Source organism: Paracoccus sp. (in: a-proteobacteria) (assembly GCF_030538695.1).
Lineage (GTDB): Bacteria > Pseudomonadota > Alphaproteobacteria > Rhodobacterales > Rhodobacteraceae > Paracoccus.
Map to the genome: position 1 here is coordinate 58,552 of NZ_JAUNTN010000011.1, position 53,847 is coordinate 112,398.

General features: G+C 62.1%; 59 protein-coding genes and 2 tRNA genes (1 of these 61 only partly in view). 35 read left to right on the forward strand and 26 right to left on the reverse strand.

Annotated elements, in window-relative coordinates:
- Positions 1–94: 94 nt before the first annotated feature.
- Together Q4G24_RS07645 and dksA are read right to left on the reverse strand one after the other, a co-directional pair.
- Positions 95–1,228 (reverse strand): FAD-dependent oxidoreductase, encoded by a 1,134-nt coding sequence (locus Q4G24_RS07645; RefSeq protein ID WP_303365921.1) that lies wholly within the window; start codon positions 1,226–1,228, stop codon positions 95–97.
- Positions 1,229–1,333: 105 nt separating this feature from the next.
- Positions 1,334–1,756 (reverse strand): RNA polymerase-binding protein DksA, encoded by a 423-nt coding sequence (gene dksA / locus Q4G24_RS07650; protein WP_303365922.1) that lies wholly within the window; start codon positions 1,754–1,756, stop codon positions 1,334–1,336.
- Between the two features lie 185 nt (positions 1,757–1,941).
- Between dksA and Q4G24_RS07655 the strand changes: the two genes are divergently transcribed.
- Positions 1,942–2,784, forward strand: coding sequence for a MoxR family ATPase (locus Q4G24_RS07655; RefSeq protein WP_303365923.1), 843 nt, complete (start codon positions 1,942–1,944; stop codon positions 2,782–2,784).
- Between the two features lie 39 nt (positions 2,785–2,823).
- Here Q4G24_RS07655 and Q4G24_RS07660 read toward each other — a convergent pair whose 3' ends face one another.
- Entirely contained in the window at positions 2,824–3,369 is a 546-nt protein-coding gene (locus tag Q4G24_RS07660; RefSeq protein ID WP_303365924.1) for a peroxiredoxin, read from the reverse strand.
- A 144-nt stretch (positions 3,370–3,513) separates the two neighbouring features.
- Here Q4G24_RS07660 and lipA point away from each other — a divergent pair, with 144 nt between their 5' ends.
- Positions 3,514–4,479 carry a lipoyl synthase gene (gene lipA, locus Q4G24_RS07665; protein WP_303365984.1) on the forward strand — a complete coding sequence of 322 codons (966 nt, stop codon included), beginning with the start codon at positions 3,514–3,516 and terminating at the stop codon, positions 4,477–4,479.
- Positions 4,480–4,583: 104 nt separating this feature from the next.
- Positions 4,584–5,285: a hypothetical protein gene (locus Q4G24_RS07670; protein ID WP_368660930.1), complete on the forward strand. Its 702-nt coding sequence runs from the start codon at positions 4,584–4,586 to the stop codon at positions 5,283–5,285.
- Here Q4G24_RS07670 and Q4G24_RS07675 read toward each other — a convergent pair.
- The gene (locus Q4G24_RS07675) at positions 5,280–5,618 is read right to left on the reverse strand and encodes a helix-turn-helix domain-containing protein (protein WP_303365926.1); all 339 of its coding nucleotides are present in this window, start codon (positions 5,616–5,618) and stop codon (positions 5,280–5,282) included. The two genes, Q4G24_RS07670 and Q4G24_RS07675, sit on opposite strands and share 6 nt — an antisense overlap.
- Before the next feature lie 99 nt (positions 5,619–5,717).
- Here Q4G24_RS07675 and Q4G24_RS07680 point away from each other — a divergent pair, with 99 nt between their 5' ends.
- Positions 5,718–6,281 carry a flavodoxin family protein gene (locus tag Q4G24_RS07680; RefSeq protein WP_303365927.1) on the forward strand — a complete coding sequence of 188 codons (564 nt, stop codon included), beginning with the start codon at positions 5,718–5,720 and terminating at the stop codon, positions 6,279–6,281.
- A 198-nt stretch (positions 6,282–6,479) separates the two neighbouring features.
- Positions 6,480–6,563: transfer RNA gene (locus Q4G24_RS07685), tRNA-Leu, on the forward strand.
- Between the two features lie 3 nt (positions 6,564–6,566).
- Here the strand turns inward: Q4G24_RS07685 and Q4G24_RS07690 are convergent.
- On the reverse strand, positions 6,567–8,111 hold the full coding sequence (locus Q4G24_RS07690) for a peptide ABC transporter substrate-binding protein (RefSeq protein ID WP_303365928.1): 1,545 nt from the start codon (positions 8,109–8,111) through the stop codon (positions 6,567–6,569).
- A 102-nt stretch (positions 8,112–8,213) separates the two neighbouring features.
- Between Q4G24_RS07690 and cobU the strand changes: the two genes are divergently transcribed.
- The 5 genes from cobU to Q4G24_RS07715 all read left to right on the forward strand — a co-directional run bounded on the left by cobU (position 8,214) and on the right by Q4G24_RS07715 (position 13,057).
- The gene (cobU, locus tag Q4G24_RS07695; RefSeq protein WP_303365929.1) at positions 8,214–8,741 is read left to right on the forward strand and encodes a bifunctional adenosylcobinamide kinase/adenosylcobinamide-phosphate guanylyltransferase; all 528 of its coding nucleotides are present in this window, start codon (positions 8,214–8,216) and stop codon (positions 8,739–8,741) included.
- Entirely contained in the window at positions 8,738–9,694 is a 957-nt protein-coding gene (gene cobT / locus Q4G24_RS07700) for a nicotinate-nucleotide--dimethylbenzimidazole phosphoribosyltransferase (protein WP_303365930.1), read from the forward strand. Before cobU ends, cobT begins: the two co-directional genes overlap by 4 nt.
- Entirely contained in the window at positions 9,687–10,415 is a 729-nt protein-coding gene (gene cobS / locus Q4G24_RS07705) for an adenosylcobinamide-GDP ribazoletransferase (RefSeq protein ID WP_303365931.1), read from the forward strand. The genes cobT and cobS overlap by 8 nt, the downstream gene beginning before the upstream one ends.
- A 108-nt stretch (positions 10,416–10,523) precedes the next feature.
- The gene (locus Q4G24_RS07710; RefSeq protein WP_303365932.1) at positions 10,524–11,168 is read left to right on the forward strand and encodes a TRAP transporter small permease subunit; all 645 of its coding nucleotides are present in this window, start codon (positions 10,524–10,526) and stop codon (positions 11,166–11,168) included.
- Positions 11,165–13,057 carry a TRAP transporter large permease subunit gene (locus Q4G24_RS07715; RefSeq protein ID WP_303365933.1) on the forward strand — a complete coding sequence of 631 codons (1,893 nt, stop codon included), beginning with the start codon at positions 11,165–11,167 and terminating at the stop codon, positions 13,055–13,057. Before Q4G24_RS07710 ends, Q4G24_RS07715 begins: the two co-directional genes overlap by 4 nt.
- Positions 13,058–13,222: 165 nt before the next feature.
- On the opposite strand, the gene Q4G24_RS07720 is transcribed toward Q4G24_RS07715, so the two are convergent.
- The gene (locus Q4G24_RS07720) at positions 13,223–14,332 is read right to left on the reverse strand and encodes a TRAP transporter substrate-binding protein (protein ID WP_303365985.1); all 1,110 of its coding nucleotides are present in this window, start codon (positions 14,330–14,332) and stop codon (positions 13,223–13,225) included.
- A gap of 115 nt (positions 14,333–14,447) precedes the next feature.
- Here Q4G24_RS07720 and Q4G24_RS07725 point away from each other — a divergent pair, with 115 nt between their 5' ends.
- Genes Q4G24_RS07725 through Q4G24_RS07745 form a run of 5 tightly spaced genes read left to right on the forward strand, consistent with a single transcriptional unit; the run spans position 14,448 to position 17,917 of the window.
- A complete protein-coding gene (locus Q4G24_RS07725; RefSeq protein WP_303365934.1) occupies positions 14,448–14,594 on the forward strand; it encodes a hypothetical protein in 147 nt (48 codons plus the stop codon).
- Between the two features lies 1 nt (position 14,595).
- Positions 14,596–15,468, forward strand: coding sequence for an ABC transporter permease (locus Q4G24_RS07730; protein WP_303365935.1), 873 nt, complete (start codon positions 14,596–14,598; stop codon positions 15,466–15,468).
- Positions 15,465–16,268, forward strand: a complete 804-nt coding sequence (locus tag Q4G24_RS07735) for an ABC transporter permease (protein WP_303365936.1) — start codon at positions 15,465–15,467, stop codon at positions 16,266–16,268. Before Q4G24_RS07730 ends, Q4G24_RS07735 begins: the two co-directional genes overlap by 4 nt.
- Positions 16,269–16,321: 53 nt before the next feature.
- Positions 16,322–17,398, forward strand: a complete 1,077-nt coding sequence (locus Q4G24_RS07740; RefSeq protein ID WP_303365986.1) for an ABC transporter ATP-binding protein — start codon at positions 16,322–16,324, stop codon at positions 17,396–17,398.
- Between the two features lie 30 nt (positions 17,399–17,428).
- Positions 17,429–17,917: an HPP family protein gene (locus tag Q4G24_RS07745; RefSeq protein ID WP_303365937.1), complete on the forward strand. Its 489-nt coding sequence runs from the start codon at positions 17,429–17,431 to the stop codon at positions 17,915–17,917.
- Between the two features lie 2 nt (positions 17,918–17,919).
- Here Q4G24_RS07745 and Q4G24_RS07750 read toward each other — a convergent pair whose 3' ends face one another.
- From Q4G24_RS07750 to gloB, 4 genes are all read right to left on the reverse strand, one after another.
- Entirely contained in the window at positions 17,920–18,249 is a 330-nt protein-coding gene (locus Q4G24_RS07750; protein ID WP_368660931.1) for an aspartate/glutamate racemase family protein, read from the reverse strand.
- Positions 18,131–18,619 (reverse strand): aspartate/glutamate racemase family protein, encoded by a 489-nt coding sequence (locus Q4G24_RS07755; protein WP_303365939.1) that lies wholly within the window; start codon positions 18,617–18,619, stop codon positions 18,131–18,133. Before Q4G24_RS07755 ends, Q4G24_RS07750 begins: the two co-directional genes overlap by 119 nt.
- A 613-nt stretch (positions 18,620–19,232) precedes the next feature.
- Positions 19,233–21,551, reverse strand: coding sequence for an ATP-dependent Clp protease ATP-binding subunit ClpA (clpA, locus tag Q4G24_RS07760; protein WP_303365940.1), 2,319 nt, complete (start codon positions 21,549–21,551; stop codon positions 19,233–19,235).
- Between the two features lie 108 nt (positions 21,552–21,659).
- Entirely contained in the window at positions 21,660–22,403 is a 744-nt protein-coding gene (gene gloB, locus Q4G24_RS07765) for a hydroxyacylglutathione hydrolase (RefSeq protein WP_303365941.1), read from the reverse strand.
- Positions 22,404–22,473: 70 nt separating this feature from the next.
- On the opposite strand from gloB, the gene Q4G24_RS07770 reads away from it, so the two are divergent.
- The 7 genes from Q4G24_RS07770 to Q4G24_RS07800 all read left to right on the forward strand — a co-directional run bounded on the left by Q4G24_RS07770 (position 22,474) and on the right by Q4G24_RS07800 (position 28,923).
- A complete protein-coding gene (locus tag Q4G24_RS07770) occupies positions 22,474–23,292 on the forward strand; it encodes a class I SAM-dependent methyltransferase (RefSeq protein WP_303365942.1) in 819 nt (272 codons plus the stop codon).
- A gap of 190 nt (positions 23,293–23,482) precedes the next feature.
- A complete protein-coding gene (locus Q4G24_RS07775; protein WP_303365987.1) occupies positions 23,483–24,049 on the forward strand; it encodes a F0F1 ATP synthase subunit delta in 567 nt (188 codons plus the stop codon).
- On the forward strand, positions 24,049–25,584 hold the full coding sequence (gene atpA, locus Q4G24_RS07780; protein WP_303365943.1) for a F0F1 ATP synthase subunit alpha: 1,536 nt from the start codon (positions 24,049–24,051) through the stop codon (positions 25,582–25,584). Before Q4G24_RS07775 ends, atpA begins: the two co-directional genes overlap by 1 nt.
- Before the next feature lie 109 nt (positions 25,585–25,693).
- Positions 25,694–26,563, forward strand: a complete 870-nt coding sequence (locus Q4G24_RS07785; RefSeq protein ID WP_303365944.1) for a F0F1 ATP synthase subunit gamma — start codon at positions 25,694–25,696, stop codon at positions 26,561–26,563.
- Between the two features lie 15 nt (positions 26,564–26,578).
- On the forward strand, positions 26,579–28,000 hold the full coding sequence (gene atpD / locus Q4G24_RS07790; RefSeq protein ID WP_303365945.1) for a F0F1 ATP synthase subunit beta: 1,422 nt from the start codon (positions 26,579–26,581) through the stop codon (positions 27,998–28,000).
- A 9-nt stretch (positions 28,001–28,009) separates the two neighbouring features.
- The gene (locus tag Q4G24_RS07795; protein ID WP_303365946.1) at positions 28,010–28,450 is read left to right on the forward strand and encodes a F0F1 ATP synthase subunit epsilon; all 441 of its coding nucleotides are present in this window, start codon (positions 28,010–28,012) and stop codon (positions 28,448–28,450) included.
- A 206-nt stretch (positions 28,451–28,656) separates the two neighbouring features.
- Positions 28,657–28,923, forward strand: coding sequence for an H-type lectin domain-containing protein (locus Q4G24_RS07800; RefSeq protein ID WP_368660932.1), 267 nt, complete (start codon positions 28,657–28,659; stop codon positions 28,921–28,923).
- Positions 28,924–29,301: 378 nt separating this feature from the next.
- Here Q4G24_RS07800 and Q4G24_RS07805 read toward each other — a convergent pair whose 3' ends face one another.
- Together Q4G24_RS07805 and Q4G24_RS07810 are read right to left on the reverse strand one after the other, a co-directional pair.
- Positions 29,302–30,069 carry an alpha/beta fold hydrolase gene (locus Q4G24_RS07805; protein WP_303365948.1) on the reverse strand — a complete coding sequence of 256 codons (768 nt, stop codon included), beginning with the start codon at positions 30,067–30,069 and terminating at the stop codon, positions 29,302–29,304.
- Entirely contained in the window at positions 30,066–30,659 is a 594-nt protein-coding gene (locus Q4G24_RS07810) for a 2-hydroxychromene-2-carboxylate isomerase (protein ID WP_303365949.1), read from the reverse strand. Before Q4G24_RS07810 ends, Q4G24_RS07805 begins: the two co-directional genes overlap by 4 nt.
- A gap of 88 nt (positions 30,660–30,747) precedes the next feature.
- Between Q4G24_RS07810 and Q4G24_RS07815 the strand changes: the two genes are divergently transcribed.
- On the forward strand, positions 30,748–31,767 hold the full coding sequence (locus tag Q4G24_RS07815) for a ribose-phosphate pyrophosphokinase (protein WP_303365950.1): 1,020 nt from the start codon (positions 30,748–30,750) through the stop codon (positions 31,765–31,767).
- Positions 31,768–31,784: 17 nt separating this feature from the next.
- On the opposite strand, the gene purD is transcribed toward Q4G24_RS07815, so the two are convergent.
- Entirely contained in the window at positions 31,785–33,041 is a 1,257-nt protein-coding gene (purD, locus tag Q4G24_RS07820) for a phosphoribosylamine--glycine ligase (RefSeq protein WP_303365951.1), read from the reverse strand.
- Between the two features lie 64 nt (positions 33,042–33,105).
- Between purD and xseA the strand changes: the two genes are divergently transcribed.
- A complete protein-coding gene (gene xseA, locus Q4G24_RS07825; RefSeq protein ID WP_303365952.1) occupies positions 33,106–34,695 on the forward strand; it encodes an exodeoxyribonuclease VII large subunit in 1,590 nt (529 codons plus the stop codon).
- Positions 34,696–34,698: 3 nt separating this feature from the next.
- Here the strand turns inward: xseA and Q4G24_RS07830 are convergent, their stop codons facing one another.
- The 7 genes from Q4G24_RS07830 to Q4G24_RS07860 all read right to left on the reverse strand — a co-directional run bounded on the left by Q4G24_RS07830 (position 34,699) and on the right by Q4G24_RS07860 (position 43,275).
- Complete coding sequence (locus Q4G24_RS07830; protein WP_303365953.1) at positions 34,699–35,913, reverse strand: MFS transporter; 1,215 nt, start codon at positions 35,911–35,913, stop codon at positions 34,699–34,701.
- 4 nt (positions 35,914–35,917) lie between these two features.
- Positions 35,918–36,562 carry a bifunctional 4-hydroxy-2-oxoglutarate aldolase/2-dehydro-3-deoxy-phosphogluconate aldolase gene (eda, locus tag Q4G24_RS07835; protein WP_303365954.1) on the reverse strand — a complete coding sequence of 215 codons (645 nt, stop codon included), beginning with the start codon at positions 36,560–36,562 and terminating at the stop codon, positions 35,918–35,920.
- 255 nt (positions 36,563–36,817) lie between these two features.
- A complete protein-coding gene (locus Q4G24_RS07840; protein ID WP_303365955.1) occupies positions 36,818–37,423 on the reverse strand; it encodes a DUF1190 domain-containing protein in 606 nt (201 codons plus the stop codon).
- An 11-nt stretch (positions 37,424–37,434) separates the two neighbouring features.
- Positions 37,435–38,658, reverse strand: a complete 1,224-nt coding sequence (locus Q4G24_RS07845; RefSeq protein ID WP_303365956.1) for a glutathionylspermidine synthase family protein — start codon at positions 38,656–38,658, stop codon at positions 37,435–37,437.
- An 18-nt stretch (positions 38,659–38,676) separates the two neighbouring features.
- A complete protein-coding gene (locus tag Q4G24_RS07850) occupies positions 38,677–40,707 on the reverse strand; it encodes a capsular polysaccharide biosynthesis protein (RefSeq protein ID WP_303365957.1) in 2,031 nt (676 codons plus the stop codon).
- Positions 40,694–41,794, reverse strand: a complete 1,101-nt coding sequence (locus Q4G24_RS07855; protein WP_303365988.1) for a polysaccharide biosynthesis/export family protein — start codon at positions 41,792–41,794, stop codon at positions 40,694–40,696. The genes Q4G24_RS07850 and Q4G24_RS07855 overlap by 14 nt, the downstream gene beginning before the upstream one ends.
- Positions 41,795–41,955: 161 nt before the next feature.
- Entirely contained in the window at positions 41,956–43,275 is a 1,320-nt protein-coding gene (locus Q4G24_RS07860; protein ID WP_303365958.1) for a capsule biosynthesis protein, read from the reverse strand.
- A 157-nt stretch (positions 43,276–43,432) separates the two neighbouring features.
- Here Q4G24_RS07860 and Q4G24_RS07865 point away from each other — a divergent pair, with 157 nt between their 5' ends.
- The 8 genes from Q4G24_RS07865 (at position 43,433) to Q4G24_RS07900 (ending at position 49,338) form a co-directional block, all read left to right on the forward strand.
- Complete coding sequence (locus Q4G24_RS07865; protein WP_303365989.1) at positions 43,433–44,047, forward strand: riboflavin synthase; 615 nt, start codon at positions 43,433–43,435, stop codon at positions 44,045–44,047.
- Between the two features lie 9 nt (positions 44,048–44,056).
- Positions 44,057–45,181: a 3,4-dihydroxy-2-butanone-4-phosphate synthase gene (gene ribB / locus Q4G24_RS07870; protein WP_303365959.1), complete on the forward strand. Its 1,125-nt coding sequence runs from the start codon at positions 44,057–44,059 to the stop codon at positions 45,179–45,181.
- A 2-nt stretch (positions 45,182–45,183) separates the two neighbouring features.
- Positions 45,184–45,693, forward strand: a complete 510-nt coding sequence (locus Q4G24_RS07875; RefSeq protein ID WP_303365960.1) for a 6,7-dimethyl-8-ribityllumazine synthase — start codon at positions 45,184–45,186, stop codon at positions 45,691–45,693.
- Between the two features lie 10 nt (positions 45,694–45,703).
- Positions 45,704–46,183, forward strand: coding sequence for a transcription antitermination factor NusB (gene nusB, locus Q4G24_RS07880; RefSeq protein WP_303365961.1), 480 nt, complete (start codon positions 45,704–45,706; stop codon positions 46,181–46,183).
- A 67-nt stretch (positions 46,184–46,250) separates the two neighbouring features.
- Positions 46,251–46,580: a hypothetical protein gene (locus Q4G24_RS07885; protein WP_303365962.1), complete on the forward strand. Its 330-nt coding sequence runs from the start codon at positions 46,251–46,253 to the stop codon at positions 46,578–46,580.
- A gap of 438 nt (positions 46,581–47,018) precedes the next feature.
- Entirely contained in the window at positions 47,019–47,927 is a 909-nt protein-coding gene (locus tag Q4G24_RS07890) for a YdiY family protein (protein ID WP_303365963.1), read from the forward strand.
- 362 nt (positions 47,928–48,289) lie between these two features.
- On the forward strand, positions 48,290–48,817 hold the full coding sequence (locus Q4G24_RS07895; protein ID WP_303365964.1) for a DUF1028 domain-containing protein: 528 nt from the start codon (positions 48,290–48,292) through the stop codon (positions 48,815–48,817).
- A 68-nt stretch (positions 48,818–48,885) separates the two neighbouring features.
- Positions 48,886–49,338, forward strand: a complete 453-nt coding sequence (locus Q4G24_RS07900) for an MmcB family DNA repair protein (RefSeq protein ID WP_303365965.1) — start codon at positions 48,886–48,888, stop codon at positions 49,336–49,338.
- On the opposite strand, the gene Q4G24_RS07905 is transcribed toward Q4G24_RS07900, so the two are convergent.
- Positions 49,322–49,528: a DUF6324 family protein gene (locus Q4G24_RS07905; protein WP_303365966.1), complete on the reverse strand. Its 207-nt coding sequence runs from the start codon at positions 49,526–49,528 to the stop codon at positions 49,322–49,324. The genes Q4G24_RS07900 and Q4G24_RS07905 overlap by 17 nt on opposite strands.
- A gap of 105 nt (positions 49,529–49,633) precedes the next feature.
- Here Q4G24_RS07905 and Q4G24_RS07910 point away from each other — a divergent pair.
- A tRNA-His gene (locus Q4G24_RS07910) sits at positions 49,634–49,710 on the forward strand.
- Here the strand turns inward: Q4G24_RS07910 and Q4G24_RS07915 are convergent.
- Positions 49,674–50,699 (reverse strand): glycosyltransferase family 2 protein, encoded by a 1,026-nt coding sequence (locus tag Q4G24_RS07915; RefSeq protein WP_303365967.1) that lies wholly within the window; start codon positions 50,697–50,699, stop codon positions 49,674–49,676. The genes Q4G24_RS07910 and Q4G24_RS07915 overlap by 37 nt on opposite strands.
- Positions 50,700–50,827: 128 nt before the next feature.
- Here Q4G24_RS07915 and Q4G24_RS07920 point away from each other — a divergent pair, with 128 nt between their 5' ends.
- Together Q4G24_RS07920 and Q4G24_RS07925 are read left to right on the forward strand one after the other, a co-directional pair.
- The gene (locus Q4G24_RS07920) at positions 50,828–51,211 is read left to right on the forward strand and encodes a YqjD family protein (protein WP_303365968.1); all 384 of its coding nucleotides are present in this window, start codon (positions 50,828–50,830) and stop codon (positions 51,209–51,211) included.
- A gap of 12 nt (positions 51,212–51,223) precedes the next feature.
- Positions 51,224–51,877, forward strand: a complete 654-nt coding sequence (locus Q4G24_RS07925; RefSeq protein WP_303365969.1) for a phage holin family protein — start codon at positions 51,224–51,226, stop codon at positions 51,875–51,877.
- 59 nt (positions 51,878–51,936) lie between these two features.
- Here the strand turns inward: Q4G24_RS07925 and grxD are convergent, their stop codons facing one another.
- The 4 genes from grxD to Q4G24_RS07945 all read right to left on the reverse strand — a co-directional run.
- The gene (gene grxD / locus Q4G24_RS07930) at positions 51,937–52,299 is read right to left on the reverse strand and encodes a Grx4 family monothiol glutaredoxin (protein ID WP_303365970.1); all 363 of its coding nucleotides are present in this window, start codon (positions 52,297–52,299) and stop codon (positions 51,937–51,939) included.
- A gap of 10 nt (positions 52,300–52,309) precedes the next feature.
- The gene (locus Q4G24_RS07935; protein WP_303365971.1) at positions 52,310–52,552 is read right to left on the reverse strand and encodes a BolA family transcriptional regulator; all 243 of its coding nucleotides are present in this window, start codon (positions 52,550–52,552) and stop codon (positions 52,310–52,312) included.
- A 67-nt stretch (positions 52,553–52,619) separates the two neighbouring features.
- On the reverse strand, positions 52,620–53,411 hold the full coding sequence (gene attM / locus Q4G24_RS07940) for an N-acyl homoserine lactonase AttM (RefSeq protein WP_303365972.1): 792 nt from the start codon (positions 53,409–53,411) through the stop codon (positions 52,620–52,622).
- Between the two features lie 12 nt (positions 53,412–53,423).
- On the reverse strand, positions 53,424–53,847 hold the final stretch of the coding sequence (locus Q4G24_RS07945; protein WP_303365973.1) for an iron-containing alcohol dehydrogenase. 701 nt of this gene lie beyond the right edge of the window; the window shows 424 of its 1,125 coding nt (coding positions 702–1,125); its start codon lies beyond the right edge, outside the window; it ends in the stop codon at positions 53,424–53,426.

Genomic DNA, 53,847 nt, shown 5'->3' on the forward strand with positions numbered 1-53,847 from the left:
GGCACTTCTCCCACGGCAAGGGCTACCGCCCCCCCCCCCCCGGCCCGGTGGGGGGGGGGGGGGGGGGGGCAATCCCCGACCCTCGAAGACAAACTCAACGCATCGTGGAGCTGATCGGATCATAGTCATAGATCCAATCAAAGCGGGATAACAGCTTGGCCGGGGCTGCGGCGGAAATTATCCGCAGCCCGGCATGACCTACCAGCGCCACCGGCCCGGACAGATGATAATTGCGGGCATTGCGATTGGCGAAATCGACGATGCGCCGGGTGCGGCTGCGGCGATGCTGCGCCCATTCCGTCAGCGCCGCAGCCTGATCCGGGTTGCGGTCCAGCGCCACGGCCAGCGTATAGGCGTCCTCGATCGCCATGCAGGCACCTTGCGCCAGAAACGGCAGGGTCGGATGGGCCGCGTCTCCAATGATGACTGACCGCCCGTCCTGCCAGCGTTCCGCCACCTCATGCCGGAACAGACCCCAGATGCGAACCTCATCGACCTGCGCCAGCCAGCCCGGCACCGGCCCGCCGAATCCGGCGTAAGCTCTGCGCAGATTGTCGGGGTCGTCGCTGATGGACCAGTCGTCCTCAGCCCAGAAATCCCGCTCGATCACGGCCACGATGTTGCGCAGGCCAAGCCCCATCGGATAGCTGACCAGATGCCGCCGTGGCCCCATAAAGACCTGTGCTTCGGGTGCGGCATCCGGTTCCGCCGGGATCACCGCACGCCACGCCGTCTGGCGGGTGAAAAACGGTTTGCGCCGCCCGTCCAGAACCTGCCGCAGATGTGAACGGGTGCCATCCGCACCGATCAGCAGGTCCGTGTCATGCGGCAGAACCTCGATCCGGGTGTTCAGGTGAATATCGGCCCCGGCATCACGGGCGGCTTGTTCCAGAACCTCGACCAGACGGGCGCGGTGGATCAGGCGGAAAGCGTCATTGGGGCGATGCTGCGCCAGATCCAGCAGGGCGACCTGCGCACCGTGGCGATTGCGCAGCACCACCGCACGGCTGCGGGCGCTGACCGCATCCAGCGCGTCGCCAAGCCCAAGCGCCCGCAAGGCCCGGCCTGCATTGGGGGAAATCTGCAACCCCGCGCCCACCTCGCGCAGCGCGCCTGCCTGTTCCAGAACCGTAACCTGCGCCCCGCGCTGCGCCAGAGCGGTGGCAGCGGTCAGACCGGCGACACCGGCGCCGATAATGGTGATCTGGCGGTCTTTCAGATGGTTCATTGCCGGTCAGCCCCTCGGCAGACGCACCGGGGCTGATGAGGGAAAGCACCAGTTCCGGGCTTTGATGGTGCAAAAAAGGCTGACAGAACGCTGTCAGCCACCGGGTCAGTCGTCGCGGTGAACGCGCTCGCGGCGTTCGTGCTTTTCCTGCGCTTCCAGTGTCATCGTGGCGATGGGACGCGCGTCCAGCCGTTTCAGGCTGATCGGTTCCCCGGTCATTTCACAATAACCGTATTCGCCATTGTCGATTCGGCGCAGCGCGGCGTCAATCTTGCTGACCAGCTTGCGCTGTCGGTCACGGGTGCGCAGTTCCAGCGCCCGATCGGTTTCTTCGGATGCGCGATCAGCGAGATCCGGCACGTTGCGGGCGCTGTCCTGCAAACCTTCCAGCGTTTCGGCGGATTGTTCCAACAGTTCCGCCTTCCAGATTTCCAGCTTGCGGCGGAAATATTCAAGCTGCTTGTCATTCATAAAAGGTTCGTCCTCTGCGGGACGATAATCTTCGGGAAGGAACGTCTGCGACTTCATCTTGCCTCCTCCGGCTGCGGGCAGGGTCGTGAAGGTGCGCCCGCCACCGTCGCGCCCGCTTTAAGCGAAGGGGCCGGGGATGTCACGCCCCGATTTTGCGCCGCAGCAAAGCCGATTGTCGCAGCCTTGAGATCGGGCGGTGTGGTGATTAGGTTGCCCGCGCCGACAGCACAAAGGAACGCCCGATGCAATTCACCGGAACCGAAACCTATGTCGCCCCGCCGGATCTGGCGATGGCGGTCAACGCGGCGGTGACGCTGGAACGCCCGCTGCTAGTCAAGGGTGAACCCGGCACGGGCAAGACCGAGCTGGCCCGGCAGGTTGCGGCCAGTCTTGGCCTGCCGATGGTGGAATGGAACATCAAATCCACCACCAAGGCGCAGCAGGGCCTGTATGAATATGACGCCGTATCCCGGTTGCGCGACAGCCAGCTTGGCGATGCCCGCGTGCATGAGGTCGGTAATTATATCCGCAAGGGCAAGCTGTGGCAAGCGTTCGATGCGGATACCAAGGTGGTGCTGCTGATCGACGAGATCGACAAGGCCGATATCGAGTTCCCCAACGATCTGCTGCAAGAGCTGGACCGGATGGAGTTCCACGTCTATGAGACCGGCGAAACCATCCGCGCCCGCCATCGCCCGGTCGTCATCATCACCAGCAACAATGAAAAAGAGCTGCCCGACGCCTTTCTGCGCCGCTGTTTTTTTCACTATATCCGCTTTCCTGATGTCGAAACGTTAAAGCGCATCGTCGCCGTGCATCACCCCGACCTGAAACCGCACCTGCTGGAAGCCGCGCTGACCCAGTTCTTTGATCTGCGCGAGGCACCGGGGCTGAAGAAAAAGCCCTCGACCAGCGAATTGCTGGACTGGTTGAAACTGATTCTGGCCGAAGATCTGGCACCCGAGGATCTGACCCGCGATCCGCAGACCATGTTGCCGAAACTGCATGGGGCGCTGCTGAAAAACGAGCAGGATGTGGCGCTGTTTGAAAAGCTGGCCTTTATGGCCCGGCGTCAGGGCCGCTAGGCAAAGGAAAGGGGCCATGAAGGCCCCTTTCTTTATGTTTCAGGCCGCTTTGGCGACGTTTTCTTCCAGCCATTGCAGCACGTTTTCCGGCGAGGATTCGCCATAGGGATCGTCGCCGCAATCGTCACAGCGGCCGGGTTCCTCGAACCATGCGGTGATCTTGCCGTCATCGACAACTGCGGCATAGCGCCAGGAGCGGGCACCAAAGCCCAGATTGTCCTTGCGCACCAGCATTCCCATCTTGTCGGTGAACTCGCCCGAGCCGTCGGGGATCACCTTGACGTTTTCCAGATTCTGCGATTGCGCCCATTTGTTCATCACGAAGCTGTCGTTCACCGACAGGCAATAGATGTCGCTGACCCCCAGCTCTTCCATCCGGTTCGCGGCCTTTTCAAAGCCGGGAAGCTGATAGGTCGAGCAGGTCGGCGTGAAGGCACCGGGCAGCGAAAACAGCACCACGCGCTTGCCTTTGAAATAATCGGCGGTGGTCTTGTCTTCCCAACGGAACGGGTTAGGGCCGCCAACGGATTCGTCGCGGATTCGGGTGTGGAAGGTGACTTCGGGGAGTTGCTGTCCGACTTTCATCTGTCTTCTCCATATAAGGCGCGGCCCCTCCTCCCCAACGGCCTGACGCAAGATGCCGCACATATGGGCGGAAGGGGTGGCGTTGATCAAGGGGCAATTAGCGACTAGATAAGGGCAAAGCCAAAAGAGGCCGCTATGACCGAGATGTCTCCTCCGCCCCGTGGGCATAACCAGCCACCACGTCTGCGCCACCCCGAAAAGGCCCACCGCCCCGATCAGGAACAGCCGAAAAAACCGGACTGGATCAGGGTCAAGGCACCGGTTTCGCAGGGGTATAAACAGACCCGCGATTTGCTGCGCGACAATCGCCTGTCCACCGTCTGCGAGGAAGCTGGCTGCCCGAATGTGGGCGAATGTTGGTCGCAGGGCCACGCCACCATGATGATTATGGGCGAGATCTGCACCCGCGGATGCAGCTTTTGCAACGTCACCACCGGCCGCCCCGATGCGCTGGACGTGTTCGAACCGGGGCGCGTTGCCCATGCGGTGCAGAAACTGGGACTGCGCCATGTGGTGATCACCTCGGTTGATCGTGACGATCTGGACGATGGCGGGGCCGAGCATTTCGCGCAGACCATCCGCGCCATCCGCCACCGCAGCCCCGACAGCACCATCGAGGTGCTGACCCCGGATTTCCTGAAATGCGGCTCCGATGCGCTGGAAACCGTTGTCGAGGCGCGGCCCGATGTGTTCAACCACAACCTTGAAACCGTGCCGGGGCTTTACCCGACGGTGCGGCCCGGCGCGCGCTATTTCCACTCGCTGCGCCTGCTGCAAAGGGTCAAGGAGCTGGACCCGGCCATGTTCACCAAATCCGGCATTATGGTGGGCTTGGGTGAGGACCGGCAGGGCGTTTTGCAAGTCATGGACGACATGCGCGCCGCCGACATCGATTTTATCACCATCGGCCAATATCTTCAGCCGACGCCGAAACATCATCGCGTGGACCGTTTCGTAACCCCGGATGAGTTCGCCGGCTATGAAAAAGCCGCTTATGGCAAGGGCTTCCTGATGGTTTCCGCAACGCCGCTGACCCGGTCAAGCTATCATGCAGGTGATGATTTCGCGCAATTGCGGGCCGCACGGCTGGCCAAGCTGGGGCAGGCATGAGCCTGCCGCAGATTATCGGGTTTGGTGCGCATAAAGCCGGCACGTCATGGCTGTTTGAAAACATCACCCGGAATCCAAAGGTTTGGCGCCCAGCCCTTAAGGAAATGCATTACTTTAACCATGCAACTATCGGGGCTGCATGGGTTAAACGGGGACATCGCGCCAAACTGGTGACGCAGCGGGAAAGGCTGCGCAACGGCGGCAACCCGCAGCGGCTGGCGCATGTTCAGCGGTTGCTTGATCTCGAAATCTTGTCGCTGGACTGGTATCGTGAGGCTTATCGGCCCTGTCCCGCGAACAAGGTTTCGGTGGACATAACCCCCGCCTACGCCTTGCTGGATGATGCTGGCGTAAATTATATGAAATCGATCCTAGGTGACGGTTTTAAATCCATTTTCCTGATCCGAGACCCGGCGGCGCGAGCCGTTTCCGCAATCCGGTCCAAGCTGACCGGCAAGCCTGCCGAACAGGGCATGGATTTCTGGCTGGAACAGTTGAACAGTCCGCCCATCCAGCAGCGCGGCGACTATGCGGATGTCATCTCGCGGCTGGACAGGATGCTTGGGGCGCGGAATCTTTACCTGCCCTTTGGCATGATTAAGACCGCCCCATTACAACTGCTGCGAGCGGTCGAGGATCATTGCGGCCTGCCCGAAGGGGATTATCCCGATGCCGCCACACCGCGCCATGTTTCGCCCGGTTTCCCGGTGCCGGACGGGGTGCAGGATGTGTTCAGGGATGCGCTGCGCCCGCAATATGATTTTCTGGAACAGCGGTTCGACAAGGCGTTTCTGACGCGGTTATGACTTGCCGTAAGGCGTCCAGCCTTCGGTGCCCCAGCGCAGGGCAATATCGCCAAGCATCTGAATGGCCCGCTGAAGCTCCTCACCGCGCGCGGTCAGCGAATACGTGACCTGCGGCGGGATTGTTGCGGCCTGTTCCCGGTGAACCAGATCCGCGCGTTCCAGCATCCGCAGCCGGTCGGTCAGAACCTTGGTCGAGATCCGTGGAATCAGCCGTTGCAATGCCCCGAATCGCTGCGGCCCCTGCGTGGCAAGCATGTAAAGCAGCAGCGTCGTCCACTGGCCGCTGACCACTGAAAACATCGTATCGACCGGACAATCACCGTGATCGTGCATGTTTGAACCTTTTTTCTTATTACCAAAATATAACCACTTTCCTTTGGGAAGCAAGTGTGATTAACGCAGCCCGTATCTGTTATGAAGTGGAAGGCTCCCATGAGCAAAATCGCAATCGTTTACTTCTCGGGCTACGGCCACACCGTTTTCGCCGCCGAGGCCGTCGCCGCTGGCGCACGTGAGGCCGGGGCGCAGGTCGATGTGATCCGCATTTCCGAAGATGGCCAGATCGCCGATGCTGACTGGTCGGTTCTGGACGCCGCCAATGCCATCGTTTACGGCAGCCCGACCTATATGGGCGGCCCGGCATGGCAGTTCAAACGCTTTGCCGACGCCTCGTCGAAGGCTTGGTTTGCGGATAAATGGATCGACAAGTTGGCGGGTGGCTTTACCGTTTCGGCCTCGACCATAGGCGACAAAGGCGAGACGCTGAATTATTTCCAGACCCTGGCCAACCAGCACGGTCAGATTTGGGTCAGCCTTGGCCTTAAATCTGCAAATTTGATGGCCCATACCCCGGATGACATCAACTGGACCGGCAATTTCTCGGCTCTGGCGGCGATCAAACGTGGCGATTCTCCCGCTGATGCGCTGGCTGCGGGGGATGAGGCCGCCGCGCGTCACTATGGCGCCCGCATCGCCAAACTGGCCGCGAAGCTCTGATCACAAGGGGCAGGGGCTTTGCCCCTCTGGCCTGCGGCCATTCACCCCAGGATATTTAAGTGAAGAAGAAAGCGGCTTCTTCTTCATCAAAATATCCCACGGGGGTGCGGGGGTGTGAAACCCCCGCAACAGGTTGCAGTCAGAAGCGGCACTTGCCCCTTGCTCATCCCCGCCGCCCGCGTTATGCGGGCAGCCGAGGCCCGAGTGGCGGAATGGTAGACGCAGCGGATTCAAAATCCGCCGCCGCAAGGCATGTCGGTTCGAGTCCGACCTCGGGTACCAGCCTCAGTTCAATCCCAAATCCTGCGGATACCAGCGGCCCATCGGATTGGGGGAAAAGCCCTGCACCCGTTCTGCGACCAGCATCCCTTGTGCATAGTGAAACACCGGAATCACCGGCAGGTCTGCGATCAGCCGGGCCTCTGCCTCGGTTTGGGCGGCGGCGCGGTCGGCACCTTCGGATTCGGCGGCCTCGGCCAGCAGGGATTGATATTCGGCATCCGCGTAAAGGCCGGGGTTGGTGCCGCTTGGTCCAAAGACCGACTGAAACGCCGCCGCATCCGCGTAATCCCCACACCAACCATAGCGGGCCAGCATGAAATCATGCTTACCCAGCTTGGCTGCATGGGTGTCCCAGTCGTTTTCGTCAATGCGGACGGTGACGTTCATATCCTGCCAGTAGTGCCGCAGCGCCCGTGCCATACGGCGGTTGTCGGGATCGGCATTGGTGGCAACATGGACCCGCAGGGGGCGGTCTTTGTCGTAACCGGCGGCGCTCAGGATAGCGGCGGCCTCGGTTGTGCGGTCCTCCTGGCTTCGTGCAGCATCGGCGTTTTCAGGGGCCGTAAAGCCCGGCATATCGGACGGGGTCCAGCCCCATGCCGGGCGCTGGCCATCTTGCAGCACGGTGGCGATCATCTCGTCGCGGTTCAATGCCAGCGACAAGGCCCTGCGGATTTCCGGGTCTTGCAGCGCGGGCGGCGCGTCCGGGCCAAGGTTGACCACATAGCCCATAGTACATGGCAGGGGCGTCGAGCGGGCAGCTTCTCCGAAACGTGCCTGCGCCTGCGGCAGATGCGCGGGCGGTAGCGCGACGACATCCAGCCGCCCGCCGGAAAAGGCGTCAAGCTCCGCCCCGACATCGCTGTTGATATAACCGTTCAGCCCTTCGATCCGCAGGCTGTCCGCCAGCCGCCAGTCAGGGTTGCGGCGCAGCGCCCAACCTGCGCCTTCGGGTGGGGTGGCCGGGCGAAAGGCGCCGCTGGTGACGATTTGATCCGCTGCGGTCCAACCTTCGCGCAGGGCATGGGCGGGGATCGGAAAGGTCGCGCTATGGGTCAGGATGGCCGCCAGCGCAGGCACCGGCTGGGTGGTGGTCAGCACCAGCGTGTCGCCTTCGGCCCGCGCGCCGAGCTGATCGGGCGGCAGACTGCCTGCCAGCACCGCGGCCGCGTTTTCCAGATGCAGCGCACCGATCAGCCCGCGATGCGGCGAGGCCAGCGCCGGATCGGCCAGCCGCTGCAGTGCCGCCACCGCATCCGCTGCCGTCAGTGGTTGGCCATCCGACCATTGTGCCGGGTTCAGGCGCAGGCGGTGGGTCAGCCCGTCCTCGGAAACCTCATGCGTGGCGGCCAAGGCAGGCACCGGGCGGCTGTCGGGACCGTCGCGCAGCAGCCCTTCGAACAGCGCCCGGACGGCGGCCATATCCTGCGGGATGCTGGCGCGCTGCGGATCAAGCTGTGCAGGCTGGCGGGGGATGGCGATGTTCAGCACCGGCTGCGCCAGCACAGGCAGCGGCAACAGCGCAAGGATCAAGGCGGGAAGGTTCATCGGGATTTCCTATGGCTTGGCCGCAGCTTAGCGGCAGGTGTGGCGATTTGACAGGGCATTGCGCGGCTTTTCCTTTCGCCGGGGCTGTGCCAAGACAGGCGCATGATGAAGCACAGGATCATTCTGGTGACGGGGGGCGCGCGGTCAGGAAAAACCGTGCTGGCCGAGCGTCTTGCGCGGCACCATTCCGGGGGCGAGACCCCGGTTTATATCGCCACCGCGCAGCCCCATGATGCAGAGATGGGCGCGCGGATTGCCGCCCACCGCCGCGACCGGGGCGCGGACTGGCGCACCATTGAGGCGCCGCTGGATTTGCCCGCCGCACTTGCCGCCAGCGAAGGCGCGGGAGCGCGGCTGATCGACTGTCTGACGCTGTGGCTGTCCAATGCCTTGCCGGATGCAGCCGATCTGGATGGGCTGCGGGCGGCACTGGCAGCGGCACAGGCGCCGGTGGTGCTGGTGACGAATGAACTGGGGCAGGGGATCGTGCCCGATAACGCGCTGGCCCGGCGGTTCCGCGACGATCACGGGCGGATGAATCAGGCCGTGGCGACGCTGGCCGATCAGGTCTGGCTGGCTGTGGCCGGGCAACCTTTACGACTGAAACCGCCAATTGTGGATTTCCCATGACGACTTATGACCAGAGCGCCGCCGAGCGTGCGCGCACCCGACAGAACAGCCTGACCAAGCCGCCAGGATCACTGGGCCGGCTGGAGGATCTGGCCGTGTTCATGGCGGGCTGGCAAGGCCGGGAACGCCCCCGGCTGAACCATATTCAGGCGGTGGTTTTCGCTGGAAATCATGGGATTGTGGCGCAGGGCGTTAACCCGTTTCCGGCCAGCGTAACGGCTGCGATGGTGGCCAACTTTCAGGCGGGGGGTGCGGCGATCAACCAGCTTTGTCGGGTGGCAGGGGCCGATCTGTCGGTTCGGGCGCTGGATCTGGACCGCCCGACGGCGGATTTTACCCAAGGTCCGGCAATGACCCCGGACGAGGTTCAGGCAGCCATGGCGCAAGGGGCGGCTTCGGTCGATCCGGGGACAGACCTGTTGATTTTGGGCGAGATGGGGATTGGCAATTCGACCGTTGCTGCGGTGCTGGCGGCCTCGGTCTTTGGCGGCGCGGCGGCGGATTGGGTCGGTCCCGGCACCGGGGCCGAGGGCGACACCCTGCGCCGCAAGATTGCGGCTGTCGATGCGGGCCTTGCACGGCATCAGCCCGACAGCGCCGAGGCGACGCTTGCCGCTTTCGGCGGGCGCGAACAGGCGGCGATCTGCGGGGCGATCCTGCGGGCGCGGGAACTGCGCATCCCGGTGGTTCTGGACGGGTTCATCTGCACGGCAGCAGCGGCGGTGCTGACGCGCGACGACGACACGGCGCTGGATCACTGCCTGATCGGTCATCAAAGCGCAGAGCCGGGCCACCGCAAGCTGATCGCCGCCCTTGGCCGCAAGCCGGTGCTGGAGATGGACATGCGGCTTGGTGAAGGCTCGGGCGCGGCATTGGCCGCACTGATTCTGCGGGCGGCCATCGAATGTCATAACGGGATGGCAACCTTTGCTGAGGCGGGGATCAGTGCCTAGGCCGCTGGTGCATCTGCTGCTGGCACTGGTCTGGCTGACGCGGTTGCCCTTTGGCCGCTGGTTGCCGCCTGACGCGCCGGTTCTGGCGCGGGCGGCATGGGCCTTTCCGCTGGTCGGGCTGGTGGTCGGCGGAATCGGGGCCGCAGCCCTGACACTGGCGCAAACGCTGGAACTGTCGCCCGCGCTGGCCGGGTTGCTGGCGGTTGGGGCCATGATTCTGACCACCGGCGCGCTGCATGAGGACGGGCTGGCCGATCTGGCCGACGGCATGGGCGGGCGCGACCCGAAACAACGTCTGGAGATCATGCGCGACAGCCGCATCGGCAGCTATGGCGTGCTGGCGCTGATCGTCGTGACAGGGGTGCGGGCGCTGGCGGTGTCTGATGCGGGCGCCTTGGCGCTGATCACTGCCGCGGTGCTGTCGCGGGCGGCAATTGTGGTGGTCATGGTAACATTGCCGCAGGCGCGGACAGATGGGCTAAGCCAGAGCGCAGGCCATCCGACGCGACAGGTGGTGATGCTGGCTTGCGGTTTGGCACTGGTGATTGGTGCTGTGCTGACCGGGCTGGTCCTGCCGGTGGTGGTTCTGATCGTGGCGCTGGTGACGCTGTGGATGGGGCGGCTGGCGCGGCAGCGACTTGGCGGACGAACCGGCGATGTGCTTGGCGCGGTCCAGCAATGTGCCGAAGCCGCCGCGCTGATCGGGCTGGCGGCGTTGTAACCTAACGCCCAAATGGCACAGGGCTTGACCCTTGGGCGCGGTTTCGTGATACCGCTGTTTCGTTCCGGTCGTTCAAACGCCGTGAACCAAGCAAAGGGAGGATGACGAATGGGCGGCCTTTTGGCCCTTTCGCGCGGCATCGACCGCATCAACAGCCTGATCGGGCGCAGCGTTTCATGGCTGATCCTGATTGCGGTTCTGGTCAGCGCCGGAAACGCGATTATCCGCAAGACGTTGAATATTTCATCAAACGCCTGGCTGGAGCTTCAGTGGTATCTTTATGGCGGCGCATTCCTGCTGGCCGCTGCATATACGCTGAAAGAAAACGAGCATATCCGCATCGACATTCTTTATGGCCGCTGGTCGCGCCGCGTTCAGCACTGGATCGACCTGTTCGGGCATGTGTTCTTTCTGTTGCCGTTTTTGCTGGTGTCGCTGTATTTCATCCAGCCGTGGTTCATGCGCTCGTTCCGCAATGGTGAGATGTCGATGAACGCTGGCGGGCTGATCCTGTGGCCAGCCAAGGCGCTGCTGCTGGCCAGTTTCATCCTGTTGCTGGCGCAGGCGATTTCCGAAATCATCAAGAAAATCGCCGTGATGCGCGGGCTGATCGAGGATCCGAACCCCTTTGTCAGCACCCATGAGGCGCTGGAGGCAGAAGGCACGGATCTGGCGGCGGGCATGGCGCTTTCCAACGATCCGCTGCACGTCCATGGCGGCCATGACGAAGACCCGAAAGGCGCAAAAGAATGATGGAACTTATTGCGCTGAACATGGCGCCAATCATGTTCGTGTCGCTGGTGGTCTTTCTGATCCTCGGCTATCCCGTGGCTTTTGCGCTGGCCGCAAACGGGCTGCTGTTTTTTGTGATTGGGGTCGAACTGACCCCCTATTCCGGCGGCACGATCAACCTTGACTGGAACCTGCTGCGGGCTTTGCCGGATCGCTATTTCAACGGCGTGGTCTCGAACGAAACCCTGCTGGCGGTGCCATTCTTTACCTTCATGGGCATCGTGCTGGAAAAATCCGGCATGGCCGAGGATCTGCTGGACACCATCGGCCAGTTGTTCGGTCCCATCCGCGGCGGGCTGGCCTATGCGGTGATTATCGTCGGCGCGCTGCTGGCGGCAACAACCGGCGTGGTGGCGGCCTCGGTGATCGCCATGGGGATGATCTCGCTGCCAATCATGCTGCGCTATGGCTATGACCGCAGCATCGCCTCGGGGGTGATTGCCGCATCCGGGACGCTGGCGCAGATTATCCCGCCGTCGCTGGTGCTGATTATCATGGCGGACCAGTTGGGCCGTTCGGTCGGGGATATGTATAAGGGCGCGATGATCCCCGGTCTGGTTCTGACCGGGCTGTATGTCGCTTATGTCTTTGTTATCACGCTGATCCGCCCCGATGCGCTGCCGGCCTTGCCGAAAGAGGCGCGGCGGCTGGGGTCGGGGATCACCTCGCTGCTGATCGCGCTGGCGGCTTGTGGCGGGATTGCCTGGGCCGCGCATCATTACCTTTACCCGACCCAAGGGGCGAATGCCGATATTCTTGGCACAGTCGTCGGCGTGGCGGTGATTTATGCTGCGACCGTGCTGGACCGCAGCCTTGGCCTTGGGGTGATGTCACGGCTGGCACAGCAGGTCATTACCGTGCTGATCCCGCCGCTGGCGCTGATCTTTCTGGTGCTTGGAACGATCTTTCTTGGCATTGCCACCCCGACCGAAGGCGGCGCGATGGGAGCGCTGGGCGCGCTGATCCTTGCCGGCTTCAAGGGGCGGCTGAGCTTTGACGTCGTGAAACAGGCGCTGGCGGCCACCACCCGGCTGTCGGCCTTTGTGATGTTCATTCTGATCGGGGCGCGGGTGTTCTCGCTGACCTTTACCGGCGTGAACGGGCATCACTGGGTCGAGGAGTTGCTGACCTCGCTGCCCGGCGGGCAGTTGGGCTTCCTGATCATGGTGTCAGTGCTGGTTTTCCTGCTGTCCTTCTTCCTCGATTATTTCGAGCTGGCCTTCATCATCGTGCCGCTGCTGGCGCCGGTGGCGGCATCTATGGGCATCGACCTGATCTGGTTCGGGGTCATTCTGGCGGTCAATATGCAGACCAGCTTCATGCACCCGCCATTCGGCTTCGCGCTGTTCTATCTGCGTTCGGTCGCGCCCAAGCAGCCCTATACCGACAGGGTGACGGGCAAGCGGATGGCGCCGGTGACGACGGGTCAGATCTATTGGGGGGCGGTGCCTTTTGTCGTCATTCAGGTGGTGATGATCGGCGTGGTGATCGCCTTCCCGCAGATGGTCATGCATTACAAGGGCAAGCCGGTGGATCGTTCAGCGGTGGAAATGCAAATCCCATCAGGCAGTTTTGGCGGTGGGGCCGGGGGTTTCAACCCGTTTGGCGCCCCGGCTGGTGACGCTGGTTCTGGTGCGGGTGCCGGCGGGTTCAACCCGTTTGGCGGTGCATCCAGTTCCGAAGGCGGGCTGAATCCGTTCGGTGGAACCTCGGGCGGCACATCGGCCCCAGCCTCGGGCGGTTTGGACCCGTTCGCCGCCCCCGGCAGCGCCGCTATAACGGCACCTGCCGCACCCACGTCTGGCGCATCCCCATTCTCGGGACCGCCGCCGGGGCTTGGCGGAAACTGATCCGATCTGAAACACATGAACCGGCGGCTGTGTCCGCCGGTTTTTTTGCAAGGCGGTTTTCAAGCCTGCTCTTTGTAAGATGTGACCTTTGCCCAATACGGGATCAGCATGAAAAACGCCGCCCGGATAAAACCAGGCGGCGTTCATGTTCCAGAACCGTGCGGATCAGCCCAGCTTGCCGTTCCGCTGTTGCAGCATCATAAAATAGTCATAGGTAAACTCAGCCGTCTGCATATACTGATACCAGTCGTTCAGGAACGGCTTCATCGCCTCCCACTGACGCTTGAACCATTCGTTTTCAGCCGAGATTTCATCATAGACCTGACGCGACGCATCGAATCCGGCAGCCAGAATTTCCTCGCTGAAGGGGCGCAGCTGCGCACCAGCCGCGACCAAACGCTGAAGCGCGCCGGGGTTCTTGTAATCATAATTCGCCAGCATGTTCTGATCGGCCGCCTGACAGCAGCTTCTCAACAGCGATTGATACGAAGCCGGCAGCCCCTCGAACGCGGCCTTGTTGAAGAAGAAATGGACCATCGGCCCGCCTTCCCAGAAGCCGGGATAGTAATAATAGGGCGCAACCTGATGGAAGCCCAGTTTTTCATCATCATAGGGACCGACGAATTCAACCGCGTCGATGGTGCCTTTTTCCAGCGCCGGATAGATGTCGCCACCGGCCACCTGTTGCGGCACGACACCCAGCTTTTCGACCACACGACCCGCCAAGCCGCCAATCCGCATTTTCAGACCTTTAAGATCGGCCAGCGTATTGATTTCCTTGCGATACCAGCCGCCCATCTGCACGCCGGTGTTGCCGCCCGGAAAGGCAATCAGATCGTAGTTGGCAAGAAATTCATTATACAGATCAATGCCGCCGCCATGATACATATAGGCGAGGCGACCACGGGCGTTGAAGGTCATGGGCAGTTCAGCACCGCAGGCAAAGGCCGCGTCCTTGCCCCAGTTGTAATAACCGACCGAATGGGCGACCTGCACGGTGCCATCGCCCGCAGCATTGATCGCATCCAGCGCCGGAACGATCTCCCCCGCCGCGAAAACCTGAAGGTTGAACTTGCCATCCGTGGCTTCGCGCACACGTCTGGCCATTTCCTCACCGCCGCCATAGATTGTGTCCAGCGATTTCGGGAAAGACGAGGCGATACGCCAGGTGATCGAGGGCTGTTCCTGCGCGATGGCCGGGGCCGCCAGAACCCCACCCGCCGCCGCAGCGGCACCGCCGATGCTGGCGCGGGTCAGGAACGAACGCCGGTCCAACTTGTTCTTATCAGTCATCTTTTCCTCCGTATAGGCGGGCGAAATGGCCGCCGGACTGTCGTGTTAGATTTGCACAAGCCCATCGCTCCTGTCCATCATATCCAAGCATGGAAAGATGAAAAAAACCTTTACGGCCACCCCGGAAATCAAGACAATTTTATTCAAATCCTATCTATTCGGCGGCTTCCCAAAAGCAGCGGTTTTGCATATGCAGAATCGGGTGAAAGGTCGGGGAACAGCCCCGGCCAGCATGAAAGAGTGACATGGCCGCGACCCAATTCGGACCAGAGGCGCGATCAGGGCTGAAACTGGTTGCACCGCCGTTTATCTATGCGCTGCTGATGCTGGCAGCGCCGTTGCTGACCATCTTTGCCTTTTCCTTTATGACCGATGGTTATTTGGTCATTATCAAAGAGTTCACGCTAGGAAATTATGCCCAAACCCTGAACGATCCGGTATTCTGGACGGTAATGGGGCGGTCGTTCTGGATCGCGCTGGCGGTGACTGTGGCAACGGTCGGGCTGGCCTTTCCGGTGGCCTATTTCATCTCTTTCATGGTGCCGCCGGAACGCAAGGCACTATGGATTTTCCTGATTACGATCCCCTTCTGGACCAGCTATCTGGTCCGGGTGTTCCTGTGGAAAGTCATTCTGGGCTATAACGGCGTCATCAACAGCGGGCTGATCAACATTGGCCTGATCGACGAACCGCTTGGTTTTCTTCTGTATAATGTGAACTCGATCGTGGTGACGCTGGCCCATGCCTATGCGCCTTTTGCGATTTTGCCGATCTTTGTCGCGCTGGAAAAGATCGACCGCTCGTTGCTGGAGGCGGGGCGTGATCTTGGCGAAAGCCGGCCGATGACCTTCTGGCGCGTGACCTTGCCGCTGGCGATGCCGGGGGTGGTTGCGGCGGTGCTGATCGTGTTCATCCCGACCATTGGCGATTATGTCACGCCGACGGTGATTGGCGGTGGCAAGATCCCGATGATCGCCAATCTGGTGCAGGCGCAAATGCTGGACATCGACAACAAGCCGCTTGGCTCGGCCATCGCGGTTACGGCCATGGCCATCACCACCGTGGCCGCATTGGTCTTTGTGCTTCTGAACCGCCGCTTTCTGAGGGCGCGCGCATGAAGATCGGGTTTCGTCTTTACGCGCTGCTGTATCTGCTGTTCCTCTATGCGCCGATCCTGCTGCTGCCGGTTTTCGCCTTTAACTCGGGAACGGTGATTGCCTTTCCGTTACAGGGCTTTACAACCGACTGGTTCACGCAGGCGGCGGGCAATCGCACGCTATGGCGCGCGCTGGAGAACTCGCTGCTGATTGCGGTCAGCTCGGCCATTTTCGCCACCTGTCTTGGGATGTTCGCAGCACGGGCCTCGACCCGTTTCGCCTTTCCGGGAAAGGGGCCGGTGATGGGGCTTATCATGCTGCCGCTGGTGCTGCCGGACATCATTATCTCGGTGTCGCTGCTGGTGGTGCTGCTGGGACTTGGGGTTCCGCTGTCGCTGCTGACGGTGATTCTGGGGCATACGCTGCTGTGTATGCCCTTTGCCATCACCATCCTGTCAGCGTCCTTTTCCAGCCTCGACCGCTCGCTGGAGGAGGCTGCGATGGATCTTGGTGAAACCAAATGGTCGGCCTTTCGGCTCGTAACATTGCCGCTGGTGATGCCGGGGATTATCTCGTCGCTGCTGATTTCCTTCACGATTTCGCTGGATGATTTCATCATTGCCTTTTTCCTTGGGGGCAATCAGGAAACCCTGCCGGTCTATATCTACAGCCAGCTTCGCTTTCCAAAATCCATCCCGATGATTATGGCGCTCGGCACGGTTCTGGTCGTGCTGTCGGTGCTGCTGCTGACGATTGCCGAATATTTCCGCCGCCGTGGCCTTGCCCGCACCGGCCAGCAAGATACCGGAGGCTTCCTGTGACGACCCCGCGCAAATCCCCGACCCGTTGGGACGAACTGAACGCCGCCCGTCCAATGATCGAGCTGCGCGACGTGCAGAAATATTATGGCGATTACCATGCCTTACGCGGCATCACCGCCACAATCCGAGAGGGTGAGTTCTTTTCCCTGCTTGGCCCGTCAGGCTGCGGCAAGACCACGCTGCTGCGCACCATCGCGGGTTTCGAGGATATTTCATCCGGTGCGGTACTGATCGACGGCAAACATATGGAGGATGTCCCCGCCAACCATCGCCCCACCAATATGGTGTTCCAGTCCTATGCGATTTTCCCGCATCTGAGCGTGGCGGAAAACGTGGCTTTCGGCCTGCGCCGTGATCCCCGGTCCAAGGCTGAAAAAGCCGCCGCGGTCGAGGAGGCTTTGGCAATGGTCGGGCTGAAAGGCTATGGCAAGCGGGCGGCACATGCACTTTCCGGCGGCCAGCGCCAGCGGGTCGCACTGGCCCGTGCGCTGATCCTCAAGCCCAAGGTGCTGCTGCTGGATGAACCACTGTCCGCGCTGGACCGCAAGATGCGCGAGCAAATGCAGGTCGAGCTTATCAAGCTGCAACGTCAGGTTGGGATCACCTTCGTTCTGGTGACGCATGACCAGGAGGAAGCCTTGGTCATGTCTGACCGGATCGCGGTCATGTTCGACGGTGAAATCGCGCAGCTTGATGGGCCAGAGGCGCTTTATGCCCGCCCGAACAGTCGGCGCGTGGCGGATTTCATCGGGGTTATGAACTTTCTGCCGGCCAGCGTGACCGGCGAAAGTGGCGACCGTGTGTCGGTGGATGTGGCCGGGCTTGGCCCGGTTGATCTGCCCGTCGCGCAGGTCAGCTGCGCGGGCGCGGGCGAGGCCCCTTCGGTCGGCTTCCGCCCGGAGGCGTTCACCATGCTGTCCCCCGGCCAGACCGCCCCGGACCGCGAGGTTGCCGGGGTGATTGATGAGGTCGTCTATTTCGGGGACATGACCTATTACGATATTCGCCTGCCTGATGTGGAACGTCCGGTGCGGATTTCGATGCGGAACGTGTTTGGCCGCGATGTGCTGGATGTCGGCACAGCGACCCGGCTGGCATGGTCGCCGGGCGGGTTGATCCTGTTCCGCTGATTTTATCCCGGACGACTGACCACCATAATCATGCGCAAATACTTTACGCTTTCTCTGCCGCGCCCGCCGCTGCGCCTGATCTTTTTGTCAGGCTTTGGCGGCTTTCTGGCCATTGCGCTTTTGTCGATGATTGGTCGTTATAGCCACTTGCCGCTGATTATCGCACCATTCGGGGCCAGTTGCGTGCTGCTGTTCAGCGCCCCCGCCGTGCCGCTGTCACAACCGCTGAATATCGTGGGGGGCCATGTGCTGACAACGCTGATCGGGTTGATTTTTCTGAACCTTTGGCCCGATTTTGCACTCTCGCCCGCAATTGCAGTCGGCATTGCCATTGCCGCTATGGTGGCGCTGCGCATCATTCATCCGCCTGCCGGGGGAAACCCTTTGGTGGTTTTCGCCGTCCAGCCGGGGTTTGATTTCGTGATTATGCCGGTACTGATGGGAGCGGTTCTGCTGGTGGTGATTGCAGTGCTGTTCCACCGGGTCGGCGGCACCGAATATCCGGTCGGGCGGCTCTGATTTCAGGCGTCAGACAGGGCCAGATCCAGCGCGGTTTCACAATGAATCAGGGTGCTGTCAAAGACCGGCACCGGAACATTGGTCGTATTCAGCAACATTCCAATTTCGGTGCAGCCAAGGATCAGGCTATCTGCCCCTTGCAGCGCCAGATCGGCAGCAATGGCTTCAAACTGCATCCGGCTGTCGTCACGGATCCGGTTCCGGCACAGCTCGTCATAAATGATATGGTGAATCCTGGCCCGCGACGTGACGTCTGGCAGAATGGGGGTCAGCCCCGCATGGCGCAAACGGGCGAGGTAGAAATCCTGTTCCATCGTAAAGGCAGTTGCCATCAGGCAAGGCGCGGCGCAAGCCAGCGTGAGCGATCCGGGCGGCGGTTGCATCGGCGATATGCAGCAGCGGAATCGTGACCCCGGCCATCATCTGAGCGGCCAGCTTGTGCATGGTATTGGTGGCCAGCAGCAGAATATCGGCTCCGCCAGCCTGAAGCGCGTGGGCCTCACGGTTCAGAATGGCTGCCGCAGCACTCCAGTCATCAACCGCCTGCATCGCCGCGATGGGGGCGAAATCCAGCGAGCGGATCAGCAATTGCGGCGAATGAAGCCCGCCAAGCCGTTGGCGGGTCAGGTCGCATAAGGTCCGGTAATAGGTCAGCGTCGAGGCCGCCGACATGCCGCCGAGGATTCCGATGGTCTGCACCATACCCTCCATAAAAGGCCGCCGCCCTCCTAAACAGGGTATTCAATACACATTCGCGGCAAGGCCGATCAACAGACCAAGCTTGCGCCCATGCACCGCAAAAAGGATCAGGCAATCACACTGTTGTCTGACATGGTTTCAACCCACGCCCCGGAATAGGGGGACTTGGCAAAAGGGACCACCCGGGGGCTGTTCTTGTGAATGGCGGCATCAGATCGACGAGCAGACCAACAAGTTCACGCCATTTCGCGTCGCGCGCCCGTGGCGAGGGGGCCGCATCCATCACCGGCGTGTTTTCAGGCCGCTTTAGGTCTGGCGCGATTCAGAGACGGTCCCGCACAGGGGCCGAAGCCCACTTCAAACACCTGCTTCGATCTCTTTGGTGGACGTAAGCGTTGGCGTTCTGATCAGTCAGAATATCCAAATCAACGGAGCGACAGAGGAGGCAACCTGTTCTTCTTGCAGCGGATTTGCTGTTCCCCACGCCCTCTCTGGTGGGACAATTTTGGGGCGATCTGTTCGGGCGCCTGATTTTTTCTTCCTGCCATATGTGCGTTCCCAGCCACAACCAGGCCCCTGACGAAAAGGCCCCGCCGGTTCAGCGGAGCCTTCGGGTTCAGTTTGCCGGTAGCAGCCGGGGACTGTCTTTGGACAGCCGTTTGGTTTCCGGTCCTTCAATGTCGAATACGGGCTTGTCGTTTTCGATCCGCACCTTGACCACGCCGCCTTTGGTCAGGCGGCCGAACAGAAGTTCCTCCGCCAGAGGCTTTTTGATGACTTCCTGAATAACGCGGCCCAGCGGGCGCGCGCCCATCTTGTCGTCATAGCCTTTTCCAGCCAGCCAGTTCGCGGCCTCATCCGTCAGTTCGATATGAACATTGCGGTCAATCAGCTGTGCTTCCAGTTGCAGAATGAACTTTTCGACCACCTGCACGATGATGTCGCGTGAGAGCGGCGCAAAGCGGATCACCGCATCCAGACGGTTGCGGAACTCGGGCGTAAAGGTGCGCTCGATCGCCTCGATGTCCTCCCCCTCACGCCGTTCGCGGCCAAAGCCGATGGCGGCCTTGGCCTGATCCGCCGCACCCGCGTTCGAGGTCATAATCAGGATCACATTGCGGAAATCCACCTGACGACCGTTGTGGTCGGTCAGCTTGCCGTGATCCATCACCTGCAACAGAATGTTGTAAACATCCGGGTGCGCCTTTTCGATCTCGTCCAGCAGCAGCACGCAATGCGGATGCTGGTCCACGCCATCCGTCAGCATCCCGCCCTGATCGAATCCGACATAGCCCGGCGGCGCACCGATCAGGCGGCTGACGGCGTGCTTTTCCATATATTCAGACATATCAAAGCGCAGCAATTCCACGCCCAAGGTATCGGCCAATTGCTTGGCGACCTCGGTCTTGCCGACGCCGGTCGGGCCTGCAAACAGGTAGTTGCCAATCGGCTTTTCCGGCTCGCGCAGACCCGCACGGGCCAGTTTGATCGCCGAGGTCAACGCGTCGATGGCGTCATCCTGACCAAAGACCACCCGCTTCAGCGTCGAATCCAGATTGCGCAGCAATTCGGTGTCATCCTTGCTGACCTGTTTGGGCGGGATGCGGGCGATTTTGGCCACGACATCCTCAACCTCGCGCACGCCAATGGTTTTGCGGCGCTTGCTTTCCGCAACCAGATGCTGCGCGGCCCCAGCCTCGTCGATGATGTCGATGGCGCTGTCGGGCAATTTGCGGTCGTTGATATAGCGCCCGGCCAGTTCGACCGCCGTTTTGATCGCATCATTGGTATAGCGCAGATCGTGATGCGATTCGAAATGCGGCTTCAGCCCCATCAGGATCTTGATGGCATCCGGCACGGACGGTTCGTTGACGTCGATTTTCTGGAACCGCCGCGACAGCGCACGATCCTTTTCAAAATGCTGACGATATTCCTTATAAGTGGTGGACCCCATGCAGCGCAGCTTGCCACCCGCCAGCGCGGGTTTGAGCAGGTTCGAAGCATCCATCGCCCCGCCAGAGGTCGCACCGGCACCGATCACGGTATGGATCTCGTCGATGAACAGAATCGCATCGGGATGCTTTTCCAGTTCCTTGACGACGGCCTTCAACCGTTCCTCGAAATCGCCGCGATAGCGGGTTCCGGCCAGCAGCGCCCCCATATCCAGCGAAAAGATGGTGGCGCCTTTCAGCACATCAGGGGTCTGCCCCTCGACGATTTTTTTGGCCAAACCTTCGGCAATCGCGGTTTTGCCAACGCCCGGATCACCTACCAGCAGCGGGTTGTTCTTGCGGCGGCGGCAGAGCACCTGAATGGCGCGCTCGACCTCTGCGGTGCGACCGATCAGCGGGTCGATATCGCCTTCGCGCGATTTCTGGTTCAGATCGACGCAATATTTCGCCAGCGCCGATTCGCCCTTTTCCGGCGGCGCTTCGCCATGCGCCTCGGCATGGGTTTCAACACCTTCGACCGTGCGGTTTTCGTTGAAACTGGGATTTTTGGCGACTCCATGCGCGATGAAGTTCACCGCATCATAGCGGGTCATGTCCAGTTCGTTCAGGAAAAACGCAGCATTGGATTCGCGTTCGGCAAAGATCGCGACCAACACATTCGCGCCCGTCACCTCATCCCGGCCCGAGCTTTGGACATGAATCGCCGCCCGCTGGATCACGCGCTGAAAAGCGGCGGTCGGCACGGCTTCATGCCCTTCGATGTCGGTGACGAGGGTAGACAGGTCTTCTTCGATGAAATCGGTCAGCATCTGGCGAAGCTGCGCCAGATCAACGTCGCAGGCGCGCAGAACCCGCACCGCATCGGGTTCGTCGGTCAGCGCAAGCAGCAGATGTTCCAGCGTTGCAAGTTCGTGGCGGTTTTCGTTCGCCATGGCCAATGCCGCATGGATGGCTTGTTCAAGAGAGGTCGAAAATGACGGCAAGGCGAGTCTCCTTCGGCGGGGCCGGGGTTTACTCTTGGCATGAAAACGTCAAGAAACCGTAAACCGCGACCGGATTTGTTGCATAGTTGTTCACCTGCGCCGCGGATTTCAAGCCGGGCGGAAATCATCCTTCATCTGCCGCAGCCGGGCAAAGACCTGCGCATCGGGGGCATCGGCCATGTCCAGCGCCCCGCGCAACGCCTCCACGCGCAGGAAAGGATTGGTTTTTCGCTCCTCGTCCAGCGTTGCGGGGGCGCAGGGGCGACCGGATTTCAGCCGCTCGGTTATGGCAGCATTTCCCGGCTCGATGGACAGGGCAAAGGCTGCATTACCTGCACAATAATCATGGCCGGAACAGACCAGCACATCCGGGGGCAGGGCGTTCAGGCGCGACAGGCTGGCCCACATCACCTGAGGGCGACCTTCGAACAGGCGGCCGCAGCCCATAGCCATCAGACTGTCGCCGGTAAAGACCAGCCCGGCATCCGGCAGGTAATAGGCGATATGGCCGATGGTATGGCCCGAAACATCAATGACCTTAGCCGGGGTTCCGGCCAGATCGAAGTGATCCCCCGGCGAGACAGCCAGATCCAGCGCGGGCAGGCGGGCGCCGTCCTGTGCATTGCCGATCACCTGCGCGCCGGTGGCGGCGACGAGTTCCGGCACGGCCTGAATGTGGTCGTCGTGGTGGTGGGTCAACGCAATCTGATCCAGCCGCCAGCCGCGTTCCGCCAGCGCCGCCAGCACCGGCGCGGCCTCGGGCGCGTCAATCAGGGCGGTGCGCTGGCCGTCATGGATCAGATAGGCATAGTTGTCGGCAAGACACCGCAGGGTCAGCAGGGTTACGGCCATTGGCAATCCTCCTTCGCAGCCATTACCCTAGCTTGCGGCCAAGTCGTGCGAGGCGCAACCGGAGGTTTGGATGTATCAGGACGTGATCGCGCTGCGGCGCTTTTATTACCAGACCGCTTTGGGGCGGATGGTTCAGCGAATCCTGCGCGACCGACTGACCGCCTGGTGGCCGCCTGAAAGCCTGCGGCAGATGAGCGTGGCCGGGTTCGGCTTTGCCGCGCCGATGCTGCGGCCCTATCTGGAACCGGCGCGGCGGGTGATTGCACTGATGCCGGGGCAGCAAGGGGTGATGGGCTGGCCTGCGGGGCTGCCGAACCGCTCGGTTCTCTGCGATGAGGATTGCTGGCCGCTGGACACTGGCAGCATCGACCGGCTGGTGCTGCTGCATGGGCTGGAAACGGCGCGTGATGCAGATGCGACACTGACCGAGGCGTGGCGGGTGCTGGGGCCGGGGGGGCGGATGCTGGTCATGGTGCCGAACCGGGCCGGGCTGTGGGCAAGGTCCGAGAAAACGCCGTTCGGGGCCGGGCGCAGCTATTCGGCAGGGCAGATCGAGGGCCAGTTGCGGGCTGCGGGTTTCGTGACTGAACGGCAGGCGGCAGCCCTGTATGTGCCGCCCTCGGACCGGCGATTCTGGCTGCGCACGGCGGGCTGGTGGGAAAAGACCGGCGCGGGAATCAGCCGGATGCTGGTCGCGGGCGTGGTGCTGGCCGAGGTCAGCAAGCAGATGCGGGCGCCGAACGGGCCGGGGCTGCGGGTCACGGTGCCAAGCCCGTTGCAGGTGCTTGGCGGCATGGCGCGACCGGCAGGGGCGCGGCCTGCGGCGAATCTGACCCCGGATCAGCGGCGCGAAATTAGCCCCCATACAGGCCCGCACACAAAGGTTTAGCGCCACCATGCGGATATGCGGCAAGACATTGTGCTGAAATGCTCTCATTTGCGTGTCCAAGAGGTTGCGACACGCGAAATCGCCTGCTAGACACCGCGAGAGATTTCCGAAGGCCCGTCCTTCGATCAACCGCCTCGCAACAGACCGCATGACTGCGGCCCGCCTGCGGGGCTTCGCGCAAACCGGAAGGATGACCGTGGCTAATTCTGCTTCGATTTCCGCAAATATTGCCGGGCGTTACGCGCAAGCCGTTTTCGATATTGCCAAAGAAGGTGGGGCGCTGGATGCGCTGTCCAGCCAGATCGACGATCTTGGCCAGGCGCTGACCGACAGCCCCGACCTGCGGGCGGTGATCGATTCTCCGGTGCTGTCGCGTGAGGTTCAGGGACAGGCGATTGCTGCGCTGGCGGCCAAGATGGGGCTGTCGGACACGCTGAAAAATACGCTGGCGCTGATGGCGCAGAACCGGCGCTTGTTCGTGCTGCCGCAGCTTGTCGAGAAGCTGCGCGGCCTGATCGCGGATGCGCGCGGTGAAATCACCGCCGATGTGGTCAGTGCCGTGGAACTGAGCGCGGATCAAAAGAAAAAGCTGACCGAGACGCTGGCCGCCAAATCGGGCCGCACCGTCAAGCTGAACACCCGTGTTGATGCCGGCCTGATCGGCGGCATGATCGTTAAAATGGGCTCGCAGATGATCGACAGTTCGATCAAATCCAAGCTCGCATCCCTTCAGAATGCTATGAAAGAGGTCGGATAATGGGAATCCAGGCTGCCGAGATTTCGGCGATCCTCAAAGACCAGATCAAGAACTTTGGCAAAGATGCCGAAGTTGCCGAGGTCGGTCAGGTGCTGTCCGTCGGTGACGGGATCGCCCGTGTCTATGGTCTGGACAATGTTCAGGCCGGTGAGATGGTCGAGTTTCCGGGCGGCATCCGCGGTATGGTGCTGAACCTTGAAACCGATAACGTCGGCGTCGTGATCTTTGGCGACGACCGCGAAATCAAAGAAGGCGACACCGTAAAGCGCACCCGCGCCATCGTGGACGTTCCGGTTGGTCCGGGCCTGCTGGGCCGCGTCGTGGACGCGCTGGGCAACCCGATCGACGGCAAAGGCCCGATCGAGGCGACCGAACGTCGCATCGCGGACGTAAAAGCACCCGGCATCATGCCGCGCAAATCGGTGCATGAACCGATGGCAACCGGCCTGAAATCGGTTGACGCCATGATCCCGGTTGGCCGTGGTCAGCGGGAACTGATCATTGGGGACCGTCAGACCGGCAAGACCGCGATTGCGCTGGACACCATCCTGAACCAGAAAAACTACAACGGCCGCGAAGATGAAGGGATGAAAACCCTGCATTGCTTCTATGTCGCCGTTGGCCAGAAGCGTTCGACCGTGGCGCAGTTGGTGAAGAAGCTGGAAGAAACCGGCGCGATGGCCTACACGACCATCATCGCCGCGACCGCGTCAGAACCGGCGCCGATGCAATATCTGGCCCCCTATGCTGCGACCGCGATGGCGGAATATTTCCGCGACAACGGCAAAGATGCGCTGATCATCTATGACGACCTGTCCAAACAGGCCGTGGCTTACCGCCAGATGTCGCTGCTGCTGCGCCGTCCGCCGGGGCGCGAAGCCTATCCGGGCGACGTGTTCTATCTGCACTCGCGCCTGCTGGAGCGTTCGGCCAAGCTGAACGAGGACTTTGGTGCCGGTTCGCTGACCGCTCTGCCGATCATCGAAACGCAGGCGGGCGACGTGTCGGCCTATATCCCGACCAACGTCATCTCGATCACCGACGGCCAGATCTTCCTGGAAACCGACCTGTTCTTCCAGGGTATCCGCCCGGCTGTGAACACGGGTCTGTCGGTGTCGCGCGTGGGTTCGTCCGCGCAAACCAATGCGATGAAGTCCGTCGCGGGTCCGGTCAAGCTGGAGCTGGCCCAGTATCGTGAAATGGCCGCCTTTGCGCAGTTCGGTTCCGATCTGGACGCCGCCACGCAAAAGCTGCTGAACCGTGGTGCGCGCCTGACCGAGCTGATGAAACAGCCGCAATATTCGCCGCTGACCAATGCGGAAATCGTTGCGGTGATCTATGCCGGGACGCATGGCTATCTGGACGCGCTGCCGGTGCGCGAGGTCGGCAAATGGGAAGCGGGTCTGATCTCGTTCCTGCGCAACCAGCATCAGGACATTCTGGACTGGCTGACCAAGGAAGATCCCAAAATCAAGGGGGACGCCGAAACCCGCCTGAAGGGTGTTCTTGACGCTTACGCCAAGACCTACGCCTGATGCGTTACGCCCCCGCCTCTTCCATGGTGCGGGGGTGCCTGTCCGGGGCGCCTGTCGCCTTGATCCGGTCGGGCAAGCGCAAACCGTAATTCGCAAAGGGTGAGGGATCATGCCAAGCCTTAAGGATCTGAAAAACCGGATCGGAAGCGTCAAGAATACGCGGAAGATCACCAAGGCGATGCAGATGGTCGCCGCTGCCAAGCTGCGCCGCGCGCAAGAGGCAGCCGAGGCCGCGCGTCCCTATGCCGACCGCATGGCCGCCGTCATGGGCGGGCTGACGGCTGCGGCTGCTGGCTCGGACACTGCGCCCCGCCTGCTGGCCGGAACCGGCAGCGATCAGCGGCATCTGCTGGTCGTGATGACCTCGGAACGGGGCCTGGCGGGGGGCTTTAACAGCTCAATCGTCAAACTGGCCCGGCAGCACGCCGAACGGCTGGCTGGCGAGGGCAAGGATGTCACCATCCTGACCGTCGGCAAAAAAGGCCGCGAGCAGCTTCGCCGCGATTATGGCGACAAGCTGATCGGCCATGTCGATCTGTCCGAAGTCAAGCGCATCGGCTATGACAACGCCCGCGGCATCGCGGAAGACGTGCTGAACCGTTTTGATGCGGGCGAATATGACGTGGCGACGATTTTCTTCAACCGCTTCCAGTCGGTGATTTCGCAGGTGCCGACGGCACAGCAGATCATTCCGGCGGTGGTCGAGGAAGGGGCTGAAGCCTCCAGTCTTTATGACTATGAGCCGGGCGAGGAGGCCATTCTGGCCGATCTGCTGCCGCGCTCGGTCTCGACGCAAGTCTTCGCCGCGCTGCTGGAAAATGCCGCATCTGAACAGGGCGCGCGGATGACCGCCATGGATAACGCCACGCGCAACGCGGGCGATATGATCGACAAGCTGACGACCGAGTATAACCGCTCGCGTCAGGCCGCGATCACCAAGGAACTTATTGAAATCATTTCGGGCGCAGAGGCGCTCTAACGCAGGGGTAGATAGATGGCAGCTACGGGGAAGATCACGCAGGTCATCGGTGCCGTCGTTGACGTGCAGTTCGACGGCCAGCTTCCGGCGATTCTGAATGCGCTGGAAACCACCAACAACGGTAAGAAGCTGGTGCTTGAGGTTGCTCAGCATCTTGGCGAAAACACCGTCCGCACCATCGCCATGGATGCCAGCGAAGGTCTGGTCCGTGGTGAGGCCGTGACGGACACCGGCAAGCCGATCTCGGTGCCGGTGGGCGACGCGACGCTGGGCCGGATTCTGAATGTCGTGGGGGAACCCGTGGATGAACGCGGCCCGGTGGAAACCACCGAAACCCGTGCAATCCACCAGCCCGCACCCGAGTTCGCGCAACAGGCGACCAGCTCGGAAATCCTCGTGACCGGGATCAAGGTTATCGACCTGCTGGCCCCCTATTCCAAGGGCGGCAAGATCGGTCTGTTCGGTGGTGCGGGCGTGGGTAAAACCGTTCTCATCATGGAACTCATCAACAACATCGCCAAGGTGCATAGCGGCTATTCGGTCTTCGCCGGTGTCGGTGAACGGACCCGCGAGGGCAACGACCTCTATCACGAGATGGTCGAATCCGGCGTTATCAAACCCGACAATCTGTCGGAATCGCAGGTGGCGCTTGTTTACGGCCAGATGAACGAGCCTCCGGGGGCGCGGATGCGGGTTGCGCTGACCGGCCTGACCCTTGCGGAACAGTTCCGCGACTCGACCGGGACCGACGTTCTGTTCTTCGTCGATAACATCTTCCGCTTTACGCAGGCGGGTTCCGAGGTGTCGGCGCTTCTGGGCCGCATCCCGTCGGCGGTGGGCTATCAGCCGACGCTTGCCACCGATATGGGCGCGATGCAGGAACGCATCACCTCGACCAAGAACGGCTCGATCACCTCGATCCAGGCCGTTTACGTTCCGGCCGACGACCTTACCGACCCGGCCCCGGCCACGACCTTTGCTCACCTGGACGCAACCACGGTTCTTAGCCGCGCGATTTCGGAACTGGGGATCTATCCGGCGGTGGACCCGCTGGACAGCTCCAGCCGTATCCTTGACCCAGCAGTGATCGGCGAAGAACATTACAACGTCGCCCGTGACGTGCAGGGGATCTTGCAGAAATACAAATCGCTGCAAGACATCATCGCCATCCTCGGCATGGACGAACTGTCCGAAGAGGACAAGCTGACCGTGGCCCGCGCCCGGAAAATCCAGCGTTTCCTGTCGCAGCCCTTCGACGTGGCCAAGGTCTTTACCGGCGCCGACGGTAAACAGGTGCCGCTGGAGGATACGATTTCCTCGTTCAAGGCTGTTGTGGCCGGCGAATATGACCACCTGCCCGAAGCGGCCTTCTACATGGTTGGCGGTATCGAGGAAGTGAAGGCCAAGGCCGCCAAACTGGCCGCAGACGCGGCGTAAGGGGGCGATATGGCCGACACGATGCAGTTCGACCTTGTGTCGCCGGAACGGAACCTGCTGTCCGTCCCGGTGCGCGAGGTGCGCCTGCCGGGAACCGACGGTGATCTGACGGCGATGCCGGGCCATGCGTCCGCCATCGTCACGCTGCGCCCCGGTCTGGTCACGGTGATTGACGGTTCGGGCAACCAGACCGAATTCGCCGTGTCGGGTGGTTTTGCCGAGATCAACAATGAATCGGTGACGCTGCTGGCCGAGCGCGGGCTTCCCTGCGCCGAGATCACGCAAGAGGCGTATAACCTGATGCTGGCCGATGCGCATAAGCAACGCGCTGCGGCCGAGCATCACGGGGCCGAAGGCGCGGTCGAAGCGGCAGTCAAGCTGCTGGCCGATATGGAAGCCCTTGGCACCCATATCGGGCTGGACCCGAAACAGGCAAACTTCCCCGAGTAATCGGGCATTTATGCGACATGATGACACCCCGGCTGGTCCGGGGTGTTCACTTTTTTATTCAGCCTTTAGTGATTTCTTAGCTTTCTGCTGCTAGGCAGGACAGAACCAACGAACTGGCAAGAATGATGCTACGCTTTTCACATCATGCAATCGGGGTGCAGCAGGGGCGGCAGATCCTGTTTTCAGATTTTGAAAATGATGGCCCGATGTGGACCGGGAATGGGCCACGCCATGTCCGTGTGCATGTGCTGTTCCCACAGCCGTTTCTGGCAACGCCTGCCGTGCAACTATCCATGTCGATGTGGGATTCAGCCGGGGACAGCAATCAACGCGGGGATCTTTCGGCAGAAAACATCAGCGCCGAAGGCTTCGACATTATCTTCCGCACCTGGGGCGATTCGCGCATGGCACGGGTCCGCGCGGATTGGACGGCCATTGGTGCGGTGCCGCATCTGGATCAATGGGATGTGTGAAGGTCGGGCAAGGCGGCGGCAAGGGGGCTGAACTGAATATGGCGTGCATGAGCGGACTGTTTGCTGGCCGGTATCGGGTCTGAGGTTCCAAATCCGGGGTAGCAGCGGCGGGTTGCGATTGATAGGGTGCTGTTCGGCTTATGCCCGTGTGGCCGGAACGCGCGATCAACGGCTGCCTGATCCCGTGCGATGGGCGCGTTACCCCTTATAGTAGCGGAAAACTGGAAGCCAGATTATGAGTTTCAGCCTGCCTCTGCATAAACCATCATTTACCTGCCGGTTCATTTCCATGCAAGCCGAACAGATTTTTCCCAATGCCATTGATCTATAAGCGAAACCTTTTAGCGTCTTCGCTACGCCCGCTTTGCAAATCAGCGCCTAGCTGCGCTCCAGATTGACGGCAATCAGGCCGGCGACCTCTGCCGGGTGGGTGATTGGCACCATATGGCCTGCGCCCGGCACGCTGGCGCGGCCGACATCGGGCAGGCGTTCGGCCAGTGCATCGACCACCGCATGAATCTGTGCCGGGCTGTCGCTGCCGGTGATGAGCAAAACCGGGGCGTCGATAGCTTCCAGTCGCCCTTCGGCCAACAGGTTGCAACTGTCCAGACGCATCGCCGGATCGGTTTCCATCACCAGCGGGATTTGTCGGATGGCCGCTTCACGCATCGGGGTGGGCAGCTTGTCAAAGGGCAGTCCGCCCCAATAGTTCATAAACACACGGGCCGCGTCTTCGTGATAGCCGGCGTTCAACCGAGCCTGCATCTGCTCGGCCAACGCATTACCATCGGGGGCAGGGGCGGCGGCAAAAAACGTCGGTTCAATCAGGGTCAGGCTGCGAATGGCCTCGGGCGCGGCGACAGCGATGCGCAAGGCGACCGTGGCCCCAAGAGAATGTCCGATCAGATCAACGGGGCGGTCAATCATCGCGGCCGCCAGCCGGGTGATCTGCGTGTGGTAATCAACCGCAGGATCGGGGGCGGGGCTGCGGCCATGTCCAGGGAAATCAAAGGCCCGCAGGTCCACACGGCCCGCCAGCCCCTCGGCAATCGGTCCCCAATAGGATGCGGTCCCCATCATGCAATGCAAAGCCAGCGCGGGGCGGTCAGGATCACCCGGCCAGTGGCGCAGATGAACCCCGCTCATGCGGCAGCCAAATGCTGATCGAGGAAGGTCAGCCGGTCCTGCCCCCAAAACTTTGCGCCATCATCCACGACATAGAAAGGCGCACCGAACACCCCGGCCGCCACCGCCTGTTCCAGATTGCGGGCATAGGTTTCGGCACCGACGAACAACCCCCGGTCGGCCAGCGTCGGGTCGAAGCCGTGCGCGGCCAGAAGATCGCGGATCACCGCATCGTCGCTGATGTCGCGTTCTTCGGCCCAAACCGCGCGCAGAAAACCCTGAACCAGCGGCCCGACATCGCCCCCTTCGGCCTGCGCGGCGATGATCGCATAGGACGAAGGCGCGGTATTCACCGGGAAATGCGCCGGATGCAGGTTCAGGGCCATCCCCAGATGCGCGGCCCAGCGGGGCAATTCCTGCAAGCGGTAGTCCTGCCGCGCCGGGTGGCGCTCGGCCAGAGGCTTGCCGCCGGTGCGGGCAAAAAGCTGCACCGCATCCAAGGGCTTATAGGTAATCGTGGCATCGTGGCGGGCGGCGATTTCCTCCAGCCGGTTGCCCGCCAGATAGCACCACGGGCTGATCGTGACGAAATAATAGTCGATATGTGCCATTCACGCCCTCCTAGGATTTGCCCGCAGGCTAACGTGGTGCTAATCCGGCTGCAATCGACCTGTATTCTGCCTTGCAAGGAATCCCCCGATGGCTGCCATGACTGAACCCAAGCTGATTGCCGGTAACGCGAATCGCCCTCTGGCGACCTCAATCGCGCGGCGAATGTCGATGCATCGGGGCATGAATGTGGCGCTGGTGGATGCGCGGGTGGAACGGTTCAACGATCAGGAAATCTTCGTCGAGGTTTATGAAAACGTCCGCGGCGAGGATATGTATATCATTCAGTCCACCTCGAACCCGGCCAATGACAACCTGATGGAACTGCTGATTATGACCGATGCGCTGAAACGGTCGTCGGCGGCGCGAATCACGGCGGTGATTCCCTATTTCGGCTATGCCCGGCAGGACCGCCGCGCCAAGGCCCGCACCCCGATCAGCGCCAAGCTGGTTGCCAATCTGCTGACCGAAGCCGGGGTGGACCGGGTGCTGACGCTGGACCTGCACGCCGCGCAGATTCAGGGGTTCTTTGATATTCCGGTGGACAACCTTTATGCCGCGCCGGTGTTTTCGCTGGATATTCAACACCATTTCAAGGGGCGGCTTCAGGACGTGATGGTGGTTTCGCCCGATGTCGGCGGTGTGGCACGGGCGCGCGAAATCGCCAAGCGCATCGGCGCCCCCATGGCCATCGTGGACAAGCGGCGCGAAAACCCCGGCGAGATCGCGGAAATGACGGTGATCGGTGATGTCTCGGGCAAGACCTGCATCATCGTGGACGATATTTGCGACACCGCCGGAACGCTGTGCAAGGCGGCGCAACTGCTGGCCGATCACGGTGCGACCGAGGTTCACGCCTATATCACCCATGGCGTTCTGTCCGGCCCGGCTGTGGATCGTGTACAGAAATCGGTGATGAAATCACTGGTCATCACCGATTCGATTGCGCCTTCGGAACAGGTGCAGGCAGCGGAAAACATCCGCATCGTGCCGACCGCACCGATGTTCGCCCAGGCGATCCTGAACATCTGGAACGGCACCTCTGTGTCGTCCCTGTTCGAAGTCGAAACCCTGCAACCAATCTATGAAGGCATGTATTCTGGCCTGTAAGCCGGAAAGGGGGCGCTTTAAAGCGCCCGCCAACCTATATCGCGGCGATAAAACCCCTGCGGCCAGTCGATCTGATCCACCATCGCATAGGAGCGGTCGCGGGCCTCTGCCAGCGTTTCGCCACGCGCGGTTGCGGCCAGAACGCGGCCGCCATTGGCCAGAACCTGCCCGTCCCGTGCCACGGTTCCAGCGTGGAAAACGGTCTGGAATGAATCCTCTGGAATGCTGTCCAAGCCCCTGATCTCGGTGCCTTTTTGATAGTCGCCCGGATAGCCGTCAGCGGCCAGAACCACGGTCAGCGCATGGTCATCGGCCCAGCTCACCTGCATCTGATCCAGCCGCCCTTCGGCGCAGGCATGGATCAGGTCAAAGGCTTGTGCCCCCAACCGCAGCATCAGCACCTGACATTCCGGGTCGCCAAAGCGGACATTATATTCCACCAGCCGCGCCTGTCCGTCATGGATCATCAGCCCGGCGTAAAGCACACCCTGAAACGGTGTGCCGCGTCGGGCCATCTCGGCCACGGTCGGGCGGATGATCTGCGCCATCACCTGATCCTGCAACGCCTGCGTCAGCACCGGGGCAGGGGAATACGCCCCCATGCCGCCGGTATTCGGCCCGGTATCGCCGTCACCGACGCGCTTGTGATCCTGCGCGGTGCCGATGGGCAGGCAGGTCTCACCGTCGCAAAGGATGAAAAAGCTGGCTTCCTCGCCCGGCATGAACTCCTCAATCACCACGCTGGTATCCCCGAAAGTGCCGTCGAAAATCGCGTCCACGGCGGCCAGCGCCTCGGCCTCGGTCATGGCAACCGTTACGCCTTTGCCAGCGGCCAGACCATCGGCCTTGATGACGATGGGGGCGCCCTGCGCCTTGATGTAATCCCGCGCTGGACCGGCGGCTTCGAACCGCGCCCAAGCTGCCGTCGGCGCATTGCAGGCGTCGCAGATTTCCTTGGTAAAGCCCTTGCTGGCCTCCAGCGCCGCAGCCGCAGCCGAGGGACCGAAGGTCAGGATACCCGCCGCCCGCAGCGCATCCGCAACCCCTGCCGCCAGAGGTGCCTCGGGGCCGATCACCACCATGTCGATGGCGTTTTCTGCGCAGAATCCGACCACCGCCGTGCCGTCCAGAATGTCCAGATCGGCGCAGCGGGCCAGTGCCGCAATGCCCGCATTGCCCGGCGCAACGATCAGCCGGTCGCATTTCGGGTTCTGCCGGATCGCCCAAGCCAGCGCATGTTCGCGCCCGCCACCGCCGAGAATCAGGATGTTCATGGCCTTGCCCCTTTCGTCTGCCTGCCATGCGTTCTAGTGTCGCCGCGAAAGGGGAACAAGCGGCATGGATCTGATTGACACGGAACCGGGCAGCAATGCCCATGATTTCACGGTTTCCGAGATTTCCGGCGCGGTCAAGCGCAGCATCGAGGGTCAATTCGGCCATGTCCGCGTGCGTGGCGAGATCGGGCGGGTGTCACGTCCCGGCTCGGGTCATGTGTATTTCGACCTCAAGGACGACCGCGCGGTGCTGGCTGCGGTGTGCTGGAAGGGGCAGGCCGCGCGGCTGGCGCATCGCCCCGAAGAAGGCATCGAGGTTATCGCCACGGGGCGGCTGACCACCTTTCCCGGCCAGTCGAAATACCAGATGATTGTCGAACAAATCGAGCCGGCAGGGGCCGGTGCGCTGATGGCGATGCTGGAAAAGCGGCGCAAGGCGCTGGCCGCCGAGGGGCTTTTCGATGACAGCCGCAAACGCGCTTTGCCCTATCTGCCGCAGGTGATCGGGGTGGTGACCTCGCCTTCGGGGGCGGTGATCCGCGATATTCTGCACCGTCTGCGCGACCGTTTTCCGACTCATGTGCTGATCTGGCCGGTTGCGGTGCAGGGCGAGGCTTGTGCGTCACAGGTCGCGGCGGCAATCCGGGGCTTTAACGCGCTGCCCGAAGGTGGGGCGCTACCGCGCCCTGATCTGCTGATTGTGGCGCGTGGCGGCGGCAGTCTGGAAGACCTTTGGGGCTTTAACGACGAAGCCGTGGTGCGGGCGGCGGCTGACAGCGCCATTCCGCTGATTTCCGCTGTTGGACATGAGACCGACACCACGCTGATCGACTTTGCCGCTGACCGCCGCGCACCGACACCGACGGCGGCTGCGGAAATGGCCGTGCCGGTGCGGGCCGAGCTGGCGCAGCGGTTGGCTGAACAAGGGCTGCGGATGGCCCGCGCGGCGCAGGGCAGGGTGGACCACCCCCGCCAGCGGCTGCGCGATCTGGCGCGGGGGCTTGGTCGTCCGCAGGCGCTGACCGAAGGGGCAAGGCAGCGGCTGGACCTGTTTTCTGACCGGCTGGACCCGGCTTTGCGCAGCTTTTTGCGCCGTCAGCGCGACCGTCTGGCAGCACAGCCGATGCCGGTTGCGGCTCTGCGGGCCTTTATGCGGCAGGGGCGCGCCGGGCTGAACAGCTTTGCACAGCGGTTGGCACCAGCCAGCCTGCGCCGTCTGGATCAGGCGCGGGACCGTCTCCGCGACCGTGGCGCACGGCTGGATGGCGCGTTAGCCCGGCTGCACAGCGACGCCCGCCGCCGCCTGACCGACGACCGCACCCGGCTGGAGGCGCTGACCGCCCGGCTGATCCCGGCCATGGCCCGCAACCTGACCGCGCGGGCTGAGCGGCTGGAACGGATCGACCGCCTGCGTCAGACGCTCGGTTATCGTGAAACGCTGGCACGGGGCTTTGCCATTTTACGCGACGGTGACGGGCGGCTGGTTGCGTCAGCGGATGCGGCACGGGCCTTGCCGCAGCTTCAGGTCGAATTGCATGATGGCCGTCTGACGGTGCAACCCGTGGATGATGCCTCCGAACCGGCTCCGCGCAAACGCCGCGCAGCAGCTCCCCCGGCAAAGGACAACAGCGACCCGCAGCAATCGCTGTTTTAAGCCCTAGGCATCGTCCTTGGGTCGCAACACCAGCCAGATCAGCGCCCCTCCGGCCAGGATCAGGAACGGCACCATCGCCAGATTGACTGCGCTCCACCCGGTTTGCGCATTACCACCATAGCAGTTCATCAGCCCGCCCGAGGCCAGCGAGGCAATGAACACGCCAGTGAACAGGATGGTGTCATTCAAGCCTTGGACCTGCGCGCGCTCCTCGGGCTTATGAGCCTGCGTCAGCATGGCGGTTGCGCCGATATAGCCAAAGTTCCAGCCAAGCCCGAGCAGGATCAGCGCACCGAAGAAATGCGTCAGCTCGACCCCCGACAGGGCGACGGCGGCGGAACCGGCAAGAATGAACAGCCCCAGCGTGACGATCGGGGTCGCGCCGAAACGGGCGATCAGATGGCCGGTGAAAAACGACGGCAGGAACATCGCCACGATATGCAGGCTGATAATGTCCGACACATCCGAGGTCGTATAGCCGCAGCCGATCACCGCCAGCGGCGTCGAGGTCATCACCAAATTCATCAGCGCATAGGACACCATGCCGACGATCATCGCCACCGCGATTTGTGGCCGGGCCAGCAGTTCCCCCAGCGGCAAGCGGCGAGCAGGTGCAGTCCCGGCGGCAGGCCGTGGCGCATCAAGGAACGAGAACAGCAGCGGCCCCAGCAGGTTCAGCCCGATCACCACCATATAGCTGCCCATGAAAGGGATCGGTGTCAGGGATGAGGTCAGCCGCACGATCCCCGGCCCGGTCAGCGCCGCGACCAGCCCGGCCGCCATCACCCATGAAATCGCCTTTGGCGCAAAGCTGGCAGGTGCGGCATCGGTGGCGGCAAAGCGGTAAAACCCTTGCCCCGCCATATAGACGCCCATTAACAGCGACGCGCCGGTGAACAGCCAGAACGAACCAATCCACATGGCCCATACGCACAGCGCTGCACCAATCGCCCCGGTCAGGGTCGCCAGCGAGAACCCCGCCTGTCGTCCGCGCCGGGCCATGAAATTGGCCAGCGGGCGGGCTGAAATGACATTGCCAAGAATAATCGCGGAAACCGGAAGGGTGGCGATGCACAGCCATGGGGTCAGCGACTGGCCGATCAGTCCTGCGCTGATGAACATGATCGACATTTGTGCGCCGAGAATGGCCTGCGCGATGCCAAGCACCAGCACATTACGCCTTGCGCGGGCAAGGTTTTCAGGGGTTTCCGCAATCATGGCATCAGCCGCGCGGCAGGGCTGCGGCCTCGGCTGCAAGCTGGCGGATGACGTCCCAATCCCCGGCTTTGACGCGATCAGTCGGGCACACCCATGACCCGCCGACGCAAGCCACATTCGACAGGCGCAGATAGTCGGGGGCGTTTTGCAGGCTGATGCCGCCGGTCGGGCAGAAACGCAATTCGGCCAGTGGACCGCCCGCCGCAGCAACGGCCTTGGCCCCGCCTGCGGCCTCGGCGGGGAAGAACTTCAGCATGTCATAGCCAAGCTGCATCGCCCGCATCATCTCGGTCAGGGTTGCGGCACCCGGCAGCAGCGGCAGGGCGGCGTCCTGACAGGCCAGCGCGATGTCTTCGGTCAGGCCGGGGCTGACGGCGAAACGGGCGCCAGCGTCCTTGGCACGGTAAACGTCATCAGGCCGCAGCACCGTGCCAGCACCAACGATAGCGCCCTCGATCCGGGTCATGTCGCGGATGGCGGGCAGGGCGGCTTCGGTGCGCAGGGTGACTTCCAGAACGGTCAGCCCCCCCTCGACCAGCGCCCGGCCAAGCCCCTCGGCCTGACGCGCCTCTGGCACGACGATCACCGGGATCACCGGAGCAAGGGCGCAGATTTCACGGGTGCGGGCGGATTGGCTGGACGGGATCATGGCACAGGTTCCTTGCGGCTTGATTGCCCGGACCATGCCGCGAAGCGGGGCCGGATGCAAGGATGCGGCAAGGGAAGGATGCGACAGGAAAAGCCAGCCTGTCAGGGCCGCAGCCAGCCTCTCGGATGGGCTGAAATATCAGTCCCATCCCAGACGGAGGCAAAGCGGGCCGCGCTTTCATTTCGGCCGTCGCCTGACAGCAGCCGCCTACGGTCTTGATGGACAGCCCGTCAGGACACGGGCTGACCTGTCGCTTTAGCCGCCCGAACTGGTGCGGGCGGGGGCGGTGCTGGTGCGCGAGGCCCCGAAACCGCCCCGGCTTTGCACCTGCGCCGCGCTCATCGGCGGGCGGCCTGCGGTGGCGGGGGCGCGGTTGAAGGTGTTGGTGGCGACACGGCCAGCGCCGTTGTTGCTGGCGAAACTTTGTCCCGCAGGGGTTGCGTAACCACCCGAAGCATTGCGCATCAGCGGCTGGCTGGTCGCCCCCCGGCCGCCGAGCATCGACCCGATCATGTAACCCATCAGCAGCGGCATGAAGATCGAACCGCCGCCGCCCGATTGCTGTGCGCTTGGGTCTGGCTGACAGTTGCCTGCGCCATGCTCCTGCTCGCACAGGGCCAGCCCGTCATAGCGCGGCGCGGTTTCGGCATAGTTTTCCTGCGCCGCCGCGAATTGGGTGCGGCAGTCATCGGCAGTAAACCACAGGCTGCCGTTATCGGCAGCTTGCAGGCAGGATTCCAGATCCGGGAAGGCGCGGGCTTCGGTCTGTTCCTCTTTGCAGGCAGCGGTGGCCAGAACGGCGGCCCCGGCCAGAACCAGTGCGACCCGGCGCGAGCGTTTGCGTTTGGGGTGATCGGTCATCAGGCTATTCCTTACGGGCGGATGAAATGAGGTTTGAAACGGGACAGGTCGCGGGTGACGGGGCTGCGATCCTCGCGCAGGCCAAGGCCGACGCAGGCTTCGCCCACGATCCACGCGCCAAGCACCGGATGCCAGCCATTAAACACCGGCAGCGGCGCCAGCGCCTGCACGATCATCGGGTGATGGCCATAACCGCCGGGCAGAGCGGGCAGGGCCGTATCACCGGCGCGGTGGATGGTCACATCCGCACCTTCGCGGCTGAAAATCGGCTTGGTCACATAGCCCGCCGCAAAGGCGTCCTGCGCCGCCGCGAACGCCTGCGCGATGCGGGGGGCGGGTGCGCCGCCGGTCAGCGCATCGGCCACGTCCCCGGCGAAAAAGGCGGGCAGCAGGTTCGGGTGGCCGGGAAACATCTGCCACAGCAGCGGCAGGAAGCCCTTGTTCGACACCACCGCTTTCCACGCCGGCTCCACGAATTGCACGCCCGACCCGGCGAGGAAGGGCGCAAAATCATCGCGCAGCATGTCCTCCCACGGATACAGCTTAAACAGCGTGCCGATAACGCGGGATTGCTCATCCGCGAACTGGTCGTCTTCGGTCAGGCCGATCTCGGCCAGCGGCACGAAATGCGGCACCATCCCGGCCTCATTCGCGGTCCATGCGAGGGTCTCGACGGTGGCATAATCCTCGGGGCTGTCGGGATCGGCGGCAAAGTGAATATCGCTGCCCGCCGCGACCATGGCGAGCCAGCGTTCCGTCAGCGCCTCATGGATAGCGTTGAACTGATCCGCCCCCTCGGGCAGCACACCGGCGGCAAGCTGATCTTCCAGCCAGTGCCACTGAAAGCCCGAGCTTTCATAGAGCGACGTCGGCGTATCTGCATTATATTCCAACAGCTTGGCTGGTCCGCGCCCGTCATAGGACAGGTCCATGCGACCGTAAAGCTCGGGTTCGCCCGCACGCCAGCTTGCGGCAATATATTCCCATTGATCCTGCGGAATCGCCAGCCGGGTCAGCCATTCATCGGATGCCAGCGCGGTGGCGACGGCCTCGCGGCACATGGCATGAAGCTCGGTCGCCGGAGCCTCAATGTCATCCTCGATCTGCGGCAGGGTAAAGGCATAGGCACTGGTTTCGTCCCAATAGGGTTCGCCGTGCATATCGGCAAAGGTAAAGCCAAGCTCCTCGGCCTTTTGGCGCCAGTCGGGACGTTCGGGCAGGGTGATGCGATCCAAGCGGGTCTCCTTTTCCTGTCAATCAGATGGCCGTTTGGGGTGTGAAATGCAACCCTGCCGCCACAAATGCGCATAGCTGGCCAATGCCCCTTGCGCCTTGGCCAGAAGCCGCAGCGCGGGCGGGCGGGGGGCGTCGCCACGGGTCAGCCGCCAAATGGCGGTTTCGGGCGGGCAGGGCAGGTTGGAAACCGGGTCGTGATAGCGCGGATAGGCAATCAGCGCAGCATGGGCCAACGCGGGCAGCCCGACCCGCGCCCGACGGCGTTCGGGAATGGGGCCAAGGTCACGGGTCAGGCCCCAGCCGGCGTAAAAGGGGGCGCCCAAGGTGGTGACAGGGGTGCCGCGCAGCAACGCCTCGAAGCCAAGGGTCGAAGTGATGGTCCAGACCTCATTGGCGGCCTCGATCAGCGTCAGCGGGTCAGCATCATGCGCAATCCAGTCGGCCTCCGTCGCCGAAATGGCACCGGGACGCAGGCCCGCCTCGACATCGGGATGTGGTTTGTAGATCAGGAAAGCATCCGGGTTTTCCACCCGCACCCGCGCCAGCAGGGCGGCATTGCTGCGCTCGGCCCCTGCGCCAAGCCGGATCGAGGCATCATCCTGCACCTGTCCGGGGACAAGGATCACCCGCCGCCCGCCGGTATCGGGCAGGGTGGCTGCACCTTGCAGGTTGTATTTCGTCAGCCGCGCTGCCCGCAGCGCCTGAACCAGAGACAGGGCGCGGGCTTCGCCGCCGGGGGGCAGCGGCGCGGCAATCAGCCGTTCCAGATCGCTTTCGCGGGTCGGATCATAATAAATCCCGCGCCGGTCCGTGACCAGCGACAGCGGCGGGGTCAAGGCGGCGCCCAGCCCTTTCGAGCGCAGAAACCCATCCTCGACCCGCGCCGCACTGGCTGGAATATGAGGCGCATTGGCCCAGGCCAGCGTCACGCCGGCCTGCGGCTGGCGGGTAAAGCGCACACCTTTGCCCTGCCCAAAGAACCGCGCCAACGCCGGGCGTTTCCACAGCCGCATCCCATAGGCCAGATGGCCGTCGCGGTCTTGCTGAAAGGCACGGGTCTCGGCCTCAAGCTGGTTCAGCGCCCCGTCGAAATCGGTCAACGCATCGCGGCAGGGATCATACCAGACCGGGGCCAGCAGATGCGTGGCAGCAAAAAGCTGCGCCAGCGAGATCGGCTGACGGCGCGGCACCGGCGCTTCATCATCCGACAGCCCCCACCCCGCATAGCAAGGCTGACCGAACAGACGGGGACGCTGACCTGTCAGCATCGCCTCATAGCCGAGCTGAGAGGACACGGCATAGGTGCGGCTGGCGTTTTCGACGAGATGCCAAGGGGATATATCGGAATCATCGAAAACATCCCCGTCGCGCAGGTCGGCGGGGGTGAAGTGGCCCGGTCGCAGGCCCCGCGCGGTCTCGGGGTGACTGCGGATGACGATAGGAACGCCGGGATTCTCGTCCCGTGCAGCCTCCAGCATCCGCAGAAAGACCGCACGTCCGGCCCCCATCAGCGCCGCATCACCGCGCGTCTGATCTACCACCAGCACATAGCCGGGCGCGGCTGGCAAGGGCGCATCAGGCCGGTGGGCATTGTATTTCGACAAGCCCGCAGCCCGCAGCCGGGCCAGCGCAGAAACGGCCCGTTCCTGCGCCGCAGCGGCCAGCGGGGATTGGGCAAGCCGTTCGATCAGGCTTTCGCGGGTCGGGTCGAAATGAATGCCGTAAGGGTCGATCAACAGGCCCAAAGGCCCCCGTGCGCCCCGCGCCCGGCCCGGCAGAACGGATCGCAGAAAGGCGTCCTCGATCCGCACCAGCGGCACCCCGCGCCGTGCCGCCACCGCCTGCCCGCGCCATGCATAGGGACTGGCACCCCATACCCCCACGGCATCGCCATCACGAGGCAGGCCGAGCGTGGGCCTCCAGCCTGCCAGCATCAGGATGCGCCGCAGCCGAGGTCCGCGCCACAGCCCGGCCGCATAAAGAAACAGCCGCCGGGAACCCTCGGCGGCTGTCGTCTGATCGTGAACTGGTCCGTCAGTTGAGGGCATTGTTCAGGCTGTTGGCCTGCGTGATCGGGCCGGTGATGGCCGACAGCGATTTCATCCACATCACATAGGGGGCCTCGGTCACATAGACCGCATCGCCATCGCGGATGATAAAGTCGCGGGCCAGGAACATTCCGTCCGGCTTGGTCAGGTCCAGCACATAGGCCACACGCTGATCGCCATAAACGGGCTTGCCAAGCACCCGGCTGGCGACCTGCTCGCCCTCAATCCGCATCACGAAAACCCCGGTCGGATCGGCGGTATTGGTGGACAGGCCGCCGACCATGGCGATGGCCTCCAGCGCGTCGATCTGTTCATTGCCAAGCGGCACCTGAGTCTGGCCACCAAGCGCGCCAAGTGCGGTAAAGCTGCGGCTGTCCTCCTCGACCAGAACCACATCACCAGGGCGCAGGGCGATGTCATTCTGCGGATTGGAATACAGGTCGCGCAGCCAGACCTTGCCGGACTGGTTGCCACGCTTGACCGTAACCACGGCAACCTCGGGTTCCACGGTCACACCGCCGGCCTTGGCCAGCATCGCGGACAGGGTGCGGGTCGGACGCTCGATCGGGTAAACACCCTGACCACCGATCTTGCCCATCAGCGCCACGGTTGCGCCGTCACCAGCGGCCCGCGTGACCATAACCTGCGGGTCAGGGGTCTGGCTGCCGAGGCGCGAGGTGATGGTGCGGCGAAGCTGATCCGGGGTCTGACCGGCAGCGCGGATGCGGCCCGCGTAAGGCACAAAGATGTAACCGTCGCTATCCACCTGAATCTGCTGCAACTGGGTCGAACTGGCCCCCATCGAAGCCAGAAGCCCGTCATCGACGTTTTCCCAGATACCAAGGCCAAGCGTGTCGCCCGCGCGGATCTCATCGGCACCGACAGAACCAGCATTCAGAAAGCCCGAGCTGAACCCGTAGCTCTGCTGGAACCGGGTCGATTGCGCCACGAAATCATTGACATAAACGACGTTGGTGGTGCCGCCCTTTTCGACCGAACCGGAAAGGATCTGGTTCTTGGTCGGCCCCGAGCGTGGCAGGCCACAGGCGGCCAGCGCCGTCAGTGCGACCAGTGCAGCGATGCGCATGGTGCGGCGGCCCTTGCGGGCAGAGGCGGGCTGGCTGGCGGTTACATTTGCAGTCACGTCTGCGATCACGTCGAAGTTCTCCTGTCCCCGCGCCGATTCGGCGTCTTGCTGTTATGCGAACCTTAGCCGCATGAAGGGCTTATTACTACAATATGTTGACTTTATGTGTCCCGCGCGACGATTTGTTGCCGATGCGCAGCCCGCCCGCGGCTGAGGCTGTCATAGGGGTTGTCCTCGGCCAGCATCAGATCAACCACAAGGCGCAAGGCATGGGCGCGGGACCGCGCCGCATAAAAACCGCCGGGGATCTGTGAGGTTTCCAGCAAATAGTCCCGATAGATCCGATAGGCGGCGGCATCGGGGCGCTGCGGATCGGCCATGAAACCGGCAAGGCTCTGATCCGCGACCAGTCCCGGCTTGACAAAGACCCCACGCCCGGTCGCCAGAACCGGCAGCCCGCGCCACAACGCCTGTTGGGCTGCGGTGGAGTTGACCGTCACCGCCGAACGCGCCAGCGCCATCAGCCCGGCCAGCTTGCCGCCAAGCACATAATGCACCCGGTCGCTGATCCCCAAACCCTGCGCCAACTGCCGGATCGTGGCACGGTCACGCGCACGGCCATCCTCCAGAGGGTGAGCCTTGAACACCAGATGATGATGACGCGGAGCATTTTCGGCAAAAGCGGTTGCCACTTCGCGGATGAAGGCTTCCTGACTGCTGTAATCGGAATGGGTGCGCAGGCTGGCATCATGGTCAAGCTGCATCAGCACCAGCACATAGGGCCAGCCGCCACGGCGGATGCGGGCGGTTTCCAGCCTGCGCTGCATGGCCAGAAATGGCGACAGGATGACCCGGCGCAGGTGCAGGCGGAACTCTTGCATGACGCTGATCTTGCGGTGGCTCTTATAGGCCGGAAAGCCGCGGTTCGCGGTCAGCAGCAGGAAATGATACAGCGCCCCATAAAACTTGTGCTGGCGCATGTCGCCCCAGTGCGAAGGCGGGCGGCTGATCTCGGCCCGCGCATCGCGCAGATCGTGGCGCATCCGGTCGATGCTGATGTTCATCAGCTCGGACCAGCCATTCGAGCCGCCACGCTCATAGGAAATCCAGAACGGACGCAGATAGCCTTCCTCGAACACATGCAAGGTCAGGCCAAGACGCTGCGCGGCCTCGCGCGCGGCCAGATGCACCGGGCGGGCATCGCCGTAAAGCACAATATCGGTGACACCCTTATCCGCGATGATCCGGTCCAGATGTGCGGGCCAGTCGGCAACCGGGTCCAGATGCGCAATGAAATGTGCCGGATCAGACCAGAAAAAACGGTCCCCCGCGTTGAAACCCGCCCGCCAGACCTGCGCCCCGGCCATCCGCAGCATCCGCCCCAGCCGGTCAAAGAACGGCCCATGCGGTCCTTGCAACAACAGGAACACCCGCTCTTGCGGCAGCAGATGTGGCAGGTCTGTGTCAGAGCGTTGCGGCATATCGTTGCTTTTCCGAATTTTTTTGCCAATGCCACGAAATACCCCTGCTGCCAAGCGTAATAAAACTGCCGTAATGTCGCGGTGTCTTCGGCAAGTTGGGCGGCTTGCGGCGGGGACGGGGATTGACTAGGTGACGGACAGAGCGATGGGGGCGATCATGTTCACGGGGATCATTACCGATATTGGCGACATCCGCAGCCTTGAGCAGCGCGGCGACCTGCGGGCGCGGATCGGCTGTCATTATGATATGGCAGGCGTTGCCATGGGGGCTTCGATTGCCTGCGACGGGGTTTGTCTGACGGTGGTGGCCAAGGGGCCGGACTGGTTCGATGTGGATATTTCCGCCGAAAGCATCAGCAAGACAAATATCGGCGGCTGGACCGCCGGGCAGCGGCTGAACCTGGAACGGGCCTTGCGGGTGGGCGATGAGCTTGGCGGCCATATCGTCAGCGGCCATGTCGATGGCGTGGCCGAGATCGTCAGCATCCGCGACGAAGGCGCCAGCCACCGCTTTACCTTTCACGCCCCCCGCGAACTGGCCCGGTTCATTGCGCCGAAAGGCTCGGTCGCGCTGAATGGCACGTCGCTGACGGTGAATGAGGTCAACGGCGACCATTTCGGCGTCAACATCATTCCGCATACGCAAGAGGTCACGACCTGGGGCGCGGCGCGGGAAGGCGACCGGGTGAATCTGGAAATCGACACGCTGGCGCGCTATGTCGCGCGTCTGGCCGAGATGGCAACCCCGGATGCCTCCGGCGGGGATATATAAGGACAAAAGATGACGAACCAGTATGAAAAGCCGGGGCCGGTAGAGCGCGATTGGTCGGATGTGATCTCGCGCACCGAGGATATTATTGAAGAGGCCCGAAATGGCCGCATGTTCATTCTGGTGGATCACGAAGACCGCGAGAATGAGGGCGATCTGGTCATTCCCGCACAGATGGCAACGCCGGATGCGATCAACTTCATGGCGACACATGGGCGCGGACTGATCTGTCTGGCCATGCCGGGGGAACGGATCGACGCGCTGGGGCTGGCGCTGATGTCGCCCAAGAACTCCAGCCGGCACGAGACCGCCTTTACCATGTCCATCGAGGCGCGTGAGGGGGTGACGACCGGGATTTCCGCCCATGACCGGGCGCGGACGGTTTCGGTGGCAATTGATCCTGCGCGCGGGGCTGCGGATATTGCCACGCCGGGCCATGTGTTCCCCTTGCGGGCGCGGGATGGCGGGGTGCTGGTCCGTGCCGGTCACACCGAAGCCGCCGTCGATGTGGCGCGGCTGGCCGGGCTGAACCCTTCGGGCGTGATCTGCGAGATCATGAACGAGGACGGCACCATGTCGCGCCTGCCGGATCTGGTGGGTTTTGCGCAAAAGCATGGGCTGAAGATCGGCACCATCAGCGACCTGATCGCCTATCGCCGCCGGCATGATAATCTGATCGCAGAACGGGCGCAGCGCGCCGTGACCAGCCGCTTTGGCGGTGAATGGATGATGCGGGTTTTCGCGGATGAGACGCAGGGCGCGGAACATATCGTGCTGACCAAAGGCGACCTGTCTGCGCCCGGCCCGGTGCTGGTGCGAATGCACGCGCTGGACCCGTTGCATGACGTGCTGGGGATCGGGCGCGAGAAATCGGGCGACATCAGCGCCGCCATGCAGGCCATTGCCGATGAGGGCAGGGGCGTCGTGGTGCTGATCCGCGACCTGAACAACCTGCTGCCAGCCGATGATGAGGTCAGCCCGCAAAAGCTGCGGCAATACGGGCTTGGGGCGCAAATCCTGTCGGCACTTGGCCTGTCGGAACTGATGCTGCTGACCAACTCAGCCCCGGTGCGTGTGGTCGGGCTGGACGCCTATGGCCTCAGCATCGTTGAAACCCGTCCCATCCCCGAGGAATAATCATGGCCAGCGAGATCGAACATCACCAGCTTGACCTGCCACGTTTCGATCAGCCGGTGCGGCTGCTGATCGTGGTGTCGCCCTATTACAAGGCAATTGCCGCGGAACTGGTTGCCGGGGCACAGGCTGTCGCGGCGACGGCAGGGGCAGAGGTCGATGTGATCGAAGTGCCGGGCGCGCTGGAAATCCCCTCGGCTATCGCCACGGCCGGACGGCTGACGGATTACGATGGCTATGTCGCGCTGGGCTGCGTGATCCGGGGCGAAACCACGCATTATGATACGGTCTGCAATGACAGCTCACGAGGGCTGACTCTGCTGGGTTTGCAGGGGCTTGCCATCGGCAACGGTATCCTGACGGTCGAGAATTACGAACAGGCGCAGGTCCGGGCCGAGGCGGCGGGACAGAATAAAGGCGGCGGTGCGGCGGCTGCGGCCTTGCATCTGATCGCACTTTCCCGCAAATGGGCGGGCCAGAAAACCGCGCTCGGGTTCCGGCCCGAGGCTTCCTGAAAGGCTGCCTATGTCCGACGCCACGCAATCTGAACGCCCCTCGCGCCGGGAACTGTCCTCGGCGGCGCGGTTCTATGCTGTGCAGGCGCTGTTCCAGATGGAGGCCGCCAGCCAGTCCGCCGATAAGGTCGGGGGCGAGTTTCTGAGCTGGCGCATCGGGATCGAAACCGAAGATGGTGCAATGCCGGATGCGGATAAGAACCTGTTTACCGGCATTCTGGATAATGTGGTGACATGGCAGGCGCGGATCGACCAGTTGACCGACCGTGCGCTGGTGGCGAAATGGCCGATCGGGCGCATTGACCCGGTGCTGCGGGCGGTGTTCCGCGCCGCCGGAGCCGAGCTGGTCGCCGCAAAAGCCCCGCCGCGTGTCGTTATCAGCGAATATCTGCGCGTGGCCGAGGCATTTTTCACCGATGGGCGCGAAACCCGTTTCGTGAACGCGGTTCTGGACCATATGGCGCATGAGGTGCGGCCCGAAGGCTTCTGACCGCGCTTGGCATAAGCCCCAATCATGCTTAGCTGTAGGCGCATGGGTTAACCTGGAAGGAATCGCCATGCCTCAGCTTATCCGGCTTTACATCAGGAATATTGCCATTGGCCTGCTGCTGGCGCTGATCTTTACGGCGCTGCTGATCGGCTTTGACGTGGCGCGGTTGCGGCATCTGGTGCTGAACAATGGTGCCGTTGGCGTGATCGCGGTGGTCATGCTGGTGGTGTTCAACACAATCGTTTTTGCCGCCGTGCAATTTGCCATTGCCGTGATGCGGATGGCCGATGACGGGGCCGGGCCGAAATCAGGCCGTCGAATCCGCGCGGGTGATGATGCGCCGATCTCTGCCCCGGCCCGAGTCGTCGCTGGTGTCAGTGGCCCGTCCCGGCGCTGAGGCGTTCTTTCGAAACACAGGCCCAAGTCATTTTACGCACGCCCCGGTCAGGATATTCCTGCCGGGGCGTGTGACTTTTGCAACATAAGCGGAACCCGGCAGAGGCCGACTCGCGCAGTTTTGGGTTGGACACCAGATATGGGCGAAGCTCGACATTTCGGCCTGACATATGGTGTTACAACTGTTGACCTTGTATAAGGCCATGTTCTTTAATGAATTTTCAAAAATTACGCACGGAACTGAACTGAGAACCCACAGCTTTCCGTGAGGCGGGCGCTATCATAGCTCGCGGTTCCGTGTTTTGCGTTCACGTTTCCGTGATAACGCATTCTTTGCGTGGCGTGGTTCCGAATGGCGGGCTGGCGCATTAGGTCATCACCAGCAGCGATGCTCGGCCCGCTATCGGGTCGATATTCTGAGAAACGAAAGGAACGAGCTATGAAAGCTATTGCTCTGCTCGCAGGCGCTACCGCCATTGCACTGACCGCTCCGGCTTTTGCCCAAACCGAAATCGCGCCGGGCGCGAACATCTCGGGCGTTTCGGCCATTCAGGACGAAGTGACCGATATCCGTGACGCCGTTCGTGACGACTTTGCACGCTCGAACGACTCGCAGCGTTTCGGCCCGAACCACGGCCAGGAAGGCCTGTCGGGTGGTGTTGCGCTGACCTATGCCGGTTCGACGGGTAACGACGAATCGCAGGACTTCGGTCTGGCCGCCAACATGAACTGGAACCAGGGCGTGTTCGCTCAGGGTCTGACCATGGCGATCGCTTTCGGTGAAGACACCAACGGCAACAAGGACAAAGAAACGGTTTCGGCGATCTACGACGCCCAATACTATTTCAATGACCAGTTCTACGCCTTTGCGCTGGGCCGCTTCACCGTTGACGGCACCGTGCAGGACGACCTGAACGATCTGAACAACCTGTCGGCTGCGGATCAGGCTGACCTGATCGGCAAGTCCAAGCGTGATGGCTTCCTGGGCTTTGGTCCGGGCTACCGCATCATCAACAACGACACGACCGCATGGCGTGTTCAGGCTGGTGTTGGTATCCGCTACACCCAGAAAGTGACCGACGCTTATGAGCTGAACTCGAACACCGAGACCGGCTACATCGCTTCGTCGCGCTTCTACCACAAGTTCAATGACAACGTGTTCATCACGGACGATCTGGACTACCTGACCTCGAGCGACGCGGGCGACGCGATCACCAACGAGTTCGGCGTCAACTTCAAGATGTCCGACGCTCTGGCGACCCGCGTTTCCTACCGCACCGAGTATGACTCGGAGCGTGCGATCCGCACCGACAACACCCTGGGTGTTTCGCTGGTCTATGGCTTCTGATCCAACCCGGATCTGAGGTTTGGGGCGGTCCTTCGGGGCCGCCCTTTTCGTTTGTGGGAAGGGCGCAAATGAAAAGCCCGCCGGGAAGGGCGGGCGTTTCAGGTGGCGGGAACCGCAGCAGCCGTGACGGCGACAGATTTCCCGAAAGCCTGAACAATCAGGTGGGCGCCAGGTAACGAAGCCAGGGCCACGACAGAGCCAGCCCCCTCGGAAAATTTATAGGCCAGTGGAAAAAAGGCCGCACACGCGCAGAGCAGAAGCCTGCCGGGGTTTCAGATAGGGGCGGGGGCGCGGCGCTGCAAGGGGCAAGGCGCTTGTTCCCGCCGCTGCGCAGGGGCAATATCGTGGAAAACGGAGGCCCCATGACGTATTCCATCGTTGCCCGCTGTCCCCGAACGGCTCAGCTTGGCGTTGCCATAGCCACCGCCGTGCCTGCCGTGGGGGCTTTGGCCCCCTTTGCCAGCAGCAAGGGGGCGATTGCCTCGCAGGCATTTGTGAACCCCTATCTTGGGCTGGATGGGCTGCACCTGCTGGATCAGGGACAGGATGCGCAAACCGCGCTGGACGCGCTGATCGCAGCCGATCCGGGGCGGGATACGCGGCAATTGGCAATTATTGACGCACAGGGCAGGGTGGCGCAATTCTCGGGCGTCGCCTGCAACGGCTGGTTTGGACAAAAGGCCGGGGCGAGCTTTGGCTGTCAGGGTAACTTGCTGACCGGGCCAGAGGTCGTCGATGCGATGGCCGTCGCAATGGAAGCATCTGTCGCAGAGCCTTTGGAAGAACGCCTGATCGCCGCGCTGGTCGCCGGACAGGCGGCGGGTGGAGACCGGCGCGGGCGCAGTTTCAGCCCTTTGTTGGGGCGCTGCCGACGCGGGATAACCCGCTAGGGGCCGCGCTACCGGCGGAAATTGGCGAAATGCTGTCGCGCAATCCGGTCGATCGCTAGACCCTGCGGATGGAAAACGGCGCCCCATTGCTGCCCGGCCCGCGTCTGCAACGTGGCGTTGCGCGCCTGCTGCATCAGTTGGGCCACGCCCCGCTGACCGAGTTCGTTCCTGCGCCGGGACTGCGGCTGGACGTTATTTCAGTTGGACCACAAGGCGACATCTGGGTAATCGAGTGCAAGTCCAGCCGAACGGATTTCATATCGGATCGCAAATGGCCCGGCTATCTGGAATGGGCGGATCGGTTCTTTTGGGCCTGCGACAGCGATTTTCCCAAGGATCTGTTTCCGGCCGATCACGGGTTGATCCTTGCCGATGCCTTTGGGGCCGAGATTGCCCGTATGGCCCCCGAAAGCCGGCTGGCCGCCGCCCGGCGCAACCGGCTGATCCGCGATATTGCACGGGTCAGCACGGCGCGGCTTTTGGCGGTTCAAGATCCGCTTGGGATCAGCGCCGCTTCTTAGGCTTGCCGCCAAAATCGCGGGCGGCCTCGGCAGCAGCCAAAAGTTCTTCTGCTATTTCGGTAGCTTCCTCGGGGTCGAAGTCCAGCGGCAGATCGACGCCCTCGGCCTCGACATAGATGCGCACCATGCCCTGATCGGTCGGGCCGATTTGCAGATTCGCGGCAATATCGCTTTGACGGTTGATGCCCATGGGCCTGCCTTTCATGTTTGTTGTCAAAGACAGTTACCGCGCCTGCATTTTCCCGGCAAGTCGGGCTTGCATCCGTCAGATACAGGCGCTAAATAACCGCCCTGTGCCGCCTTAGCTCAGTTGGTTAGAGCGCTAGATTGTGGATCTAGAGGTCCCCCGTTCGAGCCGGGGAGGCGGTACCATCCAAACCTGAAATTGGCAAAATCGCGTTTGTCTCTTTAAGGGCTTGCAGATAGCTGCCCCCGATACCGTAAAGCAACAGGAACAGATCGCGCCGGGCCTGTTCGGTTCTGGCATAGGACATCAGCTCCGCCTGCGCGTAACGCTTGTCCATCCGTGCCCCCATTATTACGCTGCCATCCATTCGCCTGCCATGCTTACGCTGCCATGCAGCAAAGGAAACCGCATCATAGTGCAACAGTTTTAGCCCCGAATTGGAAGCGCTCAGCGTTAGCAATTCGCCATCCACCCTGTGGCGGTGATGGTGAATCCCGGCGCGAAACTGCGGAATCCCGCTGCGAACGAGTTTTTTTCCAGCCCAATGCCCAACTAGACCAGAATCACTCAAAATCCGAAATAGCGGGCTGTGATGGTGCAATACTTGCTGTCGTACGCGCTCGTTATGTAATTTACGCCGTGCATGGCTGGCGGAAAAGCTTTGGTCAATTTGCTCCAAATCGGTCCAGACAGCCTCCCATGTGGCAGCAGTCAGCTGTGCAATATCGGGACTAGCCTCTTCGAACAGCGCATCAAAGCTGGTGTCGGGAACGAATAACTCGTCTGCATCGCAAAAGCCGACCCAATTTCCCGCTTCGATTCCAGCATAAGCATGATTAAAACAATTCTTCTGACGCATTTCCAGATGGATAGGTCGGCCGGTATCAGGACATAGATCAAACCAGAACGCATCGTCGCAAGACCGACAGATCACGCGGTCGTGGCCTTGCAACATCTGCGGAACCGGATCGGCAGGGTCATCGAAATACAGCACCATCCGCCCCGCACCTAAGGCAAGCTGGCGAGACACGAAATGATTAATGACCTCAACGGTTTCGCAGCAAAGCGCAACGACGGTCAGCTTACTGGAAGGGCGGGGATGCAAGGACAGCACGGGCAAAAATACCTTGTTTTCCAAGCCGAGGACTGCGGCTTGATACGCAGCATGACGCAACCAGAATGGGCTTTGCAAGCATCGTTCGGAGCATGGGTTAATATTTATTTCCTGATCTTTTCGGGAACGATCATGGCGGCGGGCCGTTGTTCTGACACAACCCGAAAGGGACAAAACAGGAGACTCCCATGTCGAATGCTAAAGATCTGAAAAACGACGCTCGCGAAATCGCTGATGACGTCCGCCATGGTGCCGAACGTGCCGCTGGCGTGGCCCGTGACACCTGGAACGAGGTCCGCGACACGGCCGCTGACAGCGCCGAGCGCCTGCGTGCCGCCGGGGCCGATCTGGCCGAGACCGCCCGCGAAAAGGGCCATGAATATGCCGATTACGCCCGCGAGCAGGCCGAACGCGCCTATCACGCAGGCCGGGCGCGCGCCGGGGAAGCGGCTGAATATGCTGGCGAATATTATGACGAACTGTCGGACATGGTGCGCCGCAAACCGGCGCAGGCGCTTGGGATCGCGGCTGGTGTCGGCTTTCTGGTCGGCCTGATTTTGGCGCGTCGCTAAGCGGGTCGTATCATGTTCGACTATGTCCGCAATATGCAGCTTGCGCTGACGGATACCGCCCGGCGCACGGCCATCAAGGCTGGGGCAGGGGTGGTAGCAGCCATCGGCGCAGGCTATCTGCTGGCGGCGCTGTGGACATGGCTGGCGGTTGATCTGGACTGGGGCGCGACCTTGGCCTCTGCCACGATTGGCGGGGTGTTCATGGTGATCGGTGTGGCGGTCCTGCTGCTGGCGGGTAAGCCGCGTCATCAGGCCCCGACAACCGACGATCTGAAGCGCGAGGTCGAGGCGCGGCTGAGCCTTGCCGCCGATGCCGCCAGCGACCGCGTGACCGCGACTGCGCAGGCACTGGCTGACGGGGTTTCGCAAAAGGTCCATGCCTTTACCGACCGCTTCAGCTTTGGTGCCAGCAGTCTGGCCGACCGTGCCGAATCGCGGGCCTATCAGGCCGCCCGCAAAGCTGCGGATACCGCCGACCGCGCGGGTCTGAACCGCGAAACGCTGGATCAGGTGGAGGAACAGGCGCGACGTGGTTTCAACCGCGCCAAAGCCTCACGCCACGGGCCTGCGGCGGGGGTGCTTGGGGCGCTGGCGCTTGGGCTGGTGCTGGCTGACCGTTTCAGCCGCCGGGACGAGGATGACTGGCCTGACGACCACCGGGGATAAGCCACAGAAAAAGGGGCCGCCCAAACAGGCGGCCCCTTTTATATGCCAATCAAGCCCGCTCAGGCGTTGGCTTCGCGGATCTTTTCGGCAGCGTCCTTGTCATAGCTGACTGCTTTCTGGTCGAACAACTGATCCAACTCTCCCGAGAGGGTCATTTCAGTGACAATATCGCAGCCGCCGACGAATTCGCCCTTGACGTAAAGTTGTGGGATGGTCGGCCAGTCCGAGAAATCCTTGATCCCCTGACGGATTTCCTCATCCGCCAGCACGTTCACGTCCTGATAGGTCACGCCCATATAGTTCAGCACACCAGCCACGCGGCTGGAAAACCCGCATTGCGGCATTTCCTTGGTGCCTTTCATAAACAGCACCACATCGTTGCTGCCGATGGTTTCCTGAATGCGGCTTTTCGCGTCGCTCATTGGTTTGTCCTTATTCGGGGGCTTTGGTGGTCAGCGCCAGCGCGTGCAATGCACCATTGGAACCGGCCATCTGATCTTTCAGCGCCGCATAAACCGCACGCTGTTGCTGGACCCGGTTCAGGCCGCGGAAACTTTCGTCAATGACCTCGGCCGCCCAATGATTGCCGTCCCCGGCAAGGTCGGTAATGGTGATCTGCGCCTGCGGGAAAGCGGCGCGGATCTGGTCCTCGATGTCCTGAGCTTCCATAGCCATGTCGGGTTCCTTTTACTGCTGCCCTAGGATGTAGGCCATGCCCTCGACCGCCGCAAGGGGAGGGGGCTCACCCATAGAAATCCGGCGCTTTCCTGAACTGGCCCCAAGCGTCGGGATCATGGCCCGTCACCACCATTGCCCCGGTCCGTTCCGCCAGCGACCGCATTTTCTGAACCGAGCGCACCGCCTCGATGGTCGAGGTCAGAAAACCGGGCAGGGCGCGTTCTTCCCAGTGATCGGTGGTATAGGCCGCATCGACCGTCAGCAGGACCGGCCCGGTTTCGGGCAGGCGCACCAAGAAGGACTGATGCCCCGGCGCATGGCCCGGCGTGAACACCGTGGTCAGCGTGCCATCGCCGTAAAGGTCAAAATAATCATCCTGTTCCGCATTCAGGAATTGCCATTTCAGACCGGGCTTGTCGAAGTCTTTGCGGATATAGCCACCCGCGGCAAACCAATCGGCGGTATAGGCATATTCAAATTCACGCCGCTGCACGATATGGGTGGCGTTCGGGAACCGCCCGATGGCACCTGTATGGTCCAGATGCAGATGCGATTGCAGGACATATTTCACATCCTCCGGCCTGATCCCAAGCGCGGCAAGCTGCGCCTCGCAGCCCTCGGATTCCTGCATTTCGGGCCAATAAACATCGCAGACAGCACCCCAGTGGCCGCGCGGATCTGTCGCAACTTCGACCGCATTGCCACCGTCGATGATCGTATGACCCTTCGGGTGGGTGATCAGGTAGAATGGCACCGGGATTTCATAATCTGCACCGTTGCCTTCGTTCATCTTGATGTTGTGAACCTTGCATTTCAGCGAGCCGCTTTGCAGCATATACAGGCGAATATCGGTCATGGTTTCCTCCCTTCAGAATGCTTCGCGGTAAAGCGCCAGTGCGTCCGCCTCGGTGACTTCGACAGGGTTGTTAATCAGCAACCGGGTTTGTTTCATCGCGTCAGCCGCCAGCATCGGCAGGCTGTCCTCGGTCACGCCGACATCGCGCAATCGCCGGGGCGCACCGCTGGCGTCCATAATATCCTGCATAAAATCAACGAATTGTGTCGTGCCCACGACGGCGGCCAGCTCTGCATAAAGCGGCGCAGCAGCCTGCGCGTTAAACCGCAACACCGGACCAAGCATCAACGCATTGGTCAGCCCGTGGGGCAGGTGGTAATGCCCGCCCAGCGGATAGGCCAGCGCATGAACCGCTGCCACCGGCGCATTCGAGAACGCCTGACCCGCCAGCATCGCACCAAGAAGCATGTTTTCCCGTGCTGCACGGTCATTTCCA

What these genes read in the sequence shown, in the direction of transcription:
- Q4G24_RS07855 (WP_303365988.1), bottom strand. Translation starts at nt 41,794, where the DNA reads ATGCGCATCGCTGCACTGGTCGCACTGACGGCGCTGGCCGCCTGTGGC.
- Q4G24_RS07875 (WP_303365960.1), top strand. Translation starts at nt 45,184, where the DNA reads ATGGCCAGCGAGATCGAACATCACCAGCTTGACCTGCCACGTTTCGAT.
- lipA (WP_303365984.1), top strand. Translation starts at nt 3,514, where the DNA reads ATGTCTCCTCCGCCCCGTGGGCATAACCAGCCACCACGTCTGCGCCAC.
- Q4G24_RS07770 (WP_303365942.1), top strand. Translation starts at nt 22,474, where the DNA reads ATGTATCAGGACGTGATCGCGCTGCGGCGCTTTTATTACCAGACCGCT.
- Q4G24_RS07715 (WP_303365933.1), top strand. Translation starts at nt 11,165, where the DNA reads ATGATGGAACTTATTGCGCTGAACATGGCGCCAATCATGTTCGTGTCG.
- Q4G24_RS07710 (WP_303365932.1), top strand. Translation starts at nt 10,524, where the DNA reads ATGGGCGGCCTTTTGGCCCTTTCGCGCGGCATCGACCGCATCAACAGC.
- Q4G24_RS07805 (WP_303365948.1), bottom strand. Translation starts at nt 30,069, where the DNA reads ATGAGCGGGGTTCATCTGCGCCACTGGCCGGGTGATCCTGACCGCCCC.
- grxD (WP_303365970.1), bottom strand. Translation starts at nt 52,299, where the DNA reads ATGAGCGACGCGAAAAGCCGCATTCAGGAAACCATCGGCAGCAACGAT.
- nusB (WP_303365961.1), top strand. Translation starts at nt 45,704, where the DNA reads ATGTCCGACGCCACGCAATCTGAACGCCCCTCGCGCCGGGAACTGTCC.
- Q4G24_RS07850 (WP_303365957.1), bottom strand. Translation starts at nt 40,707, where the DNA reads ATGCCCTCAACTGACGGACCAGTTCACGATCAGACGACAGCCGCCGAG.
- Q4G24_RS07730 (WP_303365935.1), top strand. Translation starts at nt 14,596, where the DNA reads ATGGCCGCGACCCAATTCGGACCAGAGGCGCGATCAGGGCTGAAACTG.
- Q4G24_RS07750 (WP_368660931.1), bottom strand. Translation starts at nt 18,249, where the DNA reads ATGGCAACTGCCTTTACGATGGAACAGGATTTCTACCTCGCCCGTTTG.
- Q4G24_RS07645 (WP_303365921.1), bottom strand. Translation starts at nt 1,228, where the DNA reads ATGAACCATCTGAAAGACCGCCAGATCACCATTATCGGCGCCGGTGTC.
- eda (WP_303365954.1), bottom strand. Translation starts at nt 36,562, where the DNA reads ATGATCCCGTCCAGCCAATCCGCCCGCACCCGTGAAATCTGCGCCCTT.
- Q4G24_RS07775 (WP_303365987.1), top strand. Translation starts at nt 23,483, where the DNA reads ATGACCGTGGCTAATTCTGCTTCGATTTCCGCAAATATTGCCGGGCGT.
- Q4G24_RS07900 (WP_303365965.1), top strand. Translation starts at nt 48,886, where the DNA reads ATGGAAAACGGCGCCCCATTGCTGCCCGGCCCGCGTCTGCAACGTGGC.
- gloB (WP_303365941.1), bottom strand. Translation starts at nt 22,403, where the DNA reads ATGGCCGTAACCCTGCTGACCCTGCGGTGTCTTGCCGACAACTATGCC.
- Q4G24_RS07680 (WP_303365927.1), top strand. Translation starts at nt 5,718, where the DNA reads ATGAGCAAAATCGCAATCGTTTACTTCTCGGGCTACGGCCACACCGTT.
- atpA (WP_303365943.1), top strand. Translation starts at nt 24,049, where the DNA reads ATGGGAATCCAGGCTGCCGAGATTTCGGCGATCCTCAAAGACCAGATC.
- Q4G24_RS07655 (WP_303365923.1), top strand. Translation starts at nt 1,942, where the DNA reads ATGCAATTCACCGGAACCGAAACCTATGTCGCCCCGCCGGATCTGGCG.
- Q4G24_RS07865 (WP_303365989.1), top strand. Translation starts at nt 43,433, where the DNA reads ATGTTCACGGGGATCATTACCGATATTGGCGACATCCGCAGCCTTGAG.
- attM (WP_303365972.1), bottom strand. Translation starts at nt 53,411, where the DNA reads ATGACCGATATTCGCCTGTATATGCTGCAAAGCGGCTCGCTGAAATGC.
- Q4G24_RS07905 (WP_303365966.1), bottom strand. Translation starts at nt 49,528, where the DNA reads ATGGGCATCAACCGTCAAAGCGATATTGCCGCGAATCTGCAAATCGGC.
- dksA (WP_303365922.1), bottom strand. Translation starts at nt 1,756, where the DNA reads ATGAAGTCGCAGACGTTCCTTCCCGAAGATTATCGTCCCGCAGAGGAC.
- Q4G24_RS07690 (WP_303365928.1), bottom strand. Translation starts at nt 8,111, where the DNA reads ATGAACCTTCCCGCCTTGATCCTTGCGCTGTTGCCGCTGCCTGTGCTG.
- Q4G24_RS07745 (WP_303365937.1), top strand. Translation starts at nt 17,429, where the DNA reads ATGCGCAAATACTTTACGCTTTCTCTGCCGCGCCCGCCGCTGCGCCTG.
- Q4G24_RS07810 (WP_303365949.1), bottom strand. Translation starts at nt 30,659, where the DNA reads ATGGCACATATCGACTATTATTTCGTCACGATCAGCCCGTGGTGCTAT.
- Q4G24_RS07735 (WP_303365936.1), top strand. Translation starts at nt 15,465, where the DNA reads ATGAAGATCGGGTTTCGTCTTTACGCGCTGCTGTATCTGCTGTTCCTC.
- cobT (WP_303365930.1), top strand. Translation starts at nt 8,738, where the DNA reads ATGACGACTTATGACCAGAGCGCCGCCGAGCGTGCGCGCACCCGACAG.
- Q4G24_RS07830 (WP_303365953.1), bottom strand. Translation starts at nt 35,913, where the DNA reads ATGATTGCGGAAACCCCTGAAAACCTTGCCCGCGCAAGGCGTAATGTG.
- Q4G24_RS07885 (WP_303365962.1), top strand. Translation starts at nt 46,251, where the DNA reads ATGCCTCAGCTTATCCGGCTTTACATCAGGAATATTGCCATTGGCCTG.
- cobU (WP_303365929.1), top strand. Translation starts at nt 8,214, where the DNA reads ATGATGAAGCACAGGATCATTCTGGTGACGGGGGGCGCGCGGTCAGGA.
- Q4G24_RS07740 (WP_303365986.1), top strand. Translation starts at nt 16,322, where the DNA reads ATGATCGAGCTGCGCGACGTGCAGAAATATTATGGCGATTACCATGCC.
- Q4G24_RS07840 (WP_303365955.1), bottom strand. Translation starts at nt 37,423, where the DNA reads ATGACCGATCACCCCAAACGCAAACGCTCGCGCCGGGTCGCACTGGTT.
- Q4G24_RS07895 (WP_303365964.1), top strand. Translation starts at nt 48,290, where the DNA reads ATGACGTATTCCATCGTTGCCCGCTGTCCCCGAACGGCTCAGCTTGGC.
- xseA (WP_303365952.1), top strand. Translation starts at nt 33,106, where the DNA reads ATGGATCTGATTGACACGGAACCGGGCAGCAATGCCCATGATTTCACG.
- Q4G24_RS07795 (WP_303365946.1), top strand. Translation starts at nt 28,010, where the DNA reads ATGGCCGACACGATGCAGTTCGACCTTGTGTCGCCGGAACGGAACCTG.
- Q4G24_RS07800 (WP_368660932.1), top strand. Translation starts at nt 28,657, where the DNA reads ATGTGGACCGGGAATGGGCCACGCCATGTCCGTGTGCATGTGCTGTTC.
- Q4G24_RS07670 (WP_368660930.1), top strand. Translation starts at nt 4,584, where the DNA reads ATGCATTACTTTAACCATGCAACTATCGGGGCTGCATGGGTTAAACGG.
- Q4G24_RS07675 (WP_303365926.1), bottom strand. Translation starts at nt 5,618, where the DNA reads ATGCACGATCACGGTGATTGTCCGGTCGATACGATGTTTTCAGTGGTC.
- purD (WP_303365951.1), bottom strand. Translation starts at nt 33,041, where the DNA reads ATGAACATCCTGATTCTCGGCGGTGGCGGGCGCGAACATGCGCTGGCT.
- Q4G24_RS07935 (WP_303365971.1), bottom strand. Translation starts at nt 52,552, where the DNA reads ATGGCTATGGAAGCTCAGGACATCGAGGACCAGATCCGCGCCGCTTTC.
- ribB (WP_303365959.1), top strand. Translation starts at nt 44,057, where the DNA reads ATGACGAACCAGTATGAAAAGCCGGGGCCGGTAGAGCGCGATTGGTCG.
- Q4G24_RS07755 (WP_303365939.1), bottom strand. Translation starts at nt 18,619, where the DNA reads ATGGTGCAGACCATCGGAATCCTCGGCGGCATGTCGGCGGCCTCGACG.
- Q4G24_RS07660 (WP_303365924.1), bottom strand. Translation starts at nt 3,369, where the DNA reads ATGAAAGTCGGACAGCAACTCCCCGAAGTCACCTTCCACACCCGAATC.
- Q4G24_RS07860 (WP_303365958.1), bottom strand. Translation starts at nt 43,275, where the DNA reads ATGCCGCAACGCTCTGACACAGACCTGCCACATCTGCTGCCGCAAGAG.
- Q4G24_RS07785 (WP_303365944.1), top strand. Translation starts at nt 25,694, where the DNA reads ATGCCAAGCCTTAAGGATCTGAAAAACCGGATCGGAAGCGTCAAGAAT.
- Q4G24_RS07725 (WP_303365934.1), top strand. Translation starts at nt 14,448, where the DNA reads ATGAAAAAAACCTTTACGGCCACCCCGGAAATCAAGACAATTTTATTC.
- Q4G24_RS07920 (WP_303365968.1), top strand. Translation starts at nt 50,828, where the DNA reads ATGTCGAATGCTAAAGATCTGAAAAACGACGCTCGCGAAATCGCTGAT.
- Q4G24_RS07925 (WP_303365969.1), top strand. Translation starts at nt 51,224, where the DNA reads ATGTTCGACTATGTCCGCAATATGCAGCTTGCGCTGACGGATACCGCC.
- Q4G24_RS07815 (WP_303365950.1), top strand. Translation starts at nt 30,748, where the DNA reads ATGGCTGCCATGACTGAACCCAAGCTGATTGCCGGTAACGCGAATCGC.
- atpD (WP_303365945.1), top strand. Translation starts at nt 26,579, where the DNA reads ATGGCAGCTACGGGGAAGATCACGCAGGTCATCGGTGCCGTCGTTGAC.
- Q4G24_RS07890 (WP_303365963.1), top strand. Translation starts at nt 47,019, where the DNA reads ATGAAAGCTATTGCTCTGCTCGCAGGCGCTACCGCCATTGCACTGACC.